Raw genomic sequence first — 45,423 nt, 5'->3', positions numbered from 1 at the left:
GCCGCGATCTGGCACAACCGGACCACCGGCCAGCCCGTGACGAGATCCCTGATCGCCTACGACCACTGAACCAACTTCGGACTTACTCGTCTAGTGGTCTCGCGCTGACGTCCGGTGGGTGATCCATGAGCGACGTCAGGTAACCGGCGTGCTCGGCCCCAGGTCGCGGCGGCGCAACAGGATGGTCAACGCCACGAGGACGACCAGCAGGGCCGCCATCGCGTACACCGGGGCCGGACCGAGCGGTGCGAGCAGTGCCAGCAGCGCGACCACCGGAAAGGCGACGACCACCGTGCCGTGCTGCTGCCGACGTACGTGCAGCATCCAGACCGTGAGCAGGAAGACGGCGATCGGGACGGCCACCGCGTACCCGGCGACCCTTTCCGAGATGGGCGCGACGTGCCGCTCGTGGTCCACCGACACGCTCAGACCGGCGCCGACGGCGGCGACCGCCGAGAAGATCAGGTAGTGGCCGTAACCCCAGACCAGCGTGTACGGCATGCGGTCGGGCGCGTCGATGGGCCGGTCGAAGTAGAGCCACCACAGGGCGAACACGATCACGGCGGCCGCCGCCGCCAGCGACCAGAGGCGGCGGTCGCCGGCGTCCACTCCGGTCTGGATGGCCACCGACGTGGCCAGCACCACGTCACCGAGCACGATCAGGGTGAACAGCCCGTACCGCTCGGTGATGTGTCGCGGATGCCAGGGGGTCATGCCCGGGCGCTCGGCCACCGCCGGCACCAGCAGGTCGGCCACGACCAGCAGCAGCAACGCCGCGGTCCCCCAACCCTGCGGCAGGGCCAGCCGGAGCAGCCAGCCAAGTTGGACGACGGTGACGCCGATCGCGTACCGCCGGGCCGCCGGGCGGTGCGCCGGGTCACCGGCGGCGGCCCGGCACCACTGCACGACGAGCGCGATCCGCATCACCACGTAGCCGTACGTGATGACGCTGAAATCGCCGTCGTTGAACGCGCGAGGCACGCCGGCGGCGATGATCAACGCGCCGGCGATCTGCACCAGCGTCGCGATCCGGTAGAGGTCGTCGTCAGTGTCGTAGGCCGAGGCGAACCAGGTGAAGTTCATCCACGACCACCAGATCGCGAAGAAGACCAACAGGTATCTGGTCAGCGCGTGGCCGAGCTGATCCTCGGAGACGGCGTGGTGCAGGCTGGCGGCGGCCTGCGACACCGCCACCACGAAACACAGGTCGAAGAAGAGCTCCAGCGGGGTGGCCGCGCGGTGCGGCTCGTCGCGACGACGCGGCCGCATCGGCCGGTAGAACGGCCGCACCGACCGGGGCTGGGTCACCGAAACTCCTCAGACCACCCGTCGGGTCAGCCGCGCCGACGGCCGTGGGTCAGCCCCTCCAACACCAGGGTCAGCCCCGCGCCGACCAGCCAGACGTCCTTGGCCAACCCCGCGCCCTGCTGGGTCGGGCGGATACTGCCGGGTTCGCGCATCCCCGGCGTCTTCAGGTAGAGCTGCACCAGGCCCGCGCCGAACGCGGTCAGGCCGAGCCCGGCCAGGGGCGCCGGGACGAACGGCGCGATCAGCGCGGCCCCCAGGGCGATCTCCGAGTACGACAGCAGCTTGGCGAACCGCGCCGGCTCGAACTGGCCGAGCTGGGGCATGGCGGCGACCGCCATCCCGTGCAGGCCCTCCGCGGCGGTCCCCTCCAGAGTGCGCTTGCCCAGACCCGAGTTGAGGAAGTACGCGCCGATGCTGACCCGTAGCGGCAGGTGCGCGAATTTCATTGTCACTCCCGTTGGCCGTGGTCGAATGCGGGCCGCGTACCCCGCACCGCCCGCGATAACCCGCCGGGCCGGCTGGGCTGGCCGTGGTGGTCGCGGTAGGTTCGCCGGGGGCCCACCGCCGAGCCCGTGGCACACTCGCCCACCCCGGCGCGCGGCCCCGCCGCAGACCACCAGCAGGAGGCGAAGTGAGCCAGGAAGTCCGGGGAGTCATCTCCCGTAGCAAGGGCGCGCCGGTCGAGGTCGCCACCATCGTGGTGCCCGATCCCGGGCCCGGTGAGGCGATCGTCCGGATTCAGTCGTGCGGGGTCTGCCACACCGATCTGCACTACCGCGAGGGTGGCATCAACGACGACTACCCGTTCCTGCTCGGTCACGAGGCGGCGGGCATCGTGGAGCAGGTCGGCGAGGGCGTCACCGACGTCGCCCCGGGCGATTTCGTGGTGCTCAACTGGCGGGCGGTCTGCGGCGTGTGCCGCGCCTGCCGTCGCGGGCGGCCCTGGTACTGCTTCAACACCCACAACGCCACCCAGCGGATGACCCTCACCGACGGCACCGAACTCGCACCGGCGCTGGGCATCGGGGCATTCGCCGAGAAGACCCTGGTGCACGCCGGGCAGTGCACCAAGGTCGACCCCGCGGCCCGACCCGCCGCCGTGGGCCTGCTGGGTTGCGGGGTGATGGCCGGGCTGGGTGCGGCGATGAACACCGGAAACGTCACCAGGGGCGACTCGGTCGCGGTGATCGGCTGCGGCGGCGTCGGGGACGCGGCGGTCGCCGGTGCGGTCCTCGCCGGCGCCACCACGATCGTCGCTGTGGACACCGACAGCCGCAAGCTCGACTGGGCCCGCAAGTTCGGTGCCACGCACACAGTGAACGCGTCCGAGACCGACCCGGTCGAGGCGATCCGTGCCGCGACCGGTGGCTTCGGCGCCGACGTGGTGATCGACGCGGTGGGCCGACCGGAGACGTGGAAGCAGGCGTTCTACGCCCGCGACCTGGCCGGCACCGTGGTGCTGGTGGGCGTACCGACCCCGCAGATGCAGATCGAACTGCCGCTGCTGGACGTCTTCGGACGTGGCGGCGCGCTCAAGTCCAGTTGGTACGGCGACTGCCTGCCCAGCCGGGACTTCCCGATGCTCACCGAGCTGTACCTGCAGGGCCGGCTCGACCTGGACGCGTTCGTCACCGAGGAGATCTCGCTCGACCAGGTCGAGAACGCCTTCGACCGGATGCACCACGGCGACGTGCTCCGCTCGGTGGTGGTGTTCCCGTGACCGCCCGCGTCGACCACGCGGTCACCTCGGGCACGTTCTCCCTCGACGGGCAGACCTTCGACGTGGACAACAACGTCTGGGTGATCGGTGACGACCGCGAGTGCGTCGTCCTGGACGCGCCCCACGACGTGGCGGCGATCCTCGCCCTGGTGGGCGACCGGCAGGTCCGGGCGATCCTGGCCACCCACGCCCACGACGATCACGTACGGGTGGCGCCCGAGCTGGCCCAGGCCACGGGCGCGCCGGTACTGCTGCACGCCGCCGACCGGGTCCTCTGGGACATGGTCCACCCGCACCTGCCGCCCAACGGCGACGTGCACGACGGGCAGATCATTGAGGTGGGCGGCACCACGCTGCAGGTGCTGCACACTCCCGGGCACAGCCCCGGGGCGTGCAGCTTCCACGCGCCGGAGTTGGGCGCGGTGTTCACCGGCGACACGCTCTTCGCCGGTGGGCCCGGCGCGACGGGCCGCTCGTACAGCGACTTCGACACCATCGTCCGGTCGATCCGCACCCGTCTGCTGACACTTCCCGCGGAGACGGTCGTGCACACCGGCCACGGCGACGACACGACGATCGGCGCGGAGGCACCGCACCTGCGGGCGTGGCTGGACCGCGGCCACTGAGCCCAGCACCGGTTTGACGTCCAGGATCGGGGTGCCCTGGACCATCGACGCCCCCTCCTGGACGTTCCAACCTAACCCGTCCGCGACGCTAGGATCCGGCCATGGCAGCCGACTCGCCCGTCCCCGCCGTCCGTCAGTTGCGCCTCGTGGTGGAGGCCACCGACCACGAGGCCGCCGTCGCGTTCTTCCGCGACGCGCTGGGCCTGCCGGAGGAGGCGGCGTTCAGCGGCGAGGGGGATGCGCGGGTGGTGATCCTGGACGCCGGCCGCGCCACGCTGGAGATCGCCAACCCCGCGCAGAAACGCCTGATCGACGAGGTCGAGGTGGGCCGGCAGGTCGCGCCGCGCATCCGGGTGGCCTTCGAGGTGGACGACACGGAGGCGACGACCGCCCGGCTGGTGGCCGCCGGGGCCAGCGAGGTCGCTCCGCCCACCCGCACGCCGTGGCAGTCGCTGAACTCCCGCCTCGACGCGCCCGCCGGGCTTCAGATCACCATCTTCCAGGAACTCCTCGGGCCGAACGAGGGCGTCGGGACGCGCGATGCGGGGCCCGCAGGTGACGGCGACGACTGACTCCGGCGGCGGGCGGACCGGGGTCCTGAACCGATCGGGACCCTCCAGCGCCCCACCACCACGGCGCCTTCTCGTCCGCTGGGGCGAGCCGCACGGCCACCCGACCTACTGCGCTGGCCTGGGCACTCACTCACGGTAGCGAAAACACCGCCAGCTGCCTGCCTCCACAACACCCCGCACGAACCTTTGCTCTGCTTACCTATCTGCACCACGTCCCGTCAGGTGCGCATACGCCCTTTCCGCCAGCTATCACGGTCCGTCCCCCGTGGTCACGAAACGTAACCGGTGCGTATAGGTAAGCAGAGCAAAGGCTGACGTTCGCAGATCGCCCTCGCGCTCCGAGAACACCCTGTGTGACGCCCGTCCGGCAGTGGCGTCGGCAGGGCCCCGGTGTCCGACTCTGCGTGTGACCAGGGCCGCAGCCCGGCGAGGTTCGGGCAATTCCGGAATGCCCGACACGTGAACCCGGTTGTGTCCCCCGTACCGCCGGAGCCCAAACCCTTTTCCGCGGTCATCTCCCGAGGAGTGTTCACCCCGGAGCGCTCCGCACGATCGAAAGGGCAACCATCGTGAAGGTCGACTTCACTCGATGGCTCCCCGCCATCGCTAAGGATTCGTACCGCAAGACCGCGCTGAGCGTGGCGGGTGTGGCTGCTCTCGGTGGTCTGGCCCTCGCCCCGACCGCGGTCGCCGCACCGGTCACCTCCGGACCGCACCAGGGCGCCGTCGCCGCCATCGACCGCGCCACCGGAAAGGCCGCCACCACGGCCAACCAGGACGACCAGCCCGTCGAGTCGGGCCTGACCACCGGCTCCGCCACCGGCAAGCCGCCAGCCGGCAAGCCGAGCCGTGCCCAGCTGATCCCGCACGGCATCGAGGGCGCACAGTCGCGCGTACCGCTCGACGACGCGCAGTTGGCCAACGCCCGGGCCATCGTCGACGCCGCCAAGAAGACCGGCGTCGGTGACCGGGGCGCGGTGATCGGCGTCGCCACCTCGTTGCAGGAGTCGAAGCTTTACAACCTCGGCCACCTCGGCGCGTACAACGACCACGATTCGCAGGGCCTGTTCCAGCAGCGTCCGTCGTCCGGTTGGGGCACGCCCGACCAGATCACCGACCCGGAGTACGCCGCCACGGCGTTCTTCACCGCACTCAAGAACGTCGGCGGCTGGCAGGACCTGCCGCTGACCGCCGCCGCGCAGACCGTGCAGGTCTCCGCCTTCCCCTACGCGTACGCGCAGTGGGAGGAGCAGGCGGCGGACATCGTCCAGCAGATGTGGTGACACCCGCACACGAGGCCGGCCGGCTCCCTTCGACGGGAGCCGGCCGGTTCTCTGTGTCCGGGTACCTCAGCAGGCCGGGTAGAGGCGGCGCGTGCCGACCCCGGCCGCGTACGCGTCCCGGTCGCTGAACCGGCAGCCGTAGTCGGGTCGGGCCACCACCGCCGGGTCGGTCACGGTGTCGCCGGCCGGGCGCTTGCCGGTGCGTACCCAGGACACCAGGTCGTCCCAGGCGGCGCCGGCCTCCGCCGGGGAGAACTCGCAGTGCTGCGTCGCCCGGATAGCCCGCTGAACCACCAGCCTGCTGCGCCCGTTGCGCGCCACGTCGGTGGCGTACGCCTGCTCCATGCTGAACGGTACGAACAGGTCACCGAGGCCGTGCAGGCTGAGTACCGGCGCGGTCGGGCGGCCGGCGATGCGCGGCACCTCGGTCAGCGTCGGCAGCAGCCGCTGCCGCAGGTTCTCCGGGGCGACCCGCTGCACCGTCGCGTTGATGTTCACCGGGCTGTTCGGGGTGTAGCGGGTCAGCAGGTTGGTGGACAGCTGGCCGGGCCGCTGGGCGGGGGAGTTGCCGCTCCCGGTGGGCACGCTGATCGAGAAGAGGAAGTCCTTCCAGACCGCGAATGCCGCGTCTGCGCCGGGACGCGGCCCGCCGGAACGGTTCACCGTGACCGCCCGCAGCTGCTTGCCCCGGTCCGTTGTGGTGTCCGGCCCGGTGGGGGTCAGCCCGGCCAGGCCGAGCGCCACCTGGATGCGGGGTACCGCGTTGGTCAGATAGTCGGCCGGCGTGGGATGCGCGGGCACCCCGGAAAGTGCCTGCGCGACCAGGTTGTAGTCCAGGTAGAAGTCGAGCAGCGTCTGATCACCGAGCACACCGCACATCGGCAACGCGCCGTCGTAGAAGCCGGGGTACTGCTCCAGTGAACGACCGATGACGCACCCGCCCATCGACACACCGGCGACGTAGGTGTGCTGCGGTCGGCGGACCGTCCGCCCGAAGTGGTCGGCGAGATCCTTCGTCCCCAGCACCCCGGAGCGGATGTCGAAGCCGTTCCGGTCGTACGAGGACGACGCCCACGCGTACCCCTGCTCCAGCAGGCGCTGGCGCAGCCCGAAGGCCGGCGGTTCCGGCGAGAGCACGGTGCCCTGGCCGCGGTAGCCGTGCGCCCACAACACCAGGTCGCCGTTCCACCGGGCGGGGACCTCGATGATGTACCCGGCGTGGCGGTGCACGCCCTGGCGTACGGTCGTCGGCCGGCCGCCCACCACCAGCGGCGCCAACGGCGGATTCTCGATGGTGTAGCCGGGCAGTGGCTCGCCGCCCCTCTCGTCGCGACCAGTGGCGTTGGCCGGCGCCGTACCGGCCAACCCGACCGCGAGGGTGAGCGTCGCGGCGGCGGCGAGCAGACGGCGGAGGTGACGAACGGGTGTGGACAGCATCGATGCTCCCCATCGGGCGGTTGTCGCCCGGGGGCGACCAGCGGGACGGTTGCCTACCGGTCGGTAGCGTCCTGAACCTAGAACCGCCGTCGACCAGTGTCAATGGGTTCGCTGATCCGCCGGTCAACACGACGATCCAGCCCTACCCGGTCGTTCGGGCCGGTGGGCCGATCGGGTTGACTGGTCGCCGTGGACGAGTCGATCTGGGAGGCGGCCAGAGCCTCACGCGGCTGGCTGGACGCGGCGAACGGCACTGGGCAGACCGAACTGACCTGCCGCATCCTCAAGCTCACCGAGGAAGCGGGGGAGGCTTCGGCTGCCTGGATCGGGTTGCTCGGGCAGAATCCGCGCAAGGGTGTGACCCACACCCGCGAGGACGTCGCGGCGGAGTTGGCCGACGTCGCCTTCACCGCGCTGGTGGCCATCGAAAGCCTCGGACTGGACGCGCAGACGGCGCTGGACGTCTGCGCGGCAAAGGTGCGCTCCCGCCTGAGCGGCCAGTAACCGCCCTGACGTCCGGAATGCTCCGACGTCCGCGAGCCTGAGTGGATCACGTGGGTGACCGGTGCTCCGACGCCGCAGGCCCGGTGCCGTGTGGGCGTTGTGTCCGTTTCTGGGGTGTGGGCGGGTGCACTCCCGGGCCGGAATCATGGCCGGGCCGGGGTCGTTACACACTCTGACGATCGCAGCACCACCGACCCGCCGCCCGATCTATGAGGGCTGGTCACGCAGGGCGGAATGACCCCGGCCCCCCGGTCGTTACACAGGGACCCGGCGCCACGAGCCCCCCCGTTCGCCAGGTCGCCGACCCCGACGCCCGACCAGGCGTCACCCCCCAAGACTTTCCCCCTTGTTTGTGCAGCGCCGGACGAGGTGCTCACACCCGCAACCGCCGTTCCCCTTTGGCGGTGCGGGTGTCCTACCCCCGAAGGAGCTACCCCCATGAACACGATCATGCGTAAGAGCGTCCTGTCTGTTGCTGGTCTCGCGTTCGCCGGCGGTATCTTTGCCGGCCCCATCGCGCACGTGGCCAACCCCGTCGACGCCAAGCCCGTCGCGGTTGCGGTGCAGGCCGACAAGCCCGACACCAGCAAGCTGATCCCGCACGGCACCCAGGGCGACCAGTCCCGGATCACCCTCAACGATGAGCAGACCGCCAACGTCAAGGCGATCATCGCCGCCACGAAGAAGGCCGGTCTGCCGGAGCGGGCCGCGGTGATCTCGATCGCGACGAGCCTGCAGGAGTCCAAGCTGGAGAACCTGGGCCACCTGGGCGACATGAACGACCATGACTCGTTGGGCCTGTTCCAGCAGCGTCCGAGCTCGGGTTGGGGTACGCCGGAGCAGATCACTGACCCCGAGTACTCCACGACGGCGTTCCTGAAGGGTCTGAAGCAGGTTGACGGGTGGCAGGACATGCCGCTGACCGACGCCGCGCAGACGGTGCAGGTGTCGGCCTACCCGGACGCCTACGCCCAGTGGGAGCAGCAGGCCGCCGACCTGGTGGGCCAGTACTGGAACAGCTGACCCGCGTCACGGCACACAGCACGACGGCATCGGCCGCTGGCCGGCACCCGCAACCCGGGTGTCGGCCAGCGGCCTTTTCTGCTGCCGCCGGGCGGACGACGTCGACCACGGGCTGGTGAACCCCGCCCGCCCTGGCTGGAAGCGCCGCGGTCGCGAACAGGCGCGCGCGTACAGTCGGGCGGTGGAGCGTACTGAATCGATGCTGGCGCAGACCCGACCGCCTGGCGTGGCCGACGTCGATCCCGGCAGTGTGTTGTTGCCCGGCCACGACGTGCCGTTGGGCCGGTACACCACGGTGCGGCGGCTGCTTCCGCAGCGCGCGCGCCGGATGGTCGGCGCGTGGTGTTTCGTGGATCATTTCGGCCCGGATGATGTGGCGCAGCGGCCCGGTATGGAGGTGCCGCCGCACCCGCACACCGGGCTGCAGACGGTTACCTGGCTGCTCGACGGCGAGATTCTGCACAGGGACAGCCTCGGCAACGTGCAGCCGATCGTGCCCGGCCAACTGAATGTGATGACCTCCGGGAACGGTATCGCCCACTCGGAGCGCTCGCCGGCCACCCATCCGCCGGTGATGCACGGTGTGCAGCTCTGGGTGGCCCTGCCGGACCCGGCGCGGGCCGGAGCGGCCGACTTCGCGCACCACGCCGACCTGCCGCGCTGGCGGGACGGCGATCTGGACGGCACAGTGCTGGTCGGCGAGTTCGCCGGGGAGCGGTCACCGGCGGTGGTACACACCCCGTTGGTGGGGGTGCAGCTGGAGTTGAGCGGTGAGGCGCCGGCGACGATGGCGTTGCGGCCCGATTTTGAGTACGCCGTACTGGCGATGTCCGGCTCCGCGGGGGCGGCCGGGATCGGTTTCGAGCCGGGGGCGCTGCTGTATCTGGGCTCGGGCCGCCGGGAGCTGACAGTGCGGGGCGGGGCCGGGGCCCGGTTGCTGCTGCTGGGCGGTACGCCGTTCGAGGAGCCGTTGGTCATGTGGTGGAACTTCGTGGGTCGGTCCCACGAGGAGATCGCCGCCGCCCGGGAGGACTGGATGGCCGGTGACGGGCGCTTCGGTGTGGTCGCCGACGACTCGGCGCCGCCGCTGCCGGCGCCCGCCCTGCCCACGACCCGCCTGAAGGCCCGCGACCGCACGGGTGGCCTGCACGGCTGACGCCCCCGCATCTCGTCGATCTTGCAGATTCGGTCCCCGGAATGTGAACTCTGCGGGTTTTTGTCGCGACAGAAACTGCAAGATCGCCGGGCCGGGCCCCGGTCGCTGGAGCATCGGTACGCGGCGGTGACCGGTCGGCTGTGACGTGCCCTGGCCCACACTTCCTCAAATTCTGACCAAACGGAGGATGGTCTGCCGTATGGTTGGACCCGGCAGTGCTGGCCGCTCGGTTCGAGCGAGCCTCCACCGCTTGGTGACCGCGACCGGTTCGGATGCGGTTCACCGCCTGGGCAGGCTTGCGTGGCGCCCTGGGTCGCGGTTCGTGACCAGGGGCGCCCGCCTGTCCCGGCCCTTTCGATTGGCCCCGCCCCGTGTCGCGCTCCCGGGGACTGCGCGGCCCGGAGCGTCACCAGCCGTCAGCCCGCCAGACCCGCCAGCAGGTTCACCGTCACGGCGATGATGAACGCGCCGAACAGGTACGACACCATCGAGTGGCGCAGTACCGTACGACGCATCTCGTTGCTGGTCAGGTTGGTGTCGGAGATCTGGAACGTCGTCCCGATGGTGAACGCGACGTACGCGAAGTCGGAGTAGCACGGCGGCTCGGGCTGGTTGAAGTTCACCCCGCCGTCCGGGCCGGTGTAGTAGATCCGGGCGTACCGGGCGGCGAACACGGTGTGGACCACGAACCAGGAGAGCACCACGCTGAGGACGCCCAGGCCGCTGTGCAGCTCCCGGACCGTCCCGGGTGGCGCGCTCTGCGCGCTGGCCACGACCAACCCGACGGCCAGCAGGCTGGCCAGGCAGGCGACGAGCAATAGGGCGTCCCGGATCGCCCGGTTCGGGTCCTCGTGGACGGCCAGTTGGGCGGTCCGCAGGGCGTCCATCGGCCAGATTTTGTGCCAGACCAGCACGAGCCAGCTCAGCGCGCCCACGTCCCAGCCGACCAGCGCGGCGAGCGGCAGGGGGAGCAGCAGCGCGAAGACGCAGCCTGCGACGACGCCGACCACCGCCACGACGGCGAGCTGCTTCGCAGCCGGGAAACGCACGTCCTCTGGCCGGTCGGGGCCGGTCTGGGTCATTCGGGACGCTCCCGGGTCGGGGTGGTGGGCGTCACCGCCGCGTCAGATGCCGCGCAGGTGCTGCGAGACCCGGTTGTGCTTCTTGTCCCGGGCCTGCTCGGCCCGCTGGGCGGGGCCGACCTCGGGCGCAGCCTCGATCCCGGCCGACCGGGCCACCTCGGTCCCGTTGGCGTAGTCGACCGGCGGCAGGGCGCGCAGCGCCTTCAGCACGTCCGGCGGGGCACCCTCCCGCTCGGCCTCGCGGACCACGTCGTTCTTCTCGGCCGGGTAGTCCAGGCTCGACAGGTACTGCAGGACGTCGGCGTAGCTCGCCATGGCGTGGGCTCCCTCGGGCATCGATGTGGTGACGACCGGCGGCGGTTACCCGCCCGCCGGCCGGTCACGCACGCCCGGCGCAGGAAACCGGTGCCGTTTCTCCTCGGCCGCCGCGGGTACCCGCAGGCGCCGACGCGAGCCAAGGGAGTACGCGATGAACTACGACACCTTCATCGACCAGGTTTCCCAGCGCACCGCGACGTCGTCCGAGCGGGCGGTCGAGCTGACCCGGGCGGTGTTGGAGACGTTCGCTGAGCGGTTGACCGGCGGTGAGAATCTGGACCTGGCCGCCCAGCTGCCGCAGCCGTTGCAACTGGTGCTCAAGCCGAGCCCGAGCACCGAGCAGGCGGACCGGTTCGGTGCGGCCGAGTTCGTCGCCCGGGTCGCTCTGCGCGCCGGGGTGGACGAGCCGGCCGCACGGGACGCCAGTCGGGCGGTCTTCACCACCCTGCGGGAGGCGATCACCGGCGGTGAGTTCGACGACGTGGCGACGCAACTCCCGCGTGACTATCGGGGCCTGGTCGAGCAGGCGATGGCCCCGGGGGCGACGCTTCGCCGCGGTTGACAAGTGCTCGTACCGGGCACACACAGCGGTTTACCAGGGCAACCATCGATGTCCCGCTTGGCGCGGCGATTCCGCCTGGCCTAACCTTGTCGTGCGAGGGGAGTACTTCCCACGAACCATTCCGGTCAGTACGGCGCGCCCGGCGCGCCTCGGGTGGTTGCCCACCAGGTGGTGGGTGAAGGAGACCTCGAACATGACGGTGTTCGAGGAGAGCCATGACCGAAGTGTCTTATTTGTCCGCCGCCAGTGACCTGTCGTCGGTGGGCACGCCCACGCTGTGGGCGGTCACCATCGTCGGTGTCCTCCTGCTGTTGGTGCTGGACTTCCTGGTCACCCGTCGCCCGCACGAGGTGTCCATGCGGGAGGCCATCGGCTGGTCGGCCTTCTACATAGCGCTGCCGCTGGCGTTCGGCGCCTGGATCTGGTCCCGCTTCGGCTCCCAGCAGGGCGTCGAATACCTGACCGGTTACCTGGTGGAGAAGTCGCTCTCGGTCGACAACCTCTTCGTCTTCATGTTGCTGTTGGCGGCGTTCGCGGTGCCGGCGGTGCTCGCCCAGCGGGTGCTGCTCTACGGCATCGCCGGTGCGCTGGTCCTGCGGGCCGTCTTCATCGCCCTCGGGGCGGCGGCGTTGCAGACCCTCGACTTCGCCTTCCTGCTCTTCGCGATCATCCTGATCGCCACCGCGGTGAAGCTGCTGCGCGATGCCATGTCCGGGCATCAGCAGGAGGTCGACATCAACAAGATGCGGTCGGTGAAGCTGCTGCGCAAGGTCATGCCGGTGGTCGACGACTACCACGGCACCAAGATGACCGTCCGGCAGGGCGCGAAGCGCGCACTCACGCCGTTCGCCCTTGTGGTGGTGGCGGTCCTGGCCACCGACATCGTCTTCGCTGTCGACTCGGTGCCGGCCGTCTACGGCATCACCGAGGACCCGTACCTGGTGTTCGCCACCAACGCGTTCGCCCTGCTAGGCCTGCGGGCCCTCTACTTCGTCCTGCACGCGGCGCTGAGCCGGCTGGTGCACCTCAGCTACGGCCTGGCCATCATCCTGGCGTTCATCGGCCTCAAGCTGGGTCTGCACTGGGCGCACGGCATCTGGGACAGCGTGCCGCAGATCCCCACCCTGGCCTCGCTCGGCGTGATCATCGGTGTGCTGGTGGTGGTCACGATGACCAGCCTGCGCGCCACCCGGGGTGGCGACCTGCCCGAGGACCGCGAGGTCGTCGCGGAACGGCACTGACCGCGCCGCGCCGGCTGACGACGGGGTACGCGGGAAAGCTCCCGCCCCCACCGGCGCGGGTGGTACGACTGTGCAATGGGAATCGTGTCACCGGGCTTTCAGGGTCGGCCCCGAACGCAGGAGCCGGCCCTGCCACCCGGTCAGTATCTGACCGAGGACTTTCCGGTGCTCTCGGCCGGTCCGACGCCCCGGGTGTCACTGGACACCTGGGAGTTCGTCATCTCCGCCGAGAACGGCAGCGACCACCGGTGGTCGTGGCAGGAGTTGATGGCCCTGCCGCAGGAGACACCGACTGTCGACATCCACTGCGTCACCCGCTGGTCCAAGCTCGGCACCAACTGGAAGGGCGTCTCACTGGACACGCTGCTCGCCGACGTGGACACGGGAGCGCACTTCGCGCTGGCGCACTCCTACGGCGGGTACACCACCAACCTGCCGCTCGACGACCTGCGCGGCGGTCAGGCCTGGGTGGTGCACACCTTCGACGGCGCCCCGCTGCCCGCTGAGCACGGGGGGCCGGCGCGACTGCTGGTGCCGCACCTGTACTTCTGGAAGTCCGCCAAGTGGGTGCGCGGCCTCCGACTCAAGACGATGGACGAGCCAGGGTTCTGGGAGACCGCCGGGTACCACGACTACGGCGACCCGTGGCGCGAACAGCGGTACCAGGGTGACTGAGCGCGCGGTGGCGACGAGCACGCAGCGCCGGACCCCCAACCGTTGGCAGGTTGGCCGGCTGGTGGAGCGCCGGGTGGAGACACCGTCCGCGCAGACCCTGGTGCTGGAGGTGCCGGACTGGCCGGGGCACCTGCCGGGGCAGCACGTCGACCTGCGGCTCACCGCTCCGGACGGTTACCAGGCGGCACGGTCGTACTCGATCGCCGGGCCGGCCGTGGACGGGCCGGGAGGACCGCGCATCGAGGTGACAGTGCAGCGGGTGCACGACGGCGAGGTGTCGCCGTACCTCATTGATGTCTTTGGAGACGGCGACCCGATCGAGGTCCGCGGACCGCTCGGCGGCTGGTTCATCTGGCGACCCGAGGAGACCGCGCCGGTGCAACTGGTCGCCGGCGGCTCCGGCGTCGTGCCGCTGATGGCGATGATCCGGGCACGGCGGGCGGTGGGCAGCAAGGCGCCGTTCCGGCTGATCTACTCGGTGCGCACCCCCGGTGACGTGATCTACGCCGACGAGCTGCGCCGCCGGGTCCGCGACGACTTCGGCCTCGACGTCGCGTACGTCTACACCCGGGAGGCGCCGGAGGGCTGGCGCGGCGAGCCGCACCGGATCGGGCTGGCGGACGTCAACACGCACGGGTGGCCACCGGACCTGGAACCACTCACCTACGTCTGTGGCCCGACCGCGTTCGTGGAGACCGTGGCCGACCTGCTGGTGGGGCTGGGTCACCCATCGCGTCGGGTCAAGACCGAACGGTTCGGCCCCACCGGCTGACCACCGCTCACTCACGCAGTGTCGAGGAGATTCGATGACCGAGATGTCGTACCTGGACGGCAACATGCTCGACGGCCCGATGCGTGAGCTGTTCACCGTCGACCTGAGCAGCGCGATGGGCCGCTGTGCGAACTGCGGGATGACCGGTTCGATGGCCAGCCTGCACGTCTACTCGAACGCCCCGGGCCTCGTCGCCCGCTGCCCGTCCTGCGAGGAGGTGATGGTGCGCCTGGTACGCGGGCCGGACCGGGCCTGGCTGGACATGCGCGGCACCACCTTCCTCCAGGTGCCGATGCCGATGGAGCAGACGTTCCCCGGCCCGCTCTGACGGAACGCTCGCCCGGCAACAGTCGGCCGGACTCCCGGGTCAGCCGGCCACGGTCGACACCAGCGGACACCAGGCTGGACAGCGCGACGACGGGGTCCTGCGACCCGGTATCCATTCGGCCTCCTCGGCACGACGCTGATGATCGACGGTAGATCGGTCAGGTGCACGTGGCCCGGTCACCGGCGGAGGGTCGTAAGCCGTCGTCGGCTCGTTCTCCACCGGCCGATTCTCTCATCGACGACTCACTGGGCGGTGCCCGCGAGCAGCCACCGCCGGACGGGGATCTCCAGCAGCACCCGCTCGCCGTCCGGGCCGACCTGCCGGCCGACGGCCCAGCCGTCGTACTTGCCAGCGAACGCCTCGACGACCGTGCCCGGGAATCCACTTCGGTGCAGGTGCGCGGCGCCCTCCGCCACCACTGGAGCGGTGCCGCTCTCCAGGGCCAGGGACACCCGTGGGTCGGCCAGGACATTGCGGGCCTTGACGCTGCGGCTCCCGCAACCGAGCCAGAACGTCGCGGAGAGGTAGACGAACCAGACCGGCGTGAGGTGCGGGGACCCGTCGCGTCGCACCGTGCACAGCCAGATGTTCAGCTCCCGTGACAGTCGCTCCTCGACGTCGGCTGAAGGGGGCGAGGGGGTTCGATTCATCAGGCAAGTGGATCACAAGCCTGCCCGTGCCGGCGGTGGCCGTCGAATACTCGGGTGCGGCAGGCCCGGCTCGTCCCTAGGCTTTGCGCCCCAAGGACCGTACGGCATCCGGTCGGATCGGAGATGACCAGCGCGATGACGGCTCACCTGTTCGCGATCACGTGTGACGCAGCCCAGCCCGTACGCCTCGGTCGGTTCTGGTCCGGGCTTCTCGGTCGGGACATGGTGGAGGATCCTCGCGACGGCGTCCTGGTCCTGCCGGGGGCCGACCCCGAAATCCGGCTGCGCTTCGTGCCGTCTGACCAGCCGAAGATCGTCCAGAACCGGATGCACGTCGATCTGACCAGCAGTTCGCTGGAGGACCAGCGGCAGACGGTGGCCCGTGCGTTGGAGCTGGGCGCGCGGCACGCCGACATCGGGCAGGGCCCGGAGATCGATCATGTGGTGCTCGCCGATCCCGAGGGCAACGAGTTCGACGTCATCGGGCCGGGCAACAACTTCCTCGACGGCTGCGGCTTCGTCGGTGCGCTGGCCTGCGACGGGTCGCCGGCGGTCGGCTACTTCTGGAGTGCCGCTCTGGGCTGGTCGCTCGTCTGGGACCAGGACGAGGAGACCGCGATCCAGTCGCCGCTGGGCGGCACGAAGATCTCCTGGGGTGGTCCGCCGTACATGCCGAACGGCGGCAGGGATCGGGTGCGGTTCGACCTCGCGCCGGGTGTTGGCGTCGACTGGCAGGTCGAGGTCGACCGTCTGCTGTCGCTCGGGGCCACCCGGGTCGACGCCGACCAGGATGGGACAGGCCGGCTGGTGCTGGCTGACCCCGATGGTCAGGAGTTCAGCCTGCGGACAATCCGCTAGCTCGGTAGACGCCCCGGTCACGCGGCAGCCGGTTGGACAACAGCGGCGCCGGTCGGTCAGAGTGGTCCGCCGTGAGATACCTGCGTACCGGTGGTCCCGCCGCGATCCGGCGACCCCGGCCCACCGACTCGGACGAGTTCGTCGCCGCCGTGCTGCGCAGTCGGGACCTGCACCATCCCTGGTTGGCCGCGCCGGCCAGCCCGCAGGAGTACGAGCTCTATCTGCGCCGGATCCGTCGCCGCGACAGCGCCGGCTACCTGATCTGCGACCGGGCCAGCGGCGAGATCGCCGGCTACGTGAACATCAGCGGGATCGTGCTCGGCGCGCTGCGCGGTGGCTACCTGGGGTACGCGGCGTTCCTGCCGTACAGCGGGACCGGTCACGCCTCGGCGGGCGTCGCCCTGGTGATCGACCACGCGTTCACCTCGGCCGGGTTGCACCGGCTGGAGGCGAACATCCAACCGGGCAACGAACCGTCGCGGCGGGTGGCCCGCAAGCTGGGGTTCCGGTTGGAGGGTTTCTCCCCGGACTACCTGTTCATCGACGGCGCCTGGCGCGACCACGAGCGCTGGGCGATCACGGCACAAACGCCCGCCTGACCGTCGACCGAACCGCGACGGGCCGAAGGAGTAGCGGGCCTTTCACCCGGACCGGGTGATGACGCTCCGTGCCCTGTTTCCTACTGTGGGTGTCATGGCTGCCGTTCGCGCGACTCCTGCCAATCCTATGCCCGGTCTGTCCGTCGGGGAGGCGGACAGCGCCGACCAGCGCGCCATCCCGCCCGAGTTGGGCCCCGACTCGCTCGCGGTGCTCAGCGGCCCCACGTTCCTGTACTCGAACGCGTGCGGTGATGTGCCGACGGGGAGCATCGGCGGCCTCGTCCACCTGGACACCCGCCTGATCAGTGGCTGGAACCTGACCGTCAACGGCGGTGCGCTGTTGTTGTTGCGCGCCGAAACCATCGACCACTATTCCGCGCAGTACGTGCTCACCAACCCGGACTTGCCCGGTCTGCCACCGAACTCGCTGGGCCTGCGGCGGTTGCGCTACGTCGGCGACGGCTTTCACGAGCGCGTGGAACTCGTCTCCTTCCGGCTGGAGCCGGTCCGGGTGGAGCTGCGCCTGGCCGTCGCCGCCGACTTCGCCGACCTGTTCGAGGTCAAGTCGAGGGTCCGGGACCGCTCCGCCGAGATCAGCCGGGACCACGCCGCTGACGCGTCCGAGCTGTGCTTTTCCTACCAGCGCGGTGACTTCTCCGCGCAGACCCGGGTGTGCTGCTCGAAGCCGGCCGACCGCGTCGAGCGCGACGAACTGGTCTGGGAACTGGAGCTGAACCCCCGCGAGGAGTGGCAGGTCGACCTGCACGTGCCCCTGCCGTCCGGGATGGGGGTGGTGGAGCCGGTCCGAGGTGACATCGCCGATGTCTTCCACGGCCGCGCCGACGACCCGCTGGGCCGGTGGTTGGCGGACCGCGCGGTGCTGCGCAGCGACCACGTGCCGCTGGAGCGCACCGTGAACCAGTCCCGTAGGGACCTGTCGGCGCTGCGGCTCGACCTGGAGGTGAAGGGTCAGCGGATTTTGCTACCCGGTGCGGGGCTGCCCTGGTTCCTCACCGTCTTCGGACGGGACACGCTCATCACCGCTTACCAGACGCTGGTCGCCGGACCCACTCTGGCGAAGGGTGCGCTGCTCGCCCTGGCCCGGCTTCAGGGTGAGACGTGCGACGACTTCACCGACGAGGAGCCCGGCAAGATCCTGCACGAGGTGCGCAGCGGCGAGTTGACCCGCAGCGGTGAGAAACCGTTCGGCCCGAACTACGGCAGCGCCGACGCCACCCAACTCTGGCTGATCCTGCTCTCCGAGTACTGGCGGTGGACCGGAGACGACGAGACCGTCCGGCACCTGCGGGACAATGCGGTGGCCGCGCTGCGCTGGATCGACGAGTACGGCGACCGGGACGGCGACGGCTACGTCGAGTACGGCACCCGCTCGCCCGAGGGGCTGGGTAACCAGTGCTGGCGGGACTCCCCGGACGGCGTCTGCTTCGCCGACGGCCGAATCCCCGTGCTCCCGCTGGCCACCAGCGACCTCCAGGGCTACACCTACGACGCCAAGATGCGGCTGGCCGAGTTGTTCGACGGGCCGTTGGGCAACGCCGTGTTGGCTCGTCGCCTACGCGACGAGGCCAACACCCTGCGCGAGCGGTTCAACCAGGACTTCTGGATCGAGGAACGGGGCGGCTTCTACGCGGTCGCCCTGGACGGCGACAAGAACCGCGTCGACTCCAAGACCTCGAACATGGGTCACCTGCTGTGGAGCGGAATCGTGCCACCGGAGCGGGCCGACGCGGTGGTGCGACAACTCATGTCCCCGGACATGTTCTCCGGTTGGGGCATCCGCACCCTGTCCCGGGAGGAACGGCCCTACAACGCCCTCGGCTACCACCTCGGCACGGTCTGGCCGCACGACAACTCGATCGCCGCGCTCGGCCTGGCCCGGTACGGCTACCGGGCCGAGTCGAACCGCATCAGTCTCGCGATGATCGAGGCGGCCGACCAGTTCGGTTACCGGTTGCCGGAGGCGCTCAGCGGGTTCGATCGGGAGCGGCTGCTGTTCGCCGTGCCGTACCCGACCGCGTGCAGCCCGCAGGCGTGGGCGGCCGGCACGCCGCTGGCCCTGATCCGCGCCATGCTCGGCATCAACCCGGTCGGCGGCCGGCTGGTCCTCGATCCGGTCGTCCCGGAGGAAGTGGGCCGGATCGTCGCCGAGCGGGTCCGGGCGTTCGGCCAACTGTGGGAGGTCGAGGCGATCGGTCGCAGCGGCCACGTCCGGCTCCAGCCGAGCTGAGCGCGGCTGGCGCGCCGGACGTTTGTCGCGGGCTTCGACGGGAAACGGCCCGCAATGACGAAACCTCGTGTGGTGATCGTGGGGGCCGGGTTCGCCGGTTACCACGCGGCGAAGACGTTGAGCCGGATCGCCCGGGACCGGGCCGAGATCGTGGTGCTGAACTCCACCGACTACTTCCTGTACCTGCCGCTGCTGCCCGAGGTGGCGGCCGGGGTGGTCGAACCCAGACGGATCGCCGTGCCGCTGACCGGGACGCTCAAGGGCGTACGGGTGGTGATCGGCGAGGCGGACCACGTGGACCTGCAGAACCGCTGGGTCGGCTTCACCCAGGCCGAGGGGGAGAAGAACCGGCTGGCGTACGACCGGCTGGTGCTCGCCGTGGGCAGCGTCAACAAGCTGCTGCCCATCCCCGGGGTGACCGAGTACGCGCACGGTTTCCGTGGCCTGCCCGAGGCCGTCTACCTGCATGATCACATTGTCCGGCAGGTCGAACTGGCCGAGCAGGCCGAGGACCCTGCCGAGCAGCAGGCCCGCTCCACCTTCGTGGTGGTCGGAGCGGGCTACACCGGCACCGAGGTCGCGGCGCACGGGCAGCTGTTCACCGACGCGTTGCACGCGCAACGGCCCCGGCTCACCGTCCGGCCCCGCTGGATGCTGCTCGACGTGGCGTCCCGGGTGCTGCCGGAGTTGGACAAGCGGATGTCGGACACCTCGCACAAGGTGCTCAACCGGCGTGGGGTCGACGTGCGAATGGGCACCTCGGTCGCCGAGGCGACCTGCGACGGGGTGAAGCTCACCGACGGTGAGTACGTGCCGACCTGCACCCTGGTGTGGTGTGTGGGGGTGCGCCCCGACCCGTTCGTCAACGAGCTGGGCCTGCGGACCGACCGGGGTCGGCTGGTCACCGACGAGTTCCTCAACGTCCCCGGCTATCCGGAGGTGTACGCCATCGGCGACGCCGCCGCGGTGCCCGACCTCGTCAACCCGGGCAAGGTCTGCGGGATGACCGCCCAGCACGCGCAGCGGCAGGGCAAGCGCGCGGCGCACAACATCGCCGCGTCGTACGGTTTCGGCCGCCGCAAGCCGTACAAGCACCACGACCTCGGCTGGGTCGTCGACCTGGGTGGCAAGGACGCGGCGGCGAACCCGTTGCAGGTCAACCTGGCCGGTCTGCCGGCCAAGGCGGTCACCCGGGCGTACCACCTGATGGCGATGCCGGGAAACCGCACGCGGGTCAGCGCGGACTGGGCGTTGGACGCCGCGTTGACCCGGTCCGCGGTCCAGTTGGGGCTGGTGCCGGCGAACGCCGTGCCGTTGGAGAGCACGTCTCCCGAGGTGGCGTCCCGGGCCCGCTGACCGGGCGGGTGGCGGCGCCGGCCGTACCCGCAATGGTCAGTCGGTGGAGCCGGCCGGTCGCGCGGACCGCGCGGCCGGACCGGCCGGCGGGGCGGGCCGCAGCCGGCGCGGGCCGTACTCGCGCAGCAGGGTCTGGACGATCCCGGCGGCGGGGATGGCCAGCAGCGCGCCGAGCAGACCGGCCAGCTCCGCCGCGAGCAGCACGCTGACGAGCACCGTCAACGGGTTCAGCCGGACCGCGCGGGACAGGATGAGTGGCTGGAGCAGGTGGTTCTCCACCTGCTGGTAGACCACGAAGAAGACCAGCACCACCACCCCGGCGGTGGGGGAGTGCAGGAACCCGGCACCGGCCGCGATCACCGCGCCGAGGGTCGCCCCGACCAGCGGTATCAGGTCGGCCACCGCCACCAGGAGGGCTATCACCGCCGCGAAGGGCACCCCGGTGAGGGTCAGCACCACGAAGGTCAACGCCCCGCAGATCACGCTGATCAGCAGATTCCCGGTGAGATAGCCGGTCACGGTGCGCGACATCTCCCGGCCCACCCGGCGCAGCCGCTCGCCCTGACCGTCCCCGGCCGCCGCGAGCAGGCCGCTGGTGATCCGCGGCGCCTCCAACACCATGAGGTACGCCAGCACGATGACCGTGACCAGCCCGGCGACCGACTCGACGACGCCGCGCAGCACACCGACAGCGGGTTGGCGCAGGCGAGCTCCGAGGTCGCGCAACTGCTCGGAGTGCTCGCTGACGTAGCGGCGTGCCCCGGTGCGCTCCAGCGCCTGCCCCACCGGGCCCCGTCCGGCGCGGGCCTCCCGCAGCAGCTCGGGCGCCCGGTCGGCGAAGCGGCCCAACTCGCCGAACAACGGCACCAGAATGAGCGCGGCCAGGATCGCCAGCAGGACGAACGCGGCGAGGAACACCAGCAGTGTGGCCAGCGCCCGGCGCCGGACGAAGCGGCGTTGCAGCCGGTCGACGAGGGGCTTGAGCGCGACGGCGAAGAACGCGGCGACCACCGCCCAGACCAGCACCCGCCGGGTCGCGTACACGAACCCCAGCGCGAGGGCGGTCGCCAGCACCAGACCGATCACGATCAGGGTTCGGCGGCCAGTCGCCCGATCGTCGACGTTGCTCATCCGGCGGGCCTTCCCCGCGCAGGCCGTCGGAAACCCGGCAATGGGGGGCACAACGGCGATCAGTGGTGCGAGTTGTCGTCCGCGTCGGTGACGGGGTGTGCGCCGGCGGTGAACGTGTCGAGCGCGCCGGCGTGCAGCAGCCCACCGGGCACCGGGTCGCGCAGGGCGGCCACCGCCAGCCGGGCCACCGGCAGCCCGCCGGGGCGGGAGGTCGCGGCCAGCACCAGGTTGCCGTACCTGCGGCCGCGTAACATCCGCCGGTCGCCGACCACGCAGACGTCGGCGAAGACCGCCCGCAAGGTGGCCACCTGCACCCGGGTGGCGACCAGCGGAGGCAGATCCGTGACGTTCACCAGGTACAACCCGTCGGGGCGCAGGGCGCGGGCCACCTCGGCGGCGAACTCGACGGTGCGCACGTGCCGGGGCATCCGGGCCGCGCGGTAGATGTCAGCGATCACCAGGTCGTAGCGGCCGTCCGGGGTGTCGGCCAGGGCGTCCCGGGCGTCGGCGACCTCCACCCGCACGTCCGGCGGCACCGGCGGCAACTCCCGGGCCACCAGCTCGACCACCGCCGCGTCCCGCTCGACGACCCGTTGCGGGGAGCCGGGCCGGGTGGCGGCCAGCCAACGGGGCAACGTCAACGCGCCGCCGCCCAGGTGCAGGACGTTCAATGGCGCGCCGGCCGGGGCGGCCACCTCCACGGCCGAGGCGATTCGCCGGACGTAATCGAAGTGCAGGTGCCGGGGATCCTCGACATCCACGTACGACTGCTCGACCCCGGCGGACAGCAGTGTCCGCCCGGTCCGGCGGACCGGATCGGCGACCAGTTCCAGCCGGTCGGCGGCGCGGTTCATGCCCGGCACGCTAGCCGAGCCCTCCGTGCACCCGGCACGGCGGACGGGGCGGGGGGGGGGGGGGGGCCCCCCCCCCCCCCCCCCCCCCGGGGGGGGGGGGGGGGGGGCCCCCCCCCCCCCCCCCCCCCCCCCCCCGCGGGGGGGGGGGGGGCGGGGGGGGGGGGCCCCCGGGGGGCGCCCCCCCCCTCCCGCCGGGCGGGGGGGGGGTGCCCCCCGGCCCCGCCCGCGGCGCCCCCCGGGCCCGGGGGGGGGGGGGGCGGGGGGGGGGGGCGCCCCCCCGCCCCCCCGCCCCGACGGTGTCGTGGTGGCCGGTCAGCCGCCGGCCATCCCGGCCCCCACCTCGTCGATCGCGTCGTCGATCTGGCGGGCGAGGTCCACGTCGAGCGCGGTGACCCCGTTGGCCTGGTTGGTTCGCACTGTCAACACGGCGGCGGTGTCGCCCGGACGTCCGATGCTCGGGCCGCGGCCGTTGTCCTGGCGAAGCCGGTCGAGCCGGGCGAGCACCCGGTCCAGGTTGTCGGGCGGCAGGGCGACCACCCGGTAGAGACCCTGGCTGTCGCCGGACCAGTAGGGCAGGTCGTCCAGCGCCGCGCTGATCTCGTCGGCGTCCAGGGTGGGTGTGGTGGTGGAGGCGCCCACCAGGCCGCCGCCAACCTCCGGCGGGTTCAGCAGGTCGCGCAACCCGTCGGGTACGTGCAACGACTCGACCAGGTCGCCGTCCTGCTCGGCGAGCGCGGCGATCGTCGCCTCTGCCTGGTAACGGGCCTGCTCCGGGGTGTTGCCGCTGATCCGGCCCACCTCGGCCAGGAAGCCGGGCAGGTCCTGGTGCCGCTCGATGCCGTCGACCGGCAGCACGTCGTGCAGCGACGCCGGCACCGCGGCGAGCAGCCGCTGCCGCTCGGCGGCCTCCAGGGCGAACGCGAGGACCAGAACGGTCGCCTCGGTGCCCACCTTGGCGGTCTTGAAGTCGACCCCGGCGCGACGCCGAACCTCGTCGACCAGGTCGTGGTAGCCCATGCTGTTCACACCGGCCGCGCCGCTCGGCGGGGACGGCTGCGGTCGCGGGTTGTCGGCGCTACCGACCGGCGGCGGTGCCGGCCCCCCGCGCGTGGTGTCCGACTTGTGCGGTCCGGCCGCTGGTGGGCCCGCCCGCTTACCCGCGTCGAGGCTCGTGAGCTGCTTGGACGCGCTCAGGCTGGCGCCGATCTCGCTGGGCTGGCGATTCTGTTCCCGGGCCTGCCGGGCCAGGGCCCGGCGCCTCTGGTTGTCGCCCTCCATCTGCTTGCGCATGGTGCATCCCTTCCGCTGGGGATCGTGGCTGCGCCAGTCGCCTTCCCGCCGTCCCGGAGAAGGAAACGGAGGCCGCCGGCCGGGTCGGACCGACCTGCGCCACGCTTCATCCGGCGGGGGTGAGGGGTGCTCACCCGCACGGCCCGCACGATCGGGTCAGGACCGGAGTTCTTCCGAGGTACGCGGAAGGAAGGTCGTCATGAAGGAAGTTGTCGAGATCGTCCCCGCTCGACCCGGCTGGTACGCCCGCTGGCAACTCACACCCGAGGTCACCAGGTGTTACCCGGTGAGCCTGTGGGCGCTGGTGGAGGAGGCCGACGGAACGGGCCGCGAGGTGATCGGGATGGACTGCATCGGTCAGTGGCCCGGCGCGGACGACAACGAGGCGGGTGGGCAGTTCGTCCGCTACCTGTACCAGACGCCCGATTCGGGGGAGCCCGAGGACGTCGACCCGGCCCCGATCGGCGAGCTGCGTGAGGACGGTCCCCGGCTCCAGCCGATGACGGCACCCTAGACATTCCTCCGGCCCCCGACCCCAGGTCCCAGGGTCGGGGGCCACCCCGTCCGGTGCGGGGGTGGCCGGTCGGTCAGCCGGTGGCGCGCACGTCGTCGGCGGCGTACGCCTCGGCCAGCAACTCGGTCAGGCCGGTGCGGTCCAGCATCCGCTGAAGCTGAGGACTGACCCCGGTCAGTCGGATCGCGCCGGCGGCGCGGTGCACCACCAGCAAGGCGCTGAGCCCGGAGGAGTCGCAGAGGGTGACCCCGGTCAGGTCGACCAGAACCGGGGCTTCGTCGTCGCGCAGCCCGGCCGCCGCGGCGATCAGCTCGGGTGCGCTGTCGTAGTCGAGTTCGCCGGTCAGCCGGAGTCGGACGTTCCCGGCGGCGAGCCGGATTGTCTCGATGGTCAACAGCTGGTCGGGCATCTCACCATTTTCCTTGTTGAGCCACAAAACGCAAAGCGGGGGCGGTGACGCGCCCCCGTGTCGCTCGTCCGACGCCCCGTCGTGGCGGTGCCGGCCACCGGCCGTGAGATGCCGCTTTCCGGGTTCCGGCGTAGGGTGACGGGAGAGTTTTGACCGTGGACGCCGGTTCCGGCACGGGTTCGGTGAACGACAAAGGAGTGAGGCTCAGCTGGTGACTGCTTCCGACGTCAGGGACTGGGACCCGGGCGACGGACGGCTCTCCACGCCGAGCACGACACGACCCTCGGCGTGGTCCGCCGACGTTCGCCGCCCCACCGCGGCCCTGCCGCCGCTGGCCCCCGACCGGGGGCAGGCCACGCCCGACTGGTTCGAGGTCGTCGAGCACTTCCGGGAGGGCCTGGTGGTCTGCGACGCCGATGGCGTCGTGCGGCACGTCAGCCCGGTGGCCGAGCGGTTGCTGCCCGAGGTGACTCCCGGTGAGCTGCTCGGCGCTGCCGGTGTGCCCGGGTTGAGCGACGGTGTCCCCGGGGGCTTCACCCATCGCGGGCGCCGGCTCACCGCGCGCCAGGTGCCGCTCTCCGGTGACCGCTGCTGCTGGTACGTCGAGGACGTCACCGACAGCGTCAGCCGCGCCGACGCGCTGCTCGCCGAACGGGCTCGCTCGGCGTTCCTGGCCGTGGTCGGCGACAAGCTGGGCAACCCACTGCACCCGGACCGGGCTGCCGCCGCTGTCGTCCGACTCGCCGTGCCGACCCTGGCCGAGGTGGCGGTGCTGGTGCTCGCCCCGAAGGCCGGGCGCGCCCGCTGGTGGCGGGCCTCACGCACCGACGACGAGGTGACGACTGTGGACAGCGGCGTCCTGGCCGGCGGCGAGCTGCCGACCGCCATCGCCGACGGGTTGACCGGGGCCGAGCCGCACGCGGTGGACTGGTTGGTCGAGCAGGCGGTCGACGCCGGTTGGCTACCGGGCCTGGCCGGCACTGACAGCGCCGCCCGGGTCGTTCCGCTGCCGGGCCGCGACGCGCCGGTCGGTGTGCTGCTGGTGGCCCGTCGCGCCACCCGCTGGTACGACGAGGACGACGTGGAGCTGGTCCGCGCGTTCGCGGCCCGCGCGGGCGCGGCGTTGACCACCGCGCTGCTCTACCGCGACCAGGCCGAGGTGGCCGACACCCTCCAGGCCAGCCTCCTGCCGGTCGAGCCGGTCGAGGCGACCGGTGTGCAGTGGGGCACCGCGTACCGGCCCGCGCAGGCGGGACTGCGCATCGGCGGCGACTTCTACGGCTCGCACCGGCTCCCCGACGGGGGTTCGGTGTTCTTCCTCGGCGACGTGTCGGGCAAGGGCGTCGAAGCCGCCGTCTTCACCGGCCAGCTGCGCCAGTGTCTGCAGGCGCTGCACCGGTTGGAGTCGCACCCGGCGCGGCTGCTGCGGCTGCTCAACGACGCGTTGCTGGAGACGACCCAGGCGCACGGCCAGGGCCGCTTCGCCACCATCGTGCTCGGCGTGGCCCGCCCGGAGCGCGACGGCGGCCTCACCCTCACCATGGCCGGCGGCGGGCACCTGCCACCACTGGTGCTGCGCGCCAGCGGTGAGGTGGAGACGGTGCCGTTGCGCGGCATGCTGATCGGGGTGGTGCCCGACCCCCGCGTCGGCGAGGTGACGGTGCGGCTGGCGCCGGGCGAGACCTGCCTGCTCTACAGCGACGGGGTGACCGAGGCCCGGGGCGGCCGGCGCGGGGACGAGCAGTTCGGCCCGGAGCGGCTGATCAGCGCGCTGACCGGTTGCCATCGGATGCCCGCCCCGGCCCTGGCCGAACGGGTCGAGCAGATCACCTGCGACTGGCTGGCACAGGGCGACCACGACGACATCGCCGTGCTGGCGCTGCGGGCGGTCGGCCTGGGCGGGCGCGGTGCACGGCACCTGCACTCGGTGCCCGCCAGCGTCGACCACACGAGGGAGCCTGACGCGTGACCGCCGCCACGGCCACCAACGACCTCGGCGAGGCGTACTCCGGATATCTGGAGCATCTCGCGGACGCCGACGAGTACGCGGCGACCGACCTGGCGATCGGTCTGCTCGACGCGGGCGTCCCAGCGGAGCGGGTGCTGCTCGGCCTGGTCGCGCCCGCGCAGGCGGAGGTGGGTGAGCGGTGGGCCCGCAACGAGTGGAGCGTCGCCCAGGAGCACGCGGCCACCCACATCAGCGAGCAGGTGGTGGCGGCGGTTTCCGCGCACGCCAGACCGCAGCCGATCAACGGCCGGGTCGTGGTCGCCTGCATGGACGGCGAGTGGCACGCGCTGCCGCCCCGGCTGGTGGCCGAGGTGCTGCGGTTACGCGGGTGGCAGGTGACTTTCCTGGGCGCCAGCGTCCCCGCGGCGCACCTCGTGTCGTACCTGCACCGCTACGACGCGCACGCGGTCGCGTTGGCGTGCGCATTGCCGATGCGCCTGCCGTACGCCCACCGCATGATCGAGGCCTGCCGCCGCTCGGACGTCCCGGTGGTGGTTGGCGGGCGTGGGTTCGGCACGGACGGCCGCTGGGCGCGTCGGCTCGGGGTGGCCTGGGCACCGGACGCGCCCTCGGCGGCCGAGCTGATCGCCGACGAGCGGGCGCTGCGCGCGGCGCCGCCGGCGCGGCTGGCCCACCTGGCCGACGACGAGTACGCCAGCCTGGTGCGCCGTCGCGGTGAGCTGATCGACAGCGCGTTGGCGGAGCTGCGGGAGCGGGTGCCGGCGGCACGGGCGTACACCGCCGCGCAGCTCGACTCGACAGTCAGCGACCTGGGCCACATCGTGGATTTCCTGGCCGCGGCGGTCTACGTCGACGACCCCACCCTGTTCACGGAGTTCGTGGAGTGGCTGTCGGAAATTCTGGGAAGTCGTGGGGTGCCAGCCGGGGCGGTCGTCCTGCCGCTGGAGCACTACGCCCTCGCGTTGCGGGACTTTCCCCGGGCGGCGCGGGCGCTGGCGCTGGGATGCGCGGCGCTGCCCGGCACCGCCCGCTGACCGACCCGTCGGGGGCGTCCGGATCGATCACCGCGCTCGGCGGCGGACGAGTCAGCTCTGCGTATACTTGCCGGACTGCAAACGTCCCACCCCCGTGGTGGAGCGAGGGGGAGAACGGTGACGTTCAGCGTCAACTACGTCGAGCGCGACGGGGGTGGCGCCTGCCTGCGGCTCGTGGGCGAGCTGGACCTGGGCACCGCCCCCGAGCTGACCGCCGCGATCGAGCGGCTCAGGGCGGCGGGCGAGACCCGGGTGCTGCTCGACCTGACCGACCTCACGTTCTGCGACTCCACCGGGATGGCCGTGTTCGTCCGGGGCGACAACCAGGCGGCGGCCGACGGGGGGTGGCTGCGCCTCACCGGTGCCCACGGGCGGGTCGAGCGGGTGCTGCGGGTGACCGGCCTCGCCGACGTGTTGCGGTACGAACCGGAGCCGGTCGACCCCGCGTCCCGCAATGCGTCCTGATGGGCTAGATTTCCCCGCCAGCATTTCCCCGCCAACGCGGTGACCGTCAGGGTCCCGTCCCCGTCGACTCCGAGGCAGGTAGTGATGGGCGCAGACAGCGCGCAGCCGGTACGCATCCTGGTGGTCGACGACGACCCAGGTGATGTGCTGATGATCGAGGAGGCGCTGGCGGACTCCGACGTCGACAAGATCATCGACGTGGTGAGTGACGGCGAGGAGGCGATGGAGTTTCTCCGCGCCGAGGGCCGCCACGAAGATGCCCGCCGACCCGACGTGATCCTGCTGGATCTGAACATGCCGCGCATGGACGGTCGCCAGGTGCTCGGGGCGGTCAAGCAGGACGAGGATCTGCGGACCATCCCGATCGTCGTGCTGACCACCTCCAACGCCGACACCGACATCGTCGGCAGCTACACGTTGCAGGCCAACGCGTACGTCACCAAGCCGATCGACCTGGACGACTTCAACGACGTGGTCCGCCGCATCGACGAGTTCTTCGGCCGGGTCGTCGTGCTGCCCAAGCGGGTCTGAGCCCCGCGCCACCTGCGCGCATGCTGAACATTTTCCCCGAACCCCCTCGGCGCGAGCGGTCGCGGCCGAGGATCCAGGTGGGGAAGTAACAGCAGCTGCCTGGGGGCGACAGTATGAGATTCTCCGTCGTTGAGACCGGTTACGACCAGCGACAGGTGGATTACTGCCTGGACGAGTTGGGGGTTCGGTTGTCCCGGCTCGCGGCGCGGGCCGAGGGCGCAGCCGGGGCGGCCGGGGAGTGGGACGAGATTCGGCAGGAGGCAGCCGCGCTCGGCGGCCTCCTGCGACGACTCGACCTGTGCGACGCCGCTGCCACCCGGCCCGCCGGTGACGCGGGGCGGCGCGAGGCAGCCGAGTTGCTGGCCCAGGCCCGCGCCGAGCTGGACGAGGCACGGCGGGTGCGGGAACGGGCGTACGCGGAGGCCGTGCAGGCCCGACGCGACTTCGAGGCGGCGCTGGACGCTCGCCGACGGCGCGAGGTTCGGGTGGACGAGATCCTCAGCCAGGTGACCGTCGAGCAGGTGCCCGCTGACACCCCCACCGCAGCCGCCGGGGTGCCGGGCAGCCGGGTCGGAGTCGGCGGCGTGGAGGAGGGTGCGCAGCCTCCGCCGGGCCGTCGCTGAGACGCGCGGGCGTGGGAGCCCGGCTCAGGCCGTGAGCGCCGCCGCGACGGTGGTCGCCCGATCCTCGTGCTGGGCGTACGCGTCCGGGTAGGCGGAGATCTGCACGGACTGGGCGGCCGCCGTGACGCTCATGTCCTGCCAGCCGGGTATCTCGTTGAGCGCGCTGTAGAAGGCCCGCGCGGCGTACGACGGGCGCATCAGCTGGGCCACCGTGCCCCAACCGCTGCTGGGCCGCTGCTGGAACAGCCCGACCGAGTCGTGGTCGGAGCCGCTGCCCTGGTTCGGGTACTCCGCCGACTCCGGCAGGACGTCGCTGGCCAGGTTGTAGAGGTTGCTCTCCTGCATGGCGGTGGACAGTGCCACCACCAGGGCGCGGCGCGGCATCTTCATCTCCAGGCCGACGTCCACGATGATCTTCGCGTTGTCCATCTGCGCCTGGTCGAGGCCGGCGACCGGCCGGGGGCGGCGGGGTTTGACCGGCTTCTTGGGCGCCTTGCGGACGGCGGTGGGGGTGGGTGTGGGCTTCGCCGTCGGGCTGGGCGGCAGGATCCGGGCGGGGGCGGCGTCGCGGTCCAGCGACCGGGAGGCGCGTTCGTCGGCGATGGCGGCGCGGTCGGCCACCGCCTCGGCGAGCGGCTCGACGGTACGGGGGGCGTCGTCGTTGCCTCGGGCGGTGGCGACCGCGACGAGGCTGAGGCAGCAGGTGACGCCGGTGGCCAGCGCCACCCGCACCGGGGTCGAGCCCAGCAGGGCCCACCGCGGCGCTTCGGCAGCGCGGTGACGGCCGATCGTCCGTTCGGTTGAGGCGGCGTCGTCCGAAGGGGTGGTCGGGCGCGCGTCGGTCAGCTTCTGGGCGGAGGGGTCGTCGGGGTGCACCTGACGAGGCTAAAGAGCTGAATGCCCGATGCCACCAGCCCGTACGGTGGCATGCGCCACAATTTGCCCTGATCATGGCGACTTCAATGGGCAAAGCGGGAGCAGGGTTAACCAACCTCGCGACTCACGCCAGACGGTTATTCCCGACTTGCCGGGCCAATCCGCTCGCCTCGCCCCTCCGCATGCTGCATCTCCAGCCACCGCCAGGGGTCAACCGAACAGTCGAGGCGCACCTCCACCAACCGGCCCCCACCGACCCGCGCGCTCCGTCCGCCCCGCCCCGCCCCGCCCCGCCCCGCCCCAGGATCCCCACCCTGCTCGCCGATCTTGCACTTACTGTCGCGGCAAAGGGGGCATCCCCCCGCATTTCGGCGACTGAAAGTGCAAGATCGGCGCGGTGGGGCGGGCGTGCGCAAGATCGGCGCGGTGGGGCCTGGGTCAGTGGCGGCCGTTTTCGGCTGGGGTGACGGTCAGGCGGTGGCGACTGGCGTCGCTGCTGGAGAACGGCCAGAGCCTGTCGGCGTACTCGACCAGGTCGGCCAGTTGATCCCGGCTCAGCCCGGCTGAGGAGATTTCCGCGTGGACGTCGGCCCGGTACCGGCCGTCGTTGTCCCGCCCCAGCTTCGCCTCCGCCCGGACCTGCACGGTGTGCGCCTCGTCGGTGATCTCCCCGGCCACCTCCACCGCCGCGTGATGCAGGCAGGAGGCGAAGGCCGCGGCCAGCAACTGTTCCGGGGTCAGCCCGGTGCAGTGCGGCGCCAGCGGTGAGGCCAGCGCGGTGGAGAGCCCGCCATCGTCGGTGCGTACGTGACCGCCCTCGGCGGTCGCTGTGGCCTCACGCAGCCAGGAACTCTGATCCGGCATCGCGTTTCTCCCGTCGCTCACCAGGCCGGCTACCCCTTCGCCGCCCGGCGAAACGCCACGGGGTCGCGCCGTCAATCGCCACGGGGTCGCGCTGTCAGCGCCCGGCAGGCTGGTTCGGCTCGTTTACCAGCACGACCGCCTCGGTGGCCTCCGCGGCGGCTCGTTCGGTCCACGGCGACGTCGGGGCGGGCCGGCGGGTCGTCGGGATCGTCATCGGCACGTACACCCGGGCGTCCACGGCCTCGGCCAGCAGTAGCGCGGCGACCAGGCTGGTCGGACGCTGCTCGGGGTCCTCGGCGAGGCAGGAGTGGCACAGCTCGGCGACCTCCGGTGGGAGCCCGGCGATGTCGGGCAGCGGCTCCGGTGGCTGACAGCGGCGTGCGAGGAGCAACTCGCTGGAGGTCGCCGCGCGGTAGGGCAGCCGGGCCGTCAGGCTGTAGTAGAGCAGCACGCCGAGGGCGTACATGTCGGCGGCGGGGGTGGCGGGTGCCTCGTCCAGCTGTTCGGGTGCCAGGTACGCCGGAGTGCCGAGCACCATGCCGGTCGGCATCGGGTCGGGTTCTCCGGCGGCGATGGCGATGCCGAAGTCGAGCACCTTCACCCCGGCCGGGGTGAGGATGACGTTGGCGGGCTTGACGTCACGGTGCACGATGCCCTCGGCGTGCGCGGCGGCCAGCGCGGCGGCGACCTCCGCGCAGACCCGCACCGCGATCTGCCAGTCCAGCGGCCCGGCGCGCAGGTGCACGGCGAGCGTCTCACCCTCGGCCAGCTCCATGACGATGTAGGGCACCGGCCGGCCCGGCCACGTCGTGGAGGTGCCGAAGTCGTGCACGCTGGCCACGTTGGGGTGTTCCAGCCGGGCCGCCGACCGGGCCTCCGCCCGGATCCGGTCCACCGGGCCGTCCCGATCGTCGCGGCCGGGGGCGATGAGCTTCACCGCGACCGGCCGGTCCAGCACCTGGTCGTAGGCCCGCCACACCTCGGACATCCCGCCCACACCGATGCGCTGTTCGAGCCGGTACCGCTCGTCCAGCATCCGCATCGACCGCTCCTCGTCCTCGCCCCGCCGACGGCCGGGTTGCTCCGATCGCGGTACCCGCGCTCCGAACTGGGCAAACCGAGCTTGGTTCGGGGCACATGGGCCCCGCGCACCTCGCTGCGCCGGAGCGGTGGGTGCGGTAGCTTGCGAGCCAGAGCCGGTGTCACCGATTGTGCCGGCACGGTCACCCGAGGGGGCGCCGCGATGAGCGAGGTCACCGTACGCTTCGTCGGCGGGCCCGCGGACGGCCTGGTCCGGCTGCTGCCGGCCGGGTCGGACGGCGTCCCACCCCAGCGCTGGATCATGCGACACCCGGACGGCACAGGGTCGGTGCAGCCCGGCCCCGACCACCTCTACGAACGCGACCGGCCCGACGAGGCCGGCGGCTGGAGCATGCGGTTCGTGCGCACCGACGCGTACGGCGTGTCCGAGTGACCACGAGGCGGGGCTGACCGATGGTGTCGCCGGCGTCGCGTCGGCCCACCCGCACAGCCCGCGCACAGCTTCCGCAGGGGCGCGGCACAGGCGTGGCGGCCACCATGGGGCCCATGGTCATGAACGGGCAGGCCGCGCCGAGCCGGATCGAGCTGCGTCGCCCCGACGGGGAACCCGTCCGGGTGCTGGTGGTCGACGACGAACCCACGCTCACCGACCTGCTGTCGATGGCCCTGCGCTACGAGGGCTGGCAGGTCCGCACCGCCGGCAACGGCATGGCGGCGTTGAGCACCGCCCGACAGTTCCAGCCGGATGCCGTGGTGCTCGACGTGATGCTGCCCGACCTGGACGGCTTCCAGGTGCTGCGCCGGCTGCGCGAGCACGCCCCCACCGTGCCGGTGCTCTTCCTGACCGCCCGCGACGCGGTCGAGGAACGCATCGCCGGGTTGACCGTCGGCGGCGACGACTACGTCACCAAACCGTTCAGCCTGGAGGAGGTCATCGCCCGGCTGCGTGCGCTGCTGCGCCGCTCCGGGCTGGCGATCGCCGCGCAGGAGGAGGCGGTGCTGACCGTGGGTGACCTCAGCCTCGACGAGGACAGCCACGAGGTCCGCCGGGCCGGCCAGCTCGTCACTCTCACCGCGACCGAGTTCGAGCTGCTGCGTTTCCTGATGCGCAACCCGCGCCGGGTGCTGAGCAAGGCGCAGATCCTCGACCGGGTGTGGAACTACGACTTCGGTGGCCAGGCCAACGTGGTGGAGCTGTACATCTCGTACCTGCGCAAGAAGATCGACGCCGGTCGGGCACCGATGATCCACACGCTGCGCGGTGCGGGTTATGTCCTCAGACCCGCCGAGTAGGCGCCGCCCACTGCGCGCCGCCCGTGGGTGGCTGGCCGGGCGCTCCCTGCGTACCCGACTGGTGTTCGCCCTGCTCGCGCTGCTGGCGTTGGTCAGCGTCGCCATCGGTGGCCTGACAACTGTGGCGCTGCGGCACTTCCTGATCGACCGGCTCGACGCCCAGCTGGCCCCGCCGACGGGCATGCGGGGCGACCGGCCGGGACGGCCCGCCTTCCCCGGTGACGGACCGGGCATCCCACCCGGGCTGCCGTCCGGCGTGGTGGTAGCCGAGATCAGCGACGGCCGCGTGACCGGCGCCCGGACCCTGACCAACAGCGTCTCCAACGTGTTCCCCGACCCGCAGCCCGTCCCGGTGGGGGAGGTCGCCGCGCTGGCGGACCTACCGGTCGACGCCAGACCACGCACCGTCGACCTCGGCGACCGCGGCGACTACCGGGCCGTGGCCCGCCAGTACTGGGACGGCCGGGTACGTGTCGTCGCGGTCCCCCTCTCCGGCGTCCAGGAGACCGTCTGGGCGCTGGTCGCCGCACAGGCCGGGGTGGCCGCGGTCGGGCTGCTGCTCGCCGGTGTGGCGGGCGCGCTGATCGTGCGGGCGACCCTGCGACCGCTCCACCGGGTGGCCGCCACCGCCACCCGCGTCACCGAGCTGCCCCTGGACCGGGGAGAGGTGGCGCTCGCCGTCCGGGTCCCGGCCGCCGACACCGACCCGCGCACCGAGGTCGGCCAGGTCGGCGCGGCGCTGAACCGGATGCTGGGCCACGTCGCCGACGCGCTCTCCGCCCGGCAGGCCAGCGAGACCCGGGTACGCCAGTTCGTCGCCGACGCCAGCCACGAACTGCGGACGCCTCTCGCGGCGATCCGCGGCTACGCCGAGGTGGCCCGCCGTGGCCGCGACGAGGTTCCCCCCGACGTGGCGCACGCGCTGCGCCGGGTGGAGTCGGAGAGCACCCGGATGACCAGCCTCGTCGACGATCTGCTGCTGCTGGCCCGCCTCGACACCGGCCGGCCACTCGCTGTCGAACCGGTGGACCTGACCGCCCTGCTGGTGGACGCGGTAAGCGACGCGCACGTCGCCGGCCCCGAACACCGCTGGCAGCTCGAACTGCCCGAGGTGGCGATCCGGGTGCCCGGCGACGCCGCCCGGCTGCACCAGGTGGTGGCGAACCTGCTCACCAACGCCCGCGTGCACACCCCGCCCGGCAGCACTGTCACCACCGCCCTTGCCGTCGACGCCGCCAGTGCCGTGCTCACCGTCGCCGACGACGGGCCGGGTGTGCCGGTGGAGCTGCAACCGGAGATGTTCGAGCGGTTCGCCCGGGGCGACAGCTCCCGGTCTCGCGCGCACGGCAGCACCGGCCTCGGCCTGGCCATCGTCGCGGCGGTGGTGGAGGCCCACCACGGCACGGTCGAGGTGCAAGGCCGTCCAGGTCGGACAGTGTTCACCGTCCGGCTGCCGAATCCCACAGCTGACGCATAGTCTGCGCACGGGGTCGCGCCAGCCTGGCCGCCGAGGCTGGCCGCATGGACAGAACAGAGACCCTGCCGACGGCACCCGCCGCACCCGAGCCGCCGACGGCCGCCCGCCCCGACGAGCACTCGCCGCCGACGCGCCGCTCGCCGGCCTGGGCCCGGCCCGCGCTGGTGATCCTGCTGCTCGCCACCGGCCTGCTCTACCTGTGGGGGCTGGGCGCGTCGGGCTGGGCGAACTCGTTCTACGCGGCGGCCGTGCAGGCCGGCTCGGTGAGCTGGAAGGCGTTCCTCTACGGCTCGTCGGACGCCGCCAACTCCATCACCGTCGACAAGACACCCGCGTCGCTGTGGCTGATGGCCCTGTCCGTACGGATCTTCGGGCTGAACAGCTGGGCGATGCTCGTACCGCAGGCGCTCTGCGGGGTCGCCTCGGTGGGCGTGCTCCACGCGACAGTGAAGCGTTGGTACGGGCCGGCCGCTGGTCTGATCGCCGGCGCGGTCCTCGCGGTCACCCCGGTGGCGACGCTGATGTTCCGGTTCAACAACCCGGACGCGCTGCTGGTCCTGCTGCTGGTCGCCGGGGCGTACGCCACCGTGCGCGCGCTGGAGATGGCGAGCACCCGGTGGATCGTGCTCGTCGGTGTGCTCGTCGGCTTTGGCTTCCTCACCAAGATGTTGCAGGCATTCCTTGTGGTGCCGGTCTTCGCCGGCGTCTACCTGCTGGCCGCGCCGACCGGGCTGTGGCGGCGGGTCCGGCAGCTGCTGCTGGCGGGGCTGGCGGTGGTGGTCGCCGCCGGCTGGTGGGTGGCGCTCGTCGAGTTGGTGCCGGCGAGCGCCCGCCCGTACATCGGCGGCTCGCAGGGCAACAGCATCCTGGAGCTGACCCTCGGCTACAACGGCCTCGGCCGGATCACCGGCGAGGAGGTCGGCAGCGTCGGCGGTGGTGGCCCCCGCCCGGGCGGGGGTGGCCCGTTCTCCGGGCAGAACGGCGTGCTGCGCATGTTCGGCGGCGAGATCGGCGGTCAGGTCTCCTGGCTGTTGCCGGCCGCGCTGATCCTGCTGGTCGCCGGTCTGCTGCTGGCCGGTCGGGCGGCCCGCACCGACCGCACCCGGGCCGGGCTGCTGCTCTGGGGCGGCTGGCTGCTGGTCACCGGCCTGATCTTCAGCTTCATGTCCGGGATCTTCCACGCCTACTACACGGTGGCGCTCGCACCGGCGATCGGCGCGCTCGTCGGCATCGGTGTGACGCTGCTCTGGCGGCACCGCCGACTGCAGCCCGCACCCGGCGACGCTGGCGGCACGCGCTGGCAGCGGTGGAGTCCGCTGGCCGCCACCGCGACGCTCGCCGGCACGCTCGCGGTCACCGTCTGGTGGGCGTGGGTGCTGCTCGGGCGCAGCCCCGACTGGTACCCGTGGCTGCGGACGACCGTGCTCGTCGCCGGTCTGGTCGGTGCGTTGCTGCTCCTGCTCGTCGGCCGCTCGCCCCGCCGCCTGGTGCCGGTGGTGCTGGGCCTGGGCGCGGCGGCGGCCCTCGCCGGCCCGGTGGCGTACGCGGTGCAGACCGCCGCGACCCCCCACACCGGGTCGATCCCGAGCGCCGGCCCGTCCGTGGCGGGCGGATTCGGCCGGGGCGGCTTCCCCGGCGGGCGACCGCCCGGCGGCATGGAACTGCCGGCCGGCGGCCAACTCCCCGGCGGCGGCCAGTTCCCGGGCGGCTTCCCGGGCGGCGGTCAGTTCCCCGGCGGCGGCCAGAACGGTGGCGGCCAGAACGGCGGCGGTCAAAACGGTGGTGGGCAGAACGGCGGCCGCAACGGCGGTCAGGGGCCCGGCTTCCCGGGCGGTGGTCGTGGCGGCGTACCCGGTTTGCCGGGTGGCCAGGGCCCCGGCGCCACCGGCGGGCAGGGGCGCTCGGCCGGTGGGGGCATGGGCGGGCTGCTCGACGCCCGTGAGCCGAGCGCCGCACTGCGCGAGCTGCTGGAGCGCGACAGCACGGACTACACGTGGGTGGCCGCGACCATCGGCTCGAACAACGCGTCCGGTTACCAGCTCGCCACCGGTGAACCGGTGATGGCGATCGGCGGGTTCAACGGCAGTGACCCGTCACCGACGCTGGCGCAGTTTCAGCGCTACGTGGCCGACGGGAAGATCCACTACTTCGTCGGTGGCGGTGGCTTCCGGGCCAACGGCGGCAGCGCGGCCTCCCAGGAGATCGCCGCCTGGGTCGCGGAGACGTTCACGGCGCAGACCGTCGACGGGGTCACCCTCTACGACCTCAGCGCCGCTGCGGGGGCGTCATGACGATGCTCGGCGGACCACGGCCCGCCATCCAGGCCCGACCCACCACCGCCGTGCTGGACGTGGTCATCCCGGTCCACAACGAGGAGGTCGACCTCGGGCCGTGCGTACGACGACTGCACGCCCACCTGAGCGCGCACTTTCCGTACCCGTTCCAGATCACTGTCGCCGACAACGCCAGCGTCGACGACACCCTGAAGGTGGCCGACGGCCTGGCCGGTGAACTGCCCGGCGTCGAGGTGCTGCACCTGGACGCCAAGGGGCGGGGGCGGGCGCTGTCAGCCGCCTGGTCGGCGTCCTCGGCACCGGTGCTGGCGTACATGGACGTGGACCTCTCGACCGACCTGGCGGCGCTGTTGCCACTTGTCGCGCCGCTCATCTCCGGCCACTCCGACCTGGCGATCGGCACCCGGCTGGCGCGTACCTCCCGGGTGGTGCGTGGCACCAAACGGGAGGTGATCTCCCGGGCCTACAACCTGCTGCTGCGCGGTGCGTTGGCGGCGCGGTTCTCCGACGCGCAGTGCGGGTTCAAGGCGATCCGGGCCGACGTGGCAACGGAACTGCTGCCGGTGGTGCGCGACACCGGCTGGTTCTTCGACACGGAGCTGCTGGTGCTGGCCCAGCGGGCGGGGCTGCGCATCCACGAGGTGCCGGTGGACTGGGTCGACGACCCGGACAGCCGCGTGGACATCGTCGCCACCGCCCTGGCCGACCTGCGCGGCGTGGGTCGGCTGGGCCGGGCGCTGCTGACCGGGACGCTGCCTCTGGCCGACCTGCGCGCGCAGCTCGGCCGGGCACCGCTGACCGCGCCACATGCCCAGCCGCTGGCCGGGCCGGGTGGGACGCCGCCGACCGGGCCGTCTGCCCGGCCAGGAACGGCGCTGCCGGGACAGGTGCCGGTCGGGCTGCCCCGGCAGTTGGTCCGGTTCGCGGCGGTCGGGGCGGCGAGCACGCTCGCGTACCTGCTGCTGTTCCTGGCTACCCGGAGCGTGCTCGGCGCGCAACCGGCGAACCTGCTGGCGCTGTTGCTGACCGCGGTGGCGAACTCGGCAGCGAACCGGCGGCTGACGTTCGGCATCAGCGGACGCCGGCACGCAGCCCGGCATCACGCGCAGGGGTTGCTGGCCTTCGCGCTCGGTCTGGCGTTGACAAGCGGCGCGCTGGCGGTGCTGCACCTCGTCTCTGCCGTACCGGCCCGGCCGGTCGAACTGGCCGTGCTGGTGGCCGCGAACCTGGCCGCCACCGTGCTGCGCTTCGTGCTGCTGCGCCTCGGCATGCACCACCGCCGTACCTGAGTCACCGGCCCGGTCAGTCGACCAGCATCTCGGTGAGGACCTCGACGACGCGTCGGGTGTGCCGCCCGTCGGGGTCCTCATCGGTGTTTAGGTCGGTCACGCTCATCCCGAGCAGCCGGTCGGCGCGGGCCAACGGCGTGACCAGTGCGATCAGATCCGCCCAGCGCGGGCCGTCCGGTTCGGGGTAGGTCACCGCGGGCAGGTCGCGCGGGTCCACCACGTCCAGGTCGAGGTGCAGCCAGGCCGGTCCGTCGCTGTCGGCGGCCAGGCTCGCGCCGACCGTCGCCGCGCCCCGGTGCAGCAGCTCGGCGGCGTTGATCTGGTGGATCGCCGGGTCGATCCGGGCCGCCTCGACCCGGCTGCTCTCGTCGGTGGCGGGGCGGTGCCCGAGCAGGTGGACGCGGCCGGGCTCGATCAGCGCGCCGCCGGGGCCGACGGCGACCGGGCCGTAACCGGTGACCACCGAGAGGTCCATGTCGGCGGCCTCACCGCTCGGCGAGGTCGTGCCGTCGAGGAAGTCCGGGTGGGCATCGACGAACCACAGGTCGGTCGCCGGGGGTAGGGCCCGGCAGATGCCGGGCAGGATCGCGCAGTCGCCGCCGAGCACCAGTGGTCGGTGGCCGTCCGCGATCAGCGCGCCGATCCGCGCGGCGATGGCGCCGCCGGCCCGGACCAGGCCTGCCGCGCCGATCACCCCGCTGACCGGGTCGCGGTGCGGGTCGCGCAACCGTGCCTCGTCGATCTGCCCGTCGTCGTCGGCGGCCAGGGCCTCGCGCAGGCCGGCGCGGCGCAGCGCGGCCGGGGCCCGCTCCTCGCCGCGCCCGCGTCCGGAGGAGTCCAGCGGCGCGTCCACGATCATCCAGGGCACGTCCGCAGCGTACCGGCGCGGTCGGCCGTCCCGGCCGCATTCTGTGGTGCGGCTGGGAGTCCGCCGATGTGCCCGCGACGGCGACGACGAGCGGCGTACGGTGAGGGACAAGTCCGGCTTTCTGGGTCAAAAGCCTCATCGGTGTACGCCCTGGACGCCGGTGTCGAGGCGGCGAGGGCAAGGAGCGATCGGTGGAACATCTGGCCTACCTGGACGCGGGGTCCGGCAGCCTGATCGTGCAGGCGGTCGTCGGTGGGGTGGCGGGCGCCGCGGTCGCCGCGAAACTCTACTGGCGACGGCTGGTCGACCGGTTCCGCCGGCAACCCACCGACCAGCGCTGAGCGGGCCAGCCCCGACGATGGCGATCTCACCGACCGAGGTACGGCCCGAGCCGGCCTCCTTCCGCGACCCCGCCAACCGGGTCTTCCACGTCGGCGACGAGGTGCTGCGCGGGCTGGACCCCCAGGCCGCCGAGCACTGGCGGGCACTGACCGGCAGCACGTTCTTCCCGGCGCTCGTCGCCGCGCGCAAGGTCTGCGCCACCGAGGACGCCCCGCCCACCCTGGTGCAGGCCGCTGGCGGAACACCGTGGGCGGCTGTGCTGCGCCACGAGCGCATCCCGTTCGTCTCCCACCCGTACGAGTGGTCGTTCAGCATGCTGCGCGACGCCGCCCTGCTGCACCTGGAGATCCTGACCGCCGCGCTCGGCGAGGGTTTCACCACCAAGGACGGCTCGGCCTACAACCTCCAGTGGCGAGGCGCCGAACCCGTCTTCATCGACATCGGCTCCTTCGAACCGGTCCGCGACGGCGAACCGTGGGCCGGCTACCGCCAGTTCTGCCAGACAGTGCTCTACCCGCTGCTGCTCACCGCCCACCTGGGCGTCGACTTCCAACCGTGGCTGCGCGCCCGGGTCGACGGCATCGAGGCCGACGAGTTACGGCCGCTGTTCAACGGGACCCGCCGGCTGCGCCCCGGCGTGCTGACCCACCTGCACCTGCACGGGGCCATGCAGCACCGCAACGCCGCCGCCAGCACCACCGAGGTACGCGACCAACTGCGGGCCGCCGGCTTCTCCCGGGAACTGCTGCTCGCGACCGTCCGCGGCATCGAGAAACTCGTCCGCAAGCTGGACCGCCGCCCGCCCGATAGCCACTGGTCGGACTACCAACGCACCTGCGGCTACTCGGCCCGCGACCGGGTGGCGAAGGAGCAGTTCGTGGCCGTCGCGGTCGCCGCGGGCACCCGCCCCCGGCTGGTGCTCGACCTCGGCGCCAACGACGGCCGGTACTCCCGGCTGGCGGCCGGGCACGCCGACTACGTGGTCGCTGTCGAGCAGGACCCCACTGTCGTCGACGAGCTGTACCGACAGCTGCGCTCCGAGGGGCAGCGCCGCATCCTGCCGCTGGTGCTGGATCTGGCCGACCCCTCGCCCGGCGGCGGCTGGCGGGGCGTCGAGCGGGCCGGCTTCGCCGAGCGGGCGTCCGCCGACGTCGTGCTCGCCCTGGCCGTGGTGCACCACCTGGCGATCGGGCGCAACGTGCCGCTGCCGGAGGTCATCGACTGGCTGGCCGGGCTGACCGCGCCGGGCGGCGCGGTGGTGGTGGAGTTCGTCCACCCGGAGGACCCGATGGCAACACGGCTGCTGGCCAACAAACCCGCCGGTCTCTTCCCGGACTACCGACGCGACACCTTCGAGGCGCTGCTCGCCGCCCGGGGACGGATCACCGACCGGCTGGAACTGCCCTCGGGCACCCGCACGCTCTACCGAACGGTGATCGGTGGCTGAACCGGTCGCCGCCGCCCCGTCGACAGCGGACGACCCGCCGCCGGCGGCCGTGCGGTGGCACCGGGGCTGGCGCGCCGAACTGGGCCGGCTGCTGGAGATCGTCGCGCTGGTCGGTCTCGTGGTCACCCAACCGCTGCTGGACGTGCTCGGCCGCAGCCCCGACTTCTTCCTCTTCCACCGCGCCGACCCGGCCCAGATCCTGCTGCTGCTCGTCCTGGTGACGGTCCTCCCCACGGCCGCGGTGGCGCTGCTCGGCGCGCTCAGCCGACTGGCCGGCCGGACCGCCCGCGCCGTCACCCACACCGGGCTGGTCGGGCTGCTGGTCGCCGCCCTCGCCGTGCAGGTGGGCCGACACGTCACGCCACTTCGGGGCGTACCCCTGCTGCTGGTGGCCGTGCTGGTCGGAGCCGCCGGCGCGGCCGCCCACCGGCGGTGGCGGGCGCCGGGCCGGGTGCTGCGACTGGCCGCCGCCGGCCCGGTGGCCTTCGTGGCGCTCTTCCTGCTCGCCTCGCCGACCTCGGCGGTGGTCCTGCCGCGCGGCGACGGCGGCGCGGCCGGCACCGCGCAGGGCTCGGCCGTGCACCCGCCGGTGGTCATGCTGATCCTCGACGAGCTGCCACTGGTCAGCCTGCTCGGCGCGGACGGGAAGATCGACGCCGGGCGGTACCCGCACTTCGCCGAGCTGGCCGGCGGCTCCACCTGGTACCGCAACTCGACAGGGGTCAGCGGGTGGACGCCCAACGCGCTGCCGGCGATGCTCACCGGCCGCTACCCGGCCAAGCCGGTCGCCCCGCACTACTCGCAGTACCCCGACAACATCTTCACCGCCTTCGGCGGCCTGTACGACATCCGCGCCGAGGAGAGCATCACCCGGCTCTGCCCACCCAGCCGCTGCGAGCAGCCGGTAGCTCCGGAGCAGGGGCTCGGGGTGCTGGTCCGGGAGACCGGCACGCTGCTCGGCCGGGTCGCCGGGCCCACGGAGAGCGCTGTCGACCCGGAAGACTCCTACCGCGAGCAGACCCGCGCCGAGGCCGGCCTGGACGCCGCCGAACCGGTGCCGGCCGACCCGAAGTTCCGCTGGGACAGCCTGGACGACAACCAACCGGCCCGGTTCACCAGCTTCCTGGCCGGGCTGAAGCCGACCACCCGGCCAACTCTGCACTTCCTGCACCTGCTGATGCCGCACTCACCGTGGGCGTACCTGCCGTCCGGGGCGCGCTACGACGCCCCCGAGGACCTGCCCAACGACGGCGCCGGCTGGGTCGACCTGGCCCGGGCACGGCACCTCGCCCAGCTCGGCTACACCGACCGGCTGATCGGCGAGACCCTGCGGACGCTGCGCGCCAACGGCCTCTACGACCAGGCCCTCGTCGTGGTGACCGCCGACCACGGGGTCAGCTTCCGCCCCGGCGCGCAGGGCCGCGGCATGGACGCCATCAAGGCCGCCGCCGGCGAGGTCGCCTGGGTGCCGACGTTCGTCAAGGAACCCCGGCAACAGACCGGCCGGGTGGACGACCGCAACTGGGAACACGTCGACCTGCTGCCGACAGTGGCCGACGAGGCCGGCATCCGGCTGCCCTGGACTGTCGACGGGCGCTCCGCCCGGCAGGCCCCCCGCACCGACGCTACGAAGCACTTCTACGACCGCCCAGGCGAACCGGTCACCTTCCCCGGTGGCGTGCCCGCCCCACCGCCCCTGCCGACACCCCACCCCCTGGTCGGCACCGAGGTACGCGCCGGCCCCGCCGCCGGCAGCGCCCGGGTCGCCGACCTGGCGGCGTTCACCGCCACCGACCCGGACACCGGCACCCTCCCGGCGCTGGTCTGGGGCGACGTCCCGGACCGGATCCCGGACGGCACCCTCCTCGCCGTCGCCGTCAACGGCCGCATCGGGGCCGTCGTCCCGGTGGTGCCGGCCGACCCCGGCGGACGCCGGTTCGCCGCGCTGCTCGCCGACGACAAGCTGTTCCACGCCGGCACCAACCAGCTCGACGTCTTCCAGATCGCGACGGACGGTACGCTGCGACGCCTCACCCTCTCCTGACCTGGCTTCCCGGTCCGGTCCGGGGTTGGTCCGGCCCGTGCTTCCGGGTTCGGACCGGTCCGGTCCCGTCTGGCGGGATACCGGGTTTCCCGGCCGCCCGGTCGGGAATCGGGTGACGCATACCTCACCGCCGAACCACGGCGGGCGTTGTCCCCCGAGCCGCAATTACGTTAGAAGCGAAGGCAATTCAACGTAGATCTGCCGGCGAAGCGAGGAACCACATGACGGAAGTCAAGCTCGATCACCCCGGTGGGCAGCTGTCGATGCCGGTACATCCTGCGGTCGAGGGCCCCGCCGGTGTCGGGGTGAGCAAGCTGCTGAAGGAAACCGGGATGACCACGTACGACCCCGGTTTCGTCAACACCGCCGCTGCCTCATCCGCGATCACCTACATCGACGGCGACGCGGGCATCCTGCGTTACCGGGGGTACCCGATCGAGCAGCTGGCCGAGAAGTCCTCCTTCCTGGAGGTCTCCTACCTGCTCATCTACGGTGAGCTGCCGACCGAGCAGCAGCTGACCGAGTTCACCGAGTGGATTCGGCGGCACTCGCTGCTGCACGAGGAGATGCGTCGCTTCTTCGACGGCTTCCCCCGGGACGCCCACCCGATGGCGGTGCTCTCGTCTGCGGTGAGCGCCCTGTCCACCTTCTACCAGGACAGCCTGGACCCGTTCGACTCCGAGCACGTGGAGATCTCCACGGTCCGGCTGATTGCGAAGGTCCCCACCATCGCGTCGTACGCGTACAAGAAGTCCATCGGTCAGCCGCTGCTGTACCCGGACAACTCCCTGGGGTACGTGGACAACCTGCTGCGGATGACGTTCGGCGTGCCGGCGGAGCCGTACGAGGTCGACCCGGTGATGTCGAAGGTGCTGGACATGCTCTTCGTCCTGCACGCCGACCACGAGCAGAACTGCTCCACGTCGACCGTCCGCCTGGTCGGCTCCAGCAACGCCAACCTGTTCGCCTCGGTCTCGGCCGGCGTGAACGCGCTCTTCGGCCCCCTGCACGGCGGCGCCAACCAGGCGGTGCTGGAGATGCTCCAGCAGATCCACGCCGGCGACGGCGACGTCCGGTCCTTCGTCCGCAAGGTCAAGGACAAGCAGGACGGCGTCAAGCTGATGGGCTTCGGCCACCGGGTCTACAAGAACTACGACCCGCGGGCGGCGATCGTCAAGAAGGCCGCGCAGGACGTGCTGGGCCGGATGGCCAAGCCCGACCCGCTGCTGGACATCGCCATGGAGCTGGAGGAGATCGCCCTCGCCGACGACTTCTTCGTCTCCCGTCGGCTCTACCCGAACGTGGACTTCTACACCGGCCTGATCTACAAGGCCATGGGTTTCCCGACCAAGATGTTCACGGTGCTCTTCGCGCTCGGCCGGCTCCCCGGCTGGATCGCCCAGTGGCGCGAGATGATCAGCGACCCGGAGACCAAGATCGGCCGTCCGCGGCAGGTCTACGTCGGCTCCGCCGAGCGGGACTACGTCCCCTTCAACGAGCGCTGACCCGTTCCTCGCTTCACCAGCAGGCCGTCGACCCCCACCGGGCCGGCGGCCTGCCGCTTTTCCGCGCTGCGCTGCCCCGTCCCGGCATGATCGACTCGGGTTCCTGCAAGGCGCGGTGTCCCTCGTGCTGAGATGCCCCGATTTTCAGGAAGCCGAGTCGATCACGCGCCGTGGCGCCGGGGGCAGGCCCCGATTGCCGGGCGGACCTGGGTGGCTGGTGATCGGTGACGGGCCGGGCGGTCAGAAGGCGGAGATGTCCTGGGCCCGCTCGGTGCGGCTGAGTGCGCTGATCAGCGCGGACTGGCCTCGGCGGCGGACGGCCAGGCGGACCAGCAGGTCGCGCACGGGGTCGAACACGTCCGCCGGGAACTCCGGCGTGGGTACGCCGATGCTCACCGCCAGGTCGTCGGAGTGGACCACGATCTCCAACTGGCGGGTGAGCAGGAAGTCGCCGCGCCGCAGCGACCAGCCCTGCCACGGGATCGGCACGACCTCGCGGGCGGCACCCCGGGAGAGCAGGTCGCCCACCTCCGTCAGCGCCTGGGCGGAACGGGCGTGCAGGTCGGCCGGCCCACGTTCGGCGTCGGCCTCATCGGGGCCGGAGGCGACCGTGTCCTTGTCCGGGGAGCCCTCGGAGACCCACGCCGCCCGCTCGTAGTGACCGTCGGCGGACTCCAGGGTGGGCAGGTCGGTCGGCACCGGCAGCAGCTCCGCCGCGCGTATCGCCTGCCGCCCGAGGTGACACGCCAGGCCACCCACGGACAGGTGCGGCAACGCGCTCGGGCTGGACCACCGCTCGGACACCTCGGGGCGTCGGATCAGGTCCAGCGCGATCGAGGCGGCAACCGGAAAGCTGGCATCCAGGGCGTCGGCAGGGCGAGACATTCGCACATTCTGACAGGCCCCACCGACCAGCGCCGAGCACGCGACCTGGCACTGGGCGTG

At 72.1% G+C, this 45,423-nt stretch carries 46 protein-coding genes; 31 read left to right on the top strand and 15 right to left on the bottom strand.

The window, feature by feature from the left end; translation table 11 throughout:
- Positions 1-135: 135 nt before the first annotated feature.
- Both ACIBEF_RS24885 and ACIBEF_RS24880 read right to left on the bottom strand, forming a co-directional pair.
- Complete coding sequence (locus tag ACIBEF_RS24885; RefSeq protein ID WP_396795544.1) at positions 136-1,308, bottom strand: low temperature requirement protein A; 1,173 nt, start codon at positions 1,306-1,308, stop codon at positions 136-138.
- 26 nt (positions 1,309-1,334) lie between these two features.
- Complete coding sequence (locus ACIBEF_RS24880) at positions 1,335-1,754, bottom strand: hypothetical protein (protein ID WP_396795543.1); 420 nt, start codon at positions 1,752-1,754, stop codon at positions 1,335-1,337.
- A 185-nt stretch (positions 1,755-1,939) separates the two neighbouring features.
- Between ACIBEF_RS24880 and ACIBEF_RS24875 the strand changes: the two genes are divergently transcribed.
- From ACIBEF_RS24875 to ACIBEF_RS24860, 4 genes are all read left to right on the top strand, one after another.
- The gene (locus tag ACIBEF_RS24875) at positions 1,940-3,028 is read left to right on the top strand and encodes an S-(hydroxymethyl)mycothiol dehydrogenase (protein ID WP_396795542.1); all 1,089 of its coding nucleotides are present in this window, start codon (positions 1,940-1,942) and stop codon (positions 3,026-3,028) included.
- A complete protein-coding gene (locus ACIBEF_RS24870) occupies positions 3,025-3,654 on the top strand; it encodes an MBL fold metallo-hydrolase (RefSeq protein WP_396795541.1) in 630 nt (209 codons plus the stop codon). Before ACIBEF_RS24875 ends, ACIBEF_RS24870 begins: the two co-directional genes overlap by 4 nt.
- Positions 3,655-3,755: 101 nt before the next feature.
- Positions 3,756-4,226, top strand: a complete 471-nt coding sequence (locus tag ACIBEF_RS24865; protein ID WP_396795540.1) for a VOC family protein — start codon at positions 3,756-3,758, stop codon at positions 4,224-4,226.
- Positions 4,227-4,795: 569 nt separating this feature from the next.
- The gene (locus tag ACIBEF_RS24860) at positions 4,796-5,509 is read left to right on the top strand and encodes a hypothetical protein (protein WP_396795539.1); all 714 of its coding nucleotides are present in this window, start codon (positions 4,796-4,798) and stop codon (positions 5,507-5,509) included.
- 66 nt (positions 5,510-5,575) lie between these two features.
- Here the strand turns inward: ACIBEF_RS24860 and ACIBEF_RS24855 are convergent, their stop codons facing one another.
- Positions 5,576-6,946, bottom strand: coding sequence for a hypothetical protein (locus tag ACIBEF_RS24855; RefSeq protein WP_396795538.1), 1,371 nt, complete (start codon positions 6,944-6,946; stop codon positions 5,576-5,578).
- Positions 6,947-7,135: 189 nt separating this feature from the next.
- Between ACIBEF_RS24855 and ACIBEF_RS24850 the strand changes: the two genes are divergently transcribed.
- From ACIBEF_RS24850 to ACIBEF_RS24840, 3 genes are all read left to right on the top strand, one after another.
- Entirely contained in the window at positions 7,136-7,450 is a 315-nt protein-coding gene (locus ACIBEF_RS24850) for a MazG-like family protein (RefSeq protein WP_396795537.1), read from the top strand.
- A gap of 438 nt (positions 7,451-7,888) precedes the next feature.
- Positions 7,889-8,473 carry a hypothetical protein gene (locus ACIBEF_RS24845; RefSeq protein WP_396795536.1) on the top strand — a complete coding sequence of 195 codons (585 nt, stop codon included), beginning with the start codon at positions 7,889-7,891 and terminating at the stop codon, positions 8,471-8,473.
- A gap of 181 nt (positions 8,474-8,654) precedes the next feature.
- Complete coding sequence (locus ACIBEF_RS24840) at positions 8,655-9,629, top strand: pirin family protein (protein ID WP_396795535.1); 975 nt, start codon at positions 8,655-8,657, stop codon at positions 9,627-9,629.
- 416 nt (positions 9,630-10,045) lie between these two features.
- On the opposite strand, the gene ACIBEF_RS24835 is transcribed toward ACIBEF_RS24840, so the two are convergent.
- The gene (locus ACIBEF_RS24835; protein ID WP_396795534.1) at positions 10,046-10,711 is read right to left on the bottom strand and encodes a DUF1345 domain-containing protein; all 666 of its coding nucleotides are present in this window, start codon (positions 10,709-10,711) and stop codon (positions 10,046-10,048) included.
- Between the two features lie 42 nt (positions 10,712-10,753).
- Complete coding sequence (locus ACIBEF_RS24830) at positions 10,754-11,026, bottom strand: DUF2795 domain-containing protein (RefSeq protein WP_184186396.1); 273 nt, start codon at positions 11,024-11,026, stop codon at positions 10,754-10,756.
- 154 nt (positions 11,027-11,180) lie between these two features.
- Between ACIBEF_RS24830 and ACIBEF_RS24825 the strand changes: the two genes are divergently transcribed.
- The 5 genes from ACIBEF_RS24825 to ACIBEF_RS24805 all read left to right on the top strand — a co-directional run bounded on the left by ACIBEF_RS24825 (position 11,181) and on the right by ACIBEF_RS24805 (position 14,607).
- Positions 11,181-11,591, top strand: coding sequence for a DUF2267 domain-containing protein (locus ACIBEF_RS24825; protein WP_179778796.1), 411 nt, complete (start codon positions 11,181-11,183; stop codon positions 11,589-11,591).
- A 215-nt stretch (positions 11,592-11,806) separates the two neighbouring features.
- Entirely contained in the window at positions 11,807-12,832 is a 1,026-nt protein-coding gene (locus ACIBEF_RS24820; protein WP_396795533.1) for a TerC/Alx family metal homeostasis membrane protein, read from the top strand.
- Positions 12,833-12,907: 75 nt separating this feature from the next.
- Entirely contained in the window at positions 12,908-13,507 is a 600-nt protein-coding gene (locus ACIBEF_RS24815) for a sulfite oxidase-like oxidoreductase (RefSeq protein WP_357206186.1), read from the top strand.
- A gap of 7 nt (positions 13,508-13,514) precedes the next feature.
- Entirely contained in the window at positions 13,515-14,279 is a 765-nt protein-coding gene (locus tag ACIBEF_RS24810) for a ferredoxin reductase (RefSeq protein ID WP_366611314.1), read from the top strand.
- 34 nt (positions 14,280-14,313) lie between these two features.
- Positions 14,314-14,607 carry a DUF6510 family protein gene (locus tag ACIBEF_RS24805; protein WP_396795532.1) on the top strand — a complete coding sequence of 98 codons (294 nt, stop codon included), beginning with the start codon at positions 14,314-14,316 and terminating at the stop codon, positions 14,605-14,607.
- A gap of 242 nt (positions 14,608-14,849) precedes the next feature.
- On the opposite strand, the gene ACIBEF_RS24800 is transcribed toward ACIBEF_RS24805, so the two are convergent.
- Positions 14,850-15,257, bottom strand: a complete 408-nt coding sequence (locus tag ACIBEF_RS24800) for a pyridoxamine 5'-phosphate oxidase family protein (RefSeq protein ID WP_396795531.1) — start codon at positions 15,255-15,257, stop codon at positions 14,850-14,852.
- Positions 15,258-15,380: 123 nt separating this feature from the next.
- On the opposite strand from ACIBEF_RS24800, the gene ACIBEF_RS24795 reads away from it, so the two are divergent.
- The 4 genes from ACIBEF_RS24795 to ACIBEF_RS24780 all read left to right on the top strand — a co-directional run bounded on the left by ACIBEF_RS24795 (position 15,381) and on the right by ACIBEF_RS24780 (position 20,318).
- Positions 15,381-16,115: a VOC family protein gene (locus tag ACIBEF_RS24795; protein WP_396795530.1), complete on the top strand. Its 735-nt coding sequence runs from the start codon at positions 15,381-15,383 to the stop codon at positions 16,113-16,115.
- A 71-nt stretch (positions 16,116-16,186) separates the two neighbouring features.
- Positions 16,187-16,714 (top strand): GNAT family N-acetyltransferase, encoded by a 528-nt coding sequence (locus ACIBEF_RS24790; protein WP_396795529.1) that lies wholly within the window; start codon positions 16,187-16,189, stop codon positions 16,712-16,714.
- 94 nt (positions 16,715-16,808) lie between these two features.
- Positions 16,809-18,962, top strand: coding sequence for a glycogen debranching N-terminal domain-containing protein (locus tag ACIBEF_RS24785; protein ID WP_396795528.1), 2,154 nt, complete (start codon positions 16,809-16,811; stop codon positions 18,960-18,962).
- Between the two features lie 54 nt (positions 18,963-19,016).
- Positions 19,017-20,318, top strand: a complete 1,302-nt coding sequence (locus ACIBEF_RS24780; protein ID WP_396795527.1) for an NAD(P)/FAD-dependent oxidoreductase — start codon at positions 19,017-19,019, stop codon at positions 20,316-20,318.
- Positions 20,319-20,354: 36 nt separating this feature from the next.
- On the opposite strand, the gene ACIBEF_RS24775 is transcribed toward ACIBEF_RS24780, so the two are convergent.
- The 3 genes from ACIBEF_RS24775 to ACIBEF_RS24765 form a co-directional block, all read right to left on the bottom strand.
- Positions 20,355-21,449: an AI-2E family transporter gene (locus tag ACIBEF_RS24775; RefSeq protein ID WP_396795526.1), complete on the bottom strand. Its 1,095-nt coding sequence runs from the start codon at positions 21,447-21,449 to the stop codon at positions 20,355-20,357.
- 59 nt (positions 21,450-21,508) lie between these two features.
- Positions 21,509-22,303 (bottom strand): spermidine synthase, encoded by a 795-nt coding sequence (locus ACIBEF_RS24770; RefSeq protein WP_396795525.1) that lies wholly within the window; start codon positions 22,301-22,303, stop codon positions 21,509-21,511.
- A gap of 312 nt (positions 22,304-22,615) precedes the next feature.
- The gene (locus tag ACIBEF_RS24765) at positions 22,616-23,593 is read right to left on the bottom strand and encodes a DUF2267 domain-containing protein (RefSeq protein ID WP_396795524.1); all 978 of its coding nucleotides are present in this window, start codon (positions 23,591-23,593) and stop codon (positions 22,616-22,618) included.
- Positions 23,594-23,792: 199 nt separating this feature from the next.
- Between ACIBEF_RS24765 and ACIBEF_RS24760 the strand changes: the two genes are divergently transcribed.
- Positions 23,793-24,107: a hypothetical protein gene (locus ACIBEF_RS24760; protein WP_357233583.1), complete on the top strand. Its 315-nt coding sequence runs from the start codon at positions 23,793-23,795 to the stop codon at positions 24,105-24,107.
- Positions 24,108-24,180: 73 nt separating this feature from the next.
- Here ACIBEF_RS24760 and ACIBEF_RS24755 read toward each other — a convergent pair whose 3' ends face one another.
- Positions 24,181-24,516, bottom strand: coding sequence for an STAS domain-containing protein (locus ACIBEF_RS24755; RefSeq protein ID WP_396795523.1), 336 nt, complete (start codon positions 24,514-24,516; stop codon positions 24,181-24,183).
- 211 nt (positions 24,517-24,727) lie between these two features.
- Here ACIBEF_RS24755 and ACIBEF_RS24750 point away from each other — a divergent pair, with 211 nt between their 5' ends.
- The 5 genes from ACIBEF_RS24750 to ACIBEF_RS24730 all read left to right on the top strand — a co-directional run bounded on the left by ACIBEF_RS24750 (position 24,728) and on the right by ACIBEF_RS24730 (position 29,138).
- Complete coding sequence (locus ACIBEF_RS24750; protein WP_396795522.1) at positions 24,728-26,485, top strand: PP2C family protein-serine/threonine phosphatase; 1,758 nt, start codon at positions 24,728-24,730, stop codon at positions 26,483-26,485.
- A complete protein-coding gene (locus ACIBEF_RS24745) occupies positions 26,482-27,519 on the top strand; it encodes a B12-binding domain-containing protein (protein ID WP_396795521.1) in 1,038 nt (345 codons plus the stop codon). The genes ACIBEF_RS24750 and ACIBEF_RS24745 overlap by 4 nt, the downstream gene beginning before the upstream one ends.
- A 117-nt stretch (positions 27,520-27,636) precedes the next feature.
- Complete coding sequence (locus ACIBEF_RS24740; RefSeq protein WP_396795520.1) at positions 27,637-27,984, top strand: STAS domain-containing protein; 348 nt, start codon at positions 27,637-27,639, stop codon at positions 27,982-27,984.
- Positions 27,985-28,068: 84 nt separating this feature from the next.
- Positions 28,069-28,515: a response regulator gene (locus tag ACIBEF_RS24735; protein ID WP_396795519.1), complete on the top strand. Its 447-nt coding sequence runs from the start codon at positions 28,069-28,071 to the stop codon at positions 28,513-28,515.
- 113 nt (positions 28,516-28,628) lie between these two features.
- A complete protein-coding gene (locus ACIBEF_RS24730) occupies positions 28,629-29,138 on the top strand; it encodes an ATPase (RefSeq protein WP_396795518.1) in 510 nt (169 codons plus the stop codon).
- A 24-nt stretch (positions 29,139-29,162) separates the two neighbouring features.
- Here the strand turns inward: ACIBEF_RS24730 and ACIBEF_RS24725 are convergent, their stop codons facing one another.
- From ACIBEF_RS24725 to ACIBEF_RS24715, 3 genes are all read right to left on the bottom strand, one after another.
- On the bottom strand, positions 29,163-30,014 hold the full coding sequence (locus ACIBEF_RS24725) for a hypothetical protein (protein ID WP_396795516.1): 852 nt from the start codon (positions 30,012-30,014) through the stop codon (positions 29,163-29,165).
- A gap of 438 nt (positions 30,015-30,452) precedes the next feature.
- The gene (locus ACIBEF_RS24720) at positions 30,453-30,878 is read right to left on the bottom strand and encodes an OsmC family protein (protein ID WP_124819422.1); all 426 of its coding nucleotides are present in this window, start codon (positions 30,876-30,878) and stop codon (positions 30,453-30,455) included.
- A gap of 94 nt (positions 30,879-30,972) precedes the next feature.
- Positions 30,973-31,920 carry a serine/threonine-protein kinase gene (locus ACIBEF_RS24715; RefSeq protein ID WP_396795515.1) on the bottom strand — a complete coding sequence of 316 codons (948 nt, stop codon included), beginning with the start codon at positions 31,918-31,920 and terminating at the stop codon, positions 30,973-30,975.
- A 201-nt stretch (positions 31,921-32,121) separates the two neighbouring features.
- Here ACIBEF_RS24715 and ACIBEF_RS24710 point away from each other — a divergent pair, with 201 nt between their 5' ends.
- The 5 genes from ACIBEF_RS24710 to ACIBEF_RS24690 all read left to right on the top strand — a co-directional run bounded on the left by ACIBEF_RS24710 (position 32,122) and on the right by ACIBEF_RS24690 (position 38,272).
- Positions 32,122-32,352, top strand: a complete 231-nt coding sequence (locus ACIBEF_RS24710; RefSeq protein WP_396795514.1) for a hypothetical protein — start codon at positions 32,122-32,124, stop codon at positions 32,350-32,352.
- A 119-nt stretch (positions 32,353-32,471) separates the two neighbouring features.
- The gene (locus ACIBEF_RS24705; RefSeq protein ID WP_393227172.1) at positions 32,472-33,212 is read left to right on the top strand and encodes a response regulator transcription factor; all 741 of its coding nucleotides are present in this window, start codon (positions 32,472-32,474) and stop codon (positions 33,210-33,212) included.
- Positions 33,213-33,243: 31 nt separating this feature from the next.
- The gene (locus ACIBEF_RS24700) at positions 33,244-34,689 is read left to right on the top strand and encodes a sensor histidine kinase (protein WP_396795549.1); all 1,446 of its coding nucleotides are present in this window, start codon (positions 33,244-33,246) and stop codon (positions 34,687-34,689) included.
- A gap of 44 nt (positions 34,690-34,733) precedes the next feature.
- Positions 34,734-36,980 (top strand): ArnT family glycosyltransferase, encoded by a 2,247-nt coding sequence (locus ACIBEF_RS24695; RefSeq protein WP_396795513.1) that lies wholly within the window; start codon positions 34,734-34,736, stop codon positions 36,978-36,980.
- Between the two features lie 2 nt (positions 36,981-36,982).
- Positions 36,983-38,272: a glycosyltransferase gene (locus tag ACIBEF_RS24690; protein WP_396795548.1), complete on the top strand. Its 1,290-nt coding sequence runs from the start codon at positions 36,983-36,985 to the stop codon at positions 38,270-38,272.
- 13 nt (positions 38,273-38,285) lie between these two features.
- Here the strand turns inward: ACIBEF_RS24690 and ACIBEF_RS24685 are convergent, their stop codons facing one another.
- Positions 38,286-39,131 carry an arginase family protein gene (locus ACIBEF_RS24685; RefSeq protein ID WP_396795547.1) on the bottom strand — a complete coding sequence of 282 codons (846 nt, stop codon included), beginning with the start codon at positions 39,129-39,131 and terminating at the stop codon, positions 38,286-38,288.
- Positions 39,132-39,331: 200 nt separating this feature from the next.
- On the opposite strand from ACIBEF_RS24685, the gene ACIBEF_RS24680 reads away from it, so the two are divergent.
- From ACIBEF_RS24680 to ACIBEF_RS24665, 4 genes are all read left to right on the top strand, one after another.
- The gene (locus ACIBEF_RS24680; protein WP_165947858.1) at positions 39,332-39,481 is read left to right on the top strand and encodes a hypothetical protein; all 150 of its coding nucleotides are present in this window, start codon (positions 39,332-39,334) and stop codon (positions 39,479-39,481) included.
- A gap of 17 nt (positions 39,482-39,498) precedes the next feature.
- Positions 39,499-40,929, top strand: a complete 1,431-nt coding sequence (locus ACIBEF_RS24675; protein WP_396795512.1) for a class I SAM-dependent methyltransferase — start codon at positions 39,499-39,501, stop codon at positions 40,927-40,929.
- Positions 40,930-40,978: 49 nt separating this feature from the next.
- The gene (locus ACIBEF_RS24670) at positions 40,979-42,973 is read left to right on the top strand and encodes a sulfatase-like hydrolase/transferase (RefSeq protein WP_396795546.1); all 1,995 of its coding nucleotides are present in this window, start codon (positions 40,979-40,981) and stop codon (positions 42,971-42,973) included.
- A gap of 221 nt (positions 42,974-43,194) precedes the next feature.
- Complete coding sequence (locus ACIBEF_RS24665) at positions 43,195-44,478, top strand: citrate synthase (protein WP_396795511.1); 1,284 nt, start codon at positions 43,195-43,197, stop codon at positions 44,476-44,478.
- 240 nt (positions 44,479-44,718) lie between these two features.
- On the opposite strand, the gene ACIBEF_RS24660 is transcribed toward ACIBEF_RS24665, so the two are convergent.
- A complete protein-coding gene (locus tag ACIBEF_RS24660; RefSeq protein ID WP_396795510.1) occupies positions 44,719-45,363 on the bottom strand; it encodes a maleylpyruvate isomerase N-terminal domain-containing protein in 645 nt (214 codons plus the stop codon).
- Positions 45,364-45,423: the final 60 nt, after the last annotated feature.

The sequence above is a fragment of the Micromonospora sp. NPDC050795 genome, from assembly GCF_044456785.1.
Lineage (GTDB): Bacteria > Actinomycetota > Actinomycetes > Mycobacteriales > Micromonosporaceae > Micromonospora.
Note: the sequence above shows the minus strand (reverse complement) of the source record. Positions and strands in the feature narration are given on the sequence as shown.

Excerpts from the sequence above, each read along its gene's own strand:
- ACIBEF_RS24880 (WP_396795543.1), bottom strand. The coding sequence starts at position 1,754 with ATGAAATTCGCGCACCTGCCGCTACGGGTCAGCATCGGCGCGTACTTC.
- ACIBEF_RS24865 (WP_396795540.1), top strand. The coding sequence starts at position 3,756 with ATGGCAGCCGACTCGCCCGTCCCCGCCGTCCGTCAGTTGCGCCTCGTG.
- ACIBEF_RS24855 (WP_396795538.1), bottom strand. The coding sequence starts at position 6,946 with ATGCTGTCCACACCCGTTCGTCACCTCCGCCGTCTGCTCGCCGCCGCC.
- ACIBEF_RS24845 (WP_396795536.1), top strand. The coding sequence starts at position 7,889 with ATGAACACGATCATGCGTAAGAGCGTCCTGTCTGTTGCTGGTCTCGCG.
- ACIBEF_RS24835 (WP_396795534.1), bottom strand. The coding sequence starts at position 10,711 with ATGACCCAGACCGGCCCCGACCGGCCAGAGGACGTGCGTTTCCCGGCT.
- ACIBEF_RS24830 (WP_184186396.1), bottom strand. The coding sequence starts at position 11,026 with ATGGCGAGCTACGCCGACGTCCTGCAGTACCTGTCGAGCCTGGACTAC.
- ACIBEF_RS24825 (WP_179778796.1), top strand. The coding sequence starts at position 11,181 with ATGAACTACGACACCTTCATCGACCAGGTTTCCCAGCGCACCGCGACG.
- ACIBEF_RS24820 (WP_396795533.1), top strand. The coding sequence starts at position 11,807 with ATGACCGAAGTGTCTTATTTGTCCGCCGCCAGTGACCTGTCGTCGGTG.
- ACIBEF_RS24815 (WP_357206186.1), top strand. The coding sequence starts at position 12,908 with ATGGGAATCGTGTCACCGGGCTTTCAGGGTCGGCCCCGAACGCAGGAG.
- ACIBEF_RS24805 (WP_396795532.1), top strand. The coding sequence starts at position 14,314 with ATGACCGAGATGTCGTACCTGGACGGCAACATGCTCGACGGCCCGATG.
- ACIBEF_RS24800 (WP_396795531.1), bottom strand. The coding sequence starts at position 15,257 with ATGAATCGAACCCCCTCGCCCCCTTCAGCCGACGTCGAGGAGCGACTG.
- ACIBEF_RS24795 (WP_396795530.1), top strand. The coding sequence starts at position 15,381 with ATGACCAGCGCGATGACGGCTCACCTGTTCGCGATCACGTGTGACGCA.
- ACIBEF_RS24785 (WP_396795528.1), top strand. The coding sequence starts at position 16,809 with ATGGCTGCCGTTCGCGCGACTCCTGCCAATCCTATGCCCGGTCTGTCC.
- ACIBEF_RS24780 (WP_396795527.1), top strand. The coding sequence starts at position 19,017 with ATGACGAAACCTCGTGTGGTGATCGTGGGGGCCGGGTTCGCCGGTTAC.
- ACIBEF_RS24775 (WP_396795526.1), bottom strand. The coding sequence starts at position 21,449 with ATGAGCAACGTCGACGATCGGGCGACTGGCCGCCGAACCCTGATCGTG.
- ACIBEF_RS24770 (WP_396795525.1), bottom strand. The coding sequence starts at position 22,303 with ATGAACCGCGCCGCCGACCGGCTGGAACTGGTCGCCGATCCGGTCCGC.
- ACIBEF_RS24765 (WP_396795524.1), bottom strand. The coding sequence starts at position 23,593 with ATGCGCAAGCAGATGGAGGGCGACAACCAGAGGCGCCGGGCCCTGGCC.
- ACIBEF_RS24760 (WP_357233583.1), top strand. The coding sequence starts at position 23,793 with ATGAAGGAAGTTGTCGAGATCGTCCCCGCTCGACCCGGCTGGTACGCC.
- ACIBEF_RS24755 (WP_396795523.1), bottom strand. The coding sequence starts at position 24,516 with ATGCCCGACCAGCTGTTGACCATCGAGACAATCCGGCTCGCCGCCGGG.
- ACIBEF_RS24735 (WP_396795519.1), top strand. The coding sequence starts at position 28,069 with ATGGGCGCAGACAGCGCGCAGCCGGTACGCATCCTGGTGGTCGACGAC.
- ACIBEF_RS24730 (WP_396795518.1), top strand. The coding sequence starts at position 28,629 with ATGAGATTCTCCGTCGTTGAGACCGGTTACGACCAGCGACAGGTGGAT.
- ACIBEF_RS24720 (WP_124819422.1), bottom strand. The coding sequence starts at position 30,878 with ATGCCGGATCAGAGTTCCTGGCTGCGTGAGGCCACAGCGACCGCCGAG.
- ACIBEF_RS24715 (WP_396795515.1), bottom strand. The coding sequence starts at position 31,920 with ATGCGGATGCTGGACGAGCGGTACCGGCTCGAACAGCGCATCGGTGTG.
- ACIBEF_RS24710 (WP_396795514.1), top strand. The coding sequence starts at position 32,122 with ATGAGCGAGGTCACCGTACGCTTCGTCGGCGGGCCCGCGGACGGCCTG.
- ACIBEF_RS24705 (WP_393227172.1), top strand. The coding sequence starts at position 32,472 with ATGAACGGGCAGGCCGCGCCGAGCCGGATCGAGCTGCGTCGCCCCGAC.
- ACIBEF_RS24695 (WP_396795513.1), top strand. The coding sequence starts at position 34,734 with ATGGACAGAACAGAGACCCTGCCGACGGCACCCGCCGCACCCGAGCCG.
- ACIBEF_RS24690 (WP_396795548.1), top strand. The coding sequence starts at position 36,983 with ATGCTCGGCGGACCACGGCCCGCCATCCAGGCCCGACCCACCACCGCC.
- ACIBEF_RS24685 (WP_396795547.1), bottom strand. The coding sequence starts at position 39,131 with ATGATCGTGGACGCGCCGCTGGACTCCTCCGGACGCGGGCGCGGCGAG.
- ACIBEF_RS24675 (WP_396795512.1), top strand. The coding sequence starts at position 39,499 with ATGGCGATCTCACCGACCGAGGTACGGCCCGAGCCGGCCTCCTTCCGC.
- ACIBEF_RS24665 (WP_396795511.1), top strand. The coding sequence starts at position 43,195 with ATGACGGAAGTCAAGCTCGATCACCCCGGTGGGCAGCTGTCGATGCCG.
- ACIBEF_RS24660 (WP_396795510.1), bottom strand. The coding sequence starts at position 45,363 with ATGTCTCGCCCTGCCGACGCCCTGGATGCCAGCTTTCCGGTTGCCGCC.